The organism is Candidatus Dadabacteria bacterium (assembly GCA_026705445.1).
Lineage (GTDB): Bacteria > Desulfobacterota_D > UBA1144 > Nemesobacterales > Nemesobacteraceae > Nemesobacter.
On sequence record JAPPAR010000038.1, the window covers coordinates 1 to 44,659 of the forward strand.

The 44,659-nt window shown below is 50.9% G+C and carries 38 protein-coding genes and 4 tRNA genes; 25 read left to right on the plus strand and 17 right to left on the minus strand.

The window, feature by feature from the left end:
- Positions 1–310, minus strand: a 310-nt coding sequence (locus OXG75_07195; protein ID MCY3625758.1) for a hypothetical protein, incomplete at its 3' end; no start/stop codon positions are given.
- A gap of 815 nt (positions 311–1,125) precedes the next feature.
- Here OXG75_07195 and OXG75_07200 point away from each other — a divergent pair.
- The 5 genes from OXG75_07200 to OXG75_07220 all read left to right on the plus strand — a co-directional run bounded on the left by OXG75_07200 (position 1,126) and on the right by OXG75_07220 (position 5,108).
- Positions 1,126–1,668, plus strand: a complete 543-nt coding sequence (locus OXG75_07200; GenBank protein ID MCY3625759.1) for a hypothetical protein — start codon at positions 1,126–1,128, stop codon at positions 1,666–1,668.
- Between the two features lie 97 nt (positions 1,669–1,765).
- Positions 1,766–1,837, plus strand: a tRNA-Thr gene (locus OXG75_07205).
- A gap of 48 nt (positions 1,838–1,885) precedes the next feature.
- A complete protein-coding gene (locus OXG75_07210; protein ID MCY3625760.1) occupies positions 1,886–3,580 on the plus strand; it encodes an OFA family MFS transporter in 1,695 nt (564 codons plus the stop codon).
- Between the two features lie 257 nt (positions 3,581–3,837).
- On the plus strand, positions 3,838–4,341 hold the full coding sequence (locus OXG75_07215; protein ID MCY3625761.1) for a hypothetical protein: 504 nt from the start codon (positions 3,838–3,840) through the stop codon (positions 4,339–4,341).
- A 218-nt stretch (positions 4,342–4,559) separates the two neighbouring features.
- Positions 4,560–5,108 carry a hypothetical protein gene (locus OXG75_07220; protein MCY3625762.1) on the plus strand — a complete coding sequence of 183 codons (549 nt, stop codon included), beginning with the start codon at positions 4,560–4,562 and terminating at the stop codon, positions 5,106–5,108.
- A gap of 147 nt (positions 5,109–5,255) precedes the next feature.
- Here OXG75_07220 and OXG75_07225 read toward each other — a convergent pair whose 3' ends face one another.
- Positions 5,256–6,503: a 6-phosphofructokinase gene (locus OXG75_07225; protein ID MCY3625763.1), complete on the minus strand. Its 1,248-nt coding sequence runs from the start codon at positions 6,501–6,503 to the stop codon at positions 5,256–5,258.
- Positions 6,496–7,167, minus strand: coding sequence for a rhomboid family intramembrane serine protease (locus OXG75_07230; GenBank protein MCY3625764.1), 672 nt, complete (start codon positions 7,165–7,167; stop codon positions 6,496–6,498). Before OXG75_07230 ends, OXG75_07225 begins: the two co-directional genes overlap by 8 nt.
- A gap of 135 nt (positions 7,168–7,302) precedes the next feature.
- Between OXG75_07230 and OXG75_07235 the strand changes: the two genes are divergently transcribed.
- Genes OXG75_07235 through OXG75_07245 form a run of 3 tightly spaced genes read left to right on the plus strand, consistent with a single transcriptional unit; the run spans position 7,303 to position 9,339 of the window.
- Positions 7,303–7,761 (plus strand): hypothetical protein, encoded by a 459-nt coding sequence (locus OXG75_07235; GenBank protein MCY3625765.1) that lies wholly within the window; start codon positions 7,303–7,305, stop codon positions 7,759–7,761.
- A gap of 6 nt (positions 7,762–7,767) precedes the next feature.
- Entirely contained in the window at positions 7,768–8,904 is a 1,137-nt protein-coding gene (gene queG / locus OXG75_07240) for a tRNA epoxyqueuosine(34) reductase QueG (protein MCY3625766.1), read from the plus strand.
- A 12-nt stretch (positions 8,905–8,916) separates the two neighbouring features.
- Positions 8,917–9,339 (plus strand): nuclear transport factor 2 family protein, encoded by a 423-nt coding sequence (locus OXG75_07245; GenBank protein MCY3625767.1) that lies wholly within the window; start codon positions 8,917–8,919, stop codon positions 9,337–9,339.
- Here OXG75_07245 and obgE read toward each other — a convergent pair.
- The 5 genes from obgE to OXG75_07270 form a co-directional block, all read right to left on the minus strand.
- Positions 9,299–10,336, minus strand: a complete 1,038-nt coding sequence (obgE, locus tag OXG75_07250; GenBank protein ID MCY3625768.1) for a GTPase ObgE — start codon at positions 10,334–10,336, stop codon at positions 9,299–9,301. The two genes, OXG75_07245 and obgE, sit on opposite strands and share 41 nt — an antisense overlap.
- A 92-nt stretch (positions 10,337–10,428) precedes the next feature.
- Entirely contained in the window at positions 10,429–10,851 is a 423-nt protein-coding gene (locus OXG75_07255) for a hypothetical protein (GenBank protein ID MCY3625769.1), read from the minus strand.
- A 66-nt stretch (positions 10,852–10,917) separates the two neighbouring features.
- Positions 10,918–11,733, minus strand: coding sequence for a DUF1460 domain-containing protein (locus OXG75_07260; protein MCY3625770.1), 816 nt, complete (start codon positions 11,731–11,733; stop codon positions 10,918–10,920).
- Between the two features lie 4 nt (positions 11,734–11,737).
- Positions 11,738–12,604, minus strand: a complete 867-nt coding sequence (locus OXG75_07265; protein MCY3625771.1) for a prepilin peptidase — start codon at positions 12,602–12,604, stop codon at positions 11,738–11,740.
- Between the two features lie 29 nt (positions 12,605–12,633).
- Positions 12,634–14,733, minus strand: a complete 2,100-nt coding sequence (locus OXG75_07270) for a CDC48 family AAA ATPase (protein MCY3625772.1) — start codon at positions 14,731–14,733, stop codon at positions 12,634–12,636.
- Between the two features lie 100 nt (positions 14,734–14,833).
- Between OXG75_07270 and OXG75_07275 the strand changes: the two genes are divergently transcribed.
- The 5 genes from OXG75_07275 (at position 14,834) to OXG75_07295 (ending at position 17,678) form a co-directional block, all read left to right on the plus strand.
- Entirely contained in the window at positions 14,834–15,937 is a 1,104-nt protein-coding gene (locus OXG75_07275; protein MCY3625773.1) for a DNA replication/repair protein RecF, read from the plus strand.
- A gap of 100 nt (positions 15,938–16,037) precedes the next feature.
- On the plus strand, positions 16,038–16,499 hold the full coding sequence (locus OXG75_07280) for a hypothetical protein (GenBank protein MCY3625774.1): 462 nt from the start codon (positions 16,038–16,040) through the stop codon (positions 16,497–16,499).
- Between the two features lie 31 nt (positions 16,500–16,530).
- Positions 16,531–17,424, plus strand: a complete 894-nt coding sequence (locus tag OXG75_07285) for an MBL fold metallo-hydrolase (GenBank protein MCY3625775.1) — start codon at positions 16,531–16,533, stop codon at positions 17,422–17,424.
- Between the two features lie 67 nt (positions 17,425–17,491).
- Positions 17,492–17,567 (plus strand) — tRNA-Pro (locus tag OXG75_07290).
- A 36-nt stretch (positions 17,568–17,603) separates the two neighbouring features.
- Positions 17,604–17,678 (plus strand) — tRNA-Arg (locus OXG75_07295).
- 31 nt (positions 17,679–17,709) lie between these two features.
- Here the strand turns inward: OXG75_07295 and mgtE are convergent.
- From mgtE to OXG75_07325, 6 genes are all read right to left on the minus strand, one after another.
- Entirely contained in the window at positions 17,710–19,083 is a 1,374-nt protein-coding gene (gene mgtE, locus OXG75_07300; GenBank protein ID MCY3625776.1) for a magnesium transporter, read from the minus strand.
- Between the two features lie 234 nt (positions 19,084–19,317).
- Complete coding sequence (locus tag OXG75_07305) at positions 19,318–19,578, minus strand: DUF4160 domain-containing protein (GenBank protein MCY3625777.1); 261 nt, start codon at positions 19,576–19,578, stop codon at positions 19,318–19,320.
- Positions 19,571–19,852 carry a DUF2442 domain-containing protein gene (locus OXG75_07310; protein ID MCY3625778.1) on the minus strand — a complete coding sequence of 94 codons (282 nt, stop codon included), beginning with the start codon at positions 19,850–19,852 and terminating at the stop codon, positions 19,571–19,573. Before OXG75_07310 ends, OXG75_07305 begins: the two co-directional genes overlap by 8 nt.
- Before the next feature lie 402 nt (positions 19,853–20,254).
- Entirely contained in the window at positions 20,255–22,528 is a 2,274-nt protein-coding gene (aceA, locus tag OXG75_07315; GenBank protein MCY3625779.1) for an isocitrate lyase ICL2, read from the minus strand.
- A gap of 44 nt (positions 22,529–22,572) precedes the next feature.
- The gene (locus OXG75_07320; GenBank protein ID MCY3625780.1) at positions 22,573–24,456 is read right to left on the minus strand and encodes a malate synthase; all 1,884 of its coding nucleotides are present in this window, start codon (positions 24,454–24,456) and stop codon (positions 22,573–22,575) included.
- Between the two features lie 269 nt (positions 24,457–24,725).
- Positions 24,726–26,486, minus strand: a complete 1,761-nt coding sequence (locus OXG75_07325) for a hypothetical protein (protein ID MCY3625781.1) — start codon at positions 26,484–26,486, stop codon at positions 24,726–24,728.
- A 563-nt stretch (positions 26,487–27,049) separates the two neighbouring features.
- Between OXG75_07325 and OXG75_07330 the strand changes: the two genes are divergently transcribed.
- From OXG75_07330 to argJ, 5 genes are all read left to right on the plus strand, one after another.
- Positions 27,050–27,127, plus strand: a tRNA-His gene (locus tag OXG75_07330).
- Between the two features lie 23 nt (positions 27,128–27,150).
- The gene (gene ychF / locus OXG75_07335) at positions 27,151–28,251 is read left to right on the plus strand and encodes a redox-regulated ATPase YchF (protein MCY3625782.1); all 1,101 of its coding nucleotides are present in this window, start codon (positions 27,151–27,153) and stop codon (positions 28,249–28,251) included.
- A 424-nt stretch (positions 28,252–28,675) separates the two neighbouring features.
- Positions 28,676–31,528 carry an N-6 DNA methylase gene (locus OXG75_07340; GenBank protein ID MCY3625783.1) on the plus strand — a complete coding sequence of 951 codons (2,853 nt, stop codon included), beginning with the start codon at positions 28,676–28,678 and terminating at the stop codon, positions 31,526–31,528.
- A gap of 148 nt (positions 31,529–31,676) precedes the next feature.
- Positions 31,677–32,783, plus strand: a complete 1,107-nt coding sequence (locus OXG75_07345; GenBank protein MCY3625784.1) for a quinone-dependent dihydroorotate dehydrogenase — start codon at positions 31,677–31,679, stop codon at positions 32,781–32,783.
- 584 nt (positions 32,784–33,367) lie between these two features.
- Positions 33,368–34,546: a bifunctional glutamate N-acetyltransferase/amino-acid acetyltransferase ArgJ gene (argJ, locus tag OXG75_07350; protein MCY3625785.1), complete on the plus strand. Its 1,179-nt coding sequence runs from the start codon at positions 33,368–33,370 to the stop codon at positions 34,544–34,546.
- Positions 34,547–34,587: 41 nt separating this feature from the next.
- Here the strand turns inward: argJ and recO are convergent, their stop codons facing one another.
- From recO to OXG75_07365, 3 genes are all read right to left on the minus strand, one after another.
- On the minus strand, positions 34,588–35,274 hold the full coding sequence (gene recO / locus OXG75_07355; protein MCY3625786.1) for a DNA repair protein RecO: 687 nt from the start codon (positions 35,272–35,274) through the stop codon (positions 34,588–34,590).
- A gap of 81 nt (positions 35,275–35,355) precedes the next feature.
- A complete protein-coding gene (locus OXG75_07360; protein MCY3625787.1) occupies positions 35,356–35,901 on the minus strand; it encodes a hypothetical protein in 546 nt (181 codons plus the stop codon).
- An 8-nt stretch (positions 35,902–35,909) separates the two neighbouring features.
- Complete coding sequence (locus OXG75_07365) at positions 35,910–37,313, minus strand: AAA family ATPase (protein ID MCY3625788.1); 1,404 nt, start codon at positions 37,311–37,313, stop codon at positions 35,910–35,912.
- 677 nt (positions 37,314–37,990) lie between these two features.
- Here OXG75_07365 and ubiA point away from each other — a divergent pair.
- The 7 genes from ubiA to OXG75_07400 all read left to right on the plus strand — a co-directional run bounded on the left by ubiA (position 37,991) and on the right by OXG75_07400 (position 44,540).
- Positions 37,991–38,833 (plus strand): putative 4-hydroxybenzoate polyprenyltransferase, encoded by an 843-nt coding sequence (gene ubiA / locus OXG75_07370; protein MCY3625789.1) that lies wholly within the window; start codon positions 37,991–37,993, stop codon positions 38,831–38,833.
- Positions 38,833–39,387 (plus strand): UbiX family flavin prenyltransferase, encoded by a 555-nt coding sequence (locus OXG75_07375; GenBank protein ID MCY3625790.1) that lies wholly within the window; start codon positions 38,833–38,835, stop codon positions 39,385–39,387. The genes ubiA and OXG75_07375 overlap by 1 nt, the downstream gene beginning before the upstream one ends.
- 9 nt (positions 39,388–39,396) lie before the next feature.
- Positions 39,397–41,172, plus strand: a complete 1,776-nt coding sequence (locus tag OXG75_07380; protein MCY3625791.1) for a menaquinone biosynthesis decarboxylase — start codon at positions 39,397–39,399, stop codon at positions 41,170–41,172.
- Entirely contained in the window at positions 41,151–42,257 is a 1,107-nt protein-coding gene (gene mqnE, locus OXG75_07385) for an aminofutalosine synthase MqnE (GenBank protein MCY3625792.1), read from the plus strand. The genes OXG75_07380 and mqnE overlap by 22 nt, the downstream gene beginning before the upstream one ends.
- Before the next feature lie 173 nt (positions 42,258–42,430).
- Complete coding sequence (msrA, locus tag OXG75_07390) at positions 42,431–42,985, plus strand: peptide-methionine (S)-S-oxide reductase MsrA (GenBank protein MCY3625793.1); 555 nt, start codon at positions 42,431–42,433, stop codon at positions 42,983–42,985.
- A 67-nt stretch (positions 42,986–43,052) separates the two neighbouring features.
- Positions 43,053–43,733, plus strand: a complete 681-nt coding sequence (gene aat / locus OXG75_07395; GenBank protein MCY3625794.1) for a leucyl/phenylalanyl-tRNA--protein transferase — start codon at positions 43,053–43,055, stop codon at positions 43,731–43,733.
- 57 nt (positions 43,734–43,790) lie between these two features.
- On the plus strand, positions 43,791–44,540 hold the full coding sequence (locus OXG75_07400) for an amidotransferase (protein ID MCY3625795.1): 750 nt from the start codon (positions 43,791–43,793) through the stop codon (positions 44,538–44,540).
- Positions 44,541–44,659: the final 119 nt, after the last annotated feature.

Consider the following 44,659-nt stretch of genomic DNA (forward strand, 5'->3'; position numbering starts at 1 on the left):
GACTCATAACTCTTTCTAGCGTGGGATACGAACGGAGAATGCCCCGCACGGGGTTTAGCGCCGCGTTCAGAGCCGCGTAGTACTTCTCTTCGCCGAATGCATAGCTATGAAACGCCATAGCATAGAGGTCACGCAGGTCGTCCACGGAGAAAGCCAGCGGATTGTCGTCCCTCTCCCCTAACTCGAAACGCGCACGCGGATTATGCTTGTGATATTCACTCAAGTAGGGCTTCTGTTCTTCGGCCAGATCGGGGAGAGTCTGGGCAATGCGGTCGATCCAGTCGTCGGCCGAGAATTCTTCCGCTGTCATGAACGCTTACCCTTTGCGACATCTGCCGTCGTGATGATCTCAAGCTTCTCAGAGGTCGTATATCTCATATGTCCTCCTCCCAATTTCCCAGAACATTTTTTTGAGCGGGGAGTTTCTTACTTCTTTTTGTTGGGAATTATATCAAATGGCTTGACGGAAATCCCCGCAAGAGACTGCACTGCAAGGATTTCTAAACTTAATTATACTCGTTTTGAAATGGAGACGATAACCTGATTTTCTTTTCTTAAGGGATTCGTATGCTCAAAAACACGTCATAGTACTTGAGACCAGACCTGCAGCAATGGAGGCAGTTGATGGAACCTGATCACATAATTCATGACTGGAACCGGTCTGGTTTCGGATCCTAATACGGGGAAGTCAGACTACGAACCTTAATCATGTCTAGTTTGTTCAGACAGCGCGAGTTATAATAGGCATGCGTTACCGGAGAATTGTGTCTACTTGCTCAAATGATTTCACGACAATTAGAGATCGCCTTCGGAATGGGTCCGTCTTGATTAATTTGACAAGAATTCCATAACATAGTTATTTTACTTACTAACATGGGTATTGATATTTCAGTAAAAGAACTGATGAGAAGGATTAATGAGTCTGAAAAGACTCGCACTCCAGAGGATCGGTTACGCCTGTTGCAGGAAGCCCGCATTCTTGATTCGGACGGGAATTTTGTACGTGAGCTTTTCAGCGAAGAAACCCATCAGAAAGCCCTGAATTACTCCAAGACAAAAGATTGAATGTATTCATCAAATCCATCTATTGTCTATGGCTTCCATGCCATTGACAGGTCCGCCGGATTGAAAATACTCAACCTAGAAGACGAGTTTCAGCCCAGTAGCAATGAATATGATTGGCTAGGCCCCGGCATTTATTTCTGGGAAAACAATCTGGAGCGTGCTAATCAGTATGCCCAGCAGGACAGCAGACGGCCTGATTCCAGAATCAAAGAACCTTTTGTTCTCGGCGCCGTCTTGGAACTGGGTAATTGTCTGGATTTGCTGGATCAGAAGTACAATGATTTCCTCAAAGATGCATATTCCCAATTAGAAAAGGCTCTATTTGAGCAAGACAGGCCGTTACCAAGCAACAGTAATATGGGTGAAGACGACTTTGATTTTAAAGCCAGAGAGCTTGACTGTTCCGTAATTCGATACGCCTGTGCGTTGTCGAAGAGGGAATATGACAAGCCGTTTGATTCTGTAAGAGCGGCTTTTATAGAGGGAGAACCTATTTATGAAGGCGCTCATTTTTTCTCCAAGAACCACATCCAGATAGCGGTCATCAATCCAAACTGTATCAAGGGTATATTTCTGCCCAGACAAGAGGTGAGTATTAATTAATCTTCACACTCTGAACCAGGCGGACAGACTGCGTACTATATAACACGCACTTATTCACAAAATTTTTTCCTGTGTCATAATTAACCGCATGATTACTGCCGATGTAGCTCAGTGGTAGAGCAGCTCACTCGTAATGAGCAGGTCAGGGGTTCGAATCCCCTCGTCGGCTGTATGTAGCCTCAGTTCCACCCCGGCGACTAACTGCGTGATACAGCCCATGGCGAGTCTTTTATCAAAGGAACGTATCGTTAGAGGTCCGGAATTCAACCGCTGGCTGGTTGTGCCTCCGTCTATTGCGGTTCACCTGTGCATTGGCTCCGTTTACGCCTGGAGCATATATAATCCCGCGTTAATTGAGGTGCTTGGCGTTGCCACTAGCGCGGGGGATGACTGGGCCTTGCGTCAGGTAGTGTGGATATTCAGCGTCGCAATCGCGTTCACCGGGCTTACGGCGGCGTTTGCCGGCAAATGGGTTGAGAAGGTGGGACTACGCATGGTCGGTGTGATGGCGGCGTGTTTTTGGGGTGGTGGCTACATGCTCAGTAGCCTCGGTGTTACTTTGCATGAACTGTGGCTGATTTATCTGGGTTACGGCGTAATCGGCGGTATCGGTCTGGGCCTTGGTTATGTCTCACCGGTCAGCAACCTGATTCGCTGGTTTCCGGACCGGCGCGGCCTGGCCGCCGGAATGGCGATCATGGGCTTCGGTGGTGGTGCGATGATCGCAGTGCCGCTTAAGGAATTTTTCCTCCAGTACTTTTACAAGGCGCCTCAATACTTGGGGACGGTCGACGCAGTCGATATGATCACTCGTTCGGGCCGGCGTTTTGTTGAAGTCGGCGGTCAGCTCAAAGAGGTTGTCGTCGCGGGGGCTGCCGAGGCGGCACATGTGCTTGTGCCCGGAGCCGAAGCGGCCGGGGTGTATGTGGTTGGCACCGGCTCCGCGGGAGTCGCCCAGACCTTTCTTTTATTCGGGGTGGTTTATTTTCTTGTGATAATGATCTCGGCGTTTTTATATCGTGTCCCGGTTCCGGGGTATAGACCGCGGGGATGGGAGCAGCCGGCCGGAGAGGATTCCAGCAAGCGAATGATCAGTCAGAAAGATGTGCATATGGATCAGGCGTTAAAAACATCTCAGTTCTACCAGGTGTGGGTAGTGCTGTGCCTTAACGTTACAGCCGGCATCGGGATTATCTCTGTTGCCAAGACAATGATGACCGAGATATTCAGCAGCGCGCTTCCGGATATTGTTGACGTTACCTTTGCCGCCACTTACGTCTTGATGGTCGGCATGTTCAACATGCTGGGACGAATTATATGGGCAAGCGCCTCCGATAAACTGGGGCGACGCAATACGTGTTCGATATTCTGCGCGGTCGGTTTTTTGTTGTATTTGTCCATTCCCGTGACTGCCCACCAGGTGAATCTTGATCCTTCGATTTTCTGGCTGTTAATGTTTTACGCGGCTACGATGATAATTTTTACTTTCTACGGGGGAGTCTTCGCCACCGTTCCGGCATATCTTGCCGACCTGTTTGGTACTCGCTACGTCGGCGGCATCTATGGACATTTGCTGACCGCCTGGAGCGTCGCCGGAGTGCTCGGTCCCTTGGCGGTCACCTCGCTTAGAGATCGTTCGCTTATGGCCGAAATCAATCGCCTCGCAGAAATGGTATCGCCAGATGAATTCGTCAAGACTTTCGGAGCCGGAGTTAACGACCTCGAGATACTCGTGCAAAATAAAACCGTAACACTTGCGAAACTCATGGATATTGCTCCTGAGGGAGCAGTAGATCCGACTGCTTCCTTGTACAACTCGACGATGTATGTGATGGCGGCGCTATTAATAATCGCCCTGATAAGCAATCTTCTGATAAGACCGGTTGACGAAAAACATCACATAAAGGACTGATGTGTGCTAGAGCTTAACAGAAGTTTACTTATCCCCAATCCAAGTTATAATTATTCCCGCTTACAACTGAAGAGGTCCCGCTACGTCGGGTCTCTGTGAATATAAAACCCGATTCCAGGGAAATAAGCAGAACGTCCAAATCTCTTTGGTTGTAAGCAAGGCCCGGCACCCACGTGTGTCGGAGGTCAGTCTTACACTTAAGAAAGGAGGATATCGTGAAAAAGGCTTTATCTTTATTTGCTTTACTGCTTTTTTCCGTGAGCTGTACCCCCAGCGCAGAAGACTTCGTCAGTGATCTTTTTGATGATTACGAATACGAAGATGAAGAGGAATACTACGAGTGCTCTCTCGGGGATGCGAGCCTGCCCTTCGGGACTCATCCTGAGGAACTGATAACCCCGGAAGGCTACGAATGGGAATGTACCGGGGGCGGTGCGAATAGTATACGCTTTGATTCTGACGGCACGTTTTCAGTTGCTCTTAGCACGGTAGCCTACTCGGTAGCCTTGGACTATTTCAGCGACTGTTCTGGATATCCAAGCCGGGAAGAAACAGGTGAATGGATTGTAGATGTGCGTGGTCGCCTGTGCATCAAGCTTGATAACATTCAGCCGGGTCTCTACAACTGCCAAAGACTTGCCTATGGATCAGGAACTGTCAGGGGCTCGACCTGCGTTGATTATTATGAGAACGGAGATTATCTCGGACAGGAGTGTGATAGGGATAACAGACTTGGTACTTGCACTCTAGTGGAAGAATGATACTTTTCCTGTAAGAAGTTTTTTGTTTATGTATGTAATTCCCAAAATATCTGAGTGGGTGATCAATTAAACCTACTAAACCCTGTTCCAGAAACCTTAGAGGCAGACAGACATAGTGGAGAGTTTTTTCGCTAAGGATAAATACATCAGGAAGAAGAAAGAAGAACCGCAAGAGAAACGAGAAAAAAATCAGATGAAACCTATGGATAAAGGAAGAGATGAGAAAGATTCTAATACTTAGCCTCCTGCTTGCATTGCTCGCTGGTGGTGCTGAAGCCCAACAAACGCCTTGGGAACACTATCTCCCGACAGACGAAATGACGGGGGGAAAAGATTATAGAAGGGAGAAAGTGGGTACAGTGACGAACATAGAGAAAAGCAGTCACTATGCGGGATTGATTGTTTTTTGTGGAAGCGGAGAAATAACATTTGTCGTAGGTAGCGATGATGAACCACCATTAAAATTGGATGCAACAAATCCAGGTGAAAAGTACGAGTTCACTAAGATCAGGACAAAGTTCGATAACAACGAACCAACTCTACGTCTATTTCATATAGATAGCCGGACCCACAACTCGGCTGTATTTCCCAACTTAGACGAACCCAAAATTAACAAAATCTGGAAGGAACTCATAAAGGGAATGATAAAGCATCACCGTCTCTGGATAGAGTTTCAAGCTCAAAACGTTCCTCATATCGCCAAGTTTGACCTAACCGGCTTTTCCCGTGAACTGGCGAAGTGTTCAAAGATTCCTGACACAAATTAAACAATGAATAGAATAAGTTAACCTCTGGGCAACAAAATACATATTTCGGAACCACAAACCACAACATTGGCATGCTTTTCTTCCGACTTGCGTCCCGCAGTTTCGCGGAGAAACCACTCGCGCTGGAAACGAACGTAGCGTGCTGTGTCAGCGGAAGATTTTCGCGAAGTACTCCCTGAATTCGCCGCCGCTAAGATTGGTCTGTTCAGAGAGTTTTTTAAGGGTCGGGGGTGTTTCGATATCGTCGCGGTTTAACTTGATCATGTATTTCTGCGAAACCTCGTAGGCTTCTGTGTTCTTGTCCATATATCTCACTTTGATGCTGTTTGTCTTTTCATCTATTAGTTCTTGAAACGGGATCGCTTGTATTTTTCCCGTTCTTACGTATACAAGAGCCCCCTCTCCCCCTCCGTCAAGCAGGTACTTGACGGCGCAGTAGCCGAGCTTTCGCGTATAATCGACGTCAAACGGAATCGGATTGGCCGAGCGCATTTCATAGCCAAGTCTCTTGTGCACCAGTTCCACTTCGACTCCTTTCTCGGAGAGTTTTTCGCCAAGAGTGCTTTTGAGAAGCTGACCGAAGTTAACGTCAACGTATCTTATTCTTCCCATGCCGTCTTTGTCCATAAGTCCCAAGTCAACGGGATCTATCTTGTCAAGCATTCCTTCGGCGAGTATCGCCACTCCGTAATCCCTCCCCATGCTCATTCTTTTTATTATGGAACCCTCGAGAATGGCTATGACTTTCTCAAGCGGGACTTTCTCCTCTTCGAAATCCTCTGGGATTATCGTTATTGTGGCTCCTGATGACTGCCCGATTCCAAGAGCCAGATGGCCAGTTCTTCTCCCCATGGTTATAACCAGAAACCACCTGCCCGTAGTTCTCGCCTCTTCCATTATGTTATTCATTATCTTTGCTCCTACATCCCTTGCGGTCTCGAATCCGAAGGTTGATATGTAGTCGGGAAGGGCGATATTGTTGTCTATTGTTTTGGGCAGGTGCGCTATTTTTAATCTTCCCCCGAAGTGCTCGTGAAGCGTCTTTGCGAGAAACATTGTTCCATCGCCGCCTATGGTTATCAGGTTGCCTATGCCGAGTTTTTCAATCGAGGAAACCGTGTTTTTAAAGGTTTGCTCAGTCGCAAGGGGACTTTGTCTTGATATTCCGATAATCGAGCCGCCGGTTGTGTGAATCCTCGAAGTGTTCTGGATATCAAGATCTAGAACTTTCGATGTGTCTCCCATGGATATCCACTTAAACCCGTCGAGAATTCCAATTACTTTCTTCCCTCTGTTTCTGGCCTCGATAGTGGCCGAGCTTATCACGCCGTTTATCCCGGGGGCGGGTCCTCCGGCCGCTATTATTCCCAGATTATCCATTTTCTTGCTAGTCATCTTGTCCGTACCACCCCGCTCCGTAACCGGCTTTGTATTTCTTGCTTCGGTATCCCCGCGTGTAAAGAAAACTCCCCCCAGCTATGGCTCCGCAGGCGAATCCTGACATGTGCGCCCACAGGCCCTCGGTTCCCGCGTCACCAATATAGCCGATTCCGGTCAGAAACTGAACGACAAACCAGAAAATTATGAAAAGATAAGCCCTTATGCGCACGAAGTAGACAAACACCAGGACTATGAAAAGCGTAAGGATTTTTGATCTTGGAAAAAAGAGCATGTACGCGCCCAGGACTCCGGAAACCGCCCCGCTTGCTCCTATTACCGGAACTGCTGAATGGGAGTTTAGAGCCACTTGGATGAATACGGCTACCATCCCGCACACGAGATAGAAAAGCAGGTATCTTGCGTGGCCCAGCAGGTCTTCAATCGCGTTTCCGAATATGTAGAGGAAAATCAGATTTCCGGCTACGTGTATCCAGTTCTCATGGATGAACATGGAACTGAAATATTTTGCCGTTCTGTCAAGGAATCCGTAGGCCTCGAGGGTGGTTATCTTGGTGGGCACAATACCGTGCGTATGGTAGAACATCTCAAGCGTCTCCCCTGTCAGAGAAAGGGTATACGCGAAAACCAGTACGTTTACGGCGAGAAGCGCGTAATTCACAAAGGGAAAGATCTCGGTTTTTATTGTACTTCTAATCGGTATCATTATTGTGACAATTATACTTAAGGCAGTTCCGGGAGTTAGGGTAAATTGCGAAAACGCCGCACGGATTTTCTGACAAGGATAAGGACGGACATGGAAAAGAAGTTCCGCGAGGCAACTTGCCTTCTGGTAAACGTCGCGGTGTTCGACTCCGCCTCAGGCGGCGACCTGGGGATTCCTGAGAACTTGTCTGCGCCCGAGCTTCTTCAGAAGCTTCGTTCCCTTGAAGTGGAAATTGTCTTTTACGGTTCCGGGGGCGGGGACTTCGTCTCAACAAATGGGTTTGGGGGTCTGATTGAAGAGAACGGTCACCAAATAACCGCCGATCGCGCTTACGTTCTGGACAGCGTGGGGAGAAAGGACAGCGTGCTGCTGGGCTCCGAGCTCTCCGACGTTGATTTTTTCCTCTCCGGGGTTTTCTCCGTATCGCCAAGCTCCGCTCCGCTTGACCTCAAGGCGGTTTCGAGCTACGTATCGAACTTCGATGGAGAGGCGGTTTTCACGGAGCTTGGAAACCTGATTGCTAACTCGAAAAGGGAAGACCGGGAATAGGTTTTTATGAATGAAACTACGCGACTCTCGATGCTTATAAAGAATCACGCGCTTGCCCTGGGCTTTGACCTTGTGGGGATAAGCCCGGCGGAGGGTCATTACGCGGAAGCGGACTTTTTCGAGCGGTGGCTCGGGCGGGGTTACGCGGGGGAGATGAACTATCTTGAGAGAGGGCTTCTTAAGAGGAAGGAAGTGGAAAGGGTTCTCCCCGGCGCCAGGTCGGTTGTTTCCTGCGCCGTTAACTACAATACGGAGAATCCACGCTCGACGGAAGCTTCGGGTGGCGGCTGGATATCGAGGTACGCTTGGGGAGACGATTACCACGACGTAATGGGAGAGATGCTCGACGGGCTTGCGGACTACATAACGGGTCTTTTCCCCGAAGAAACAGGTGTCAGGACTTACGTGGATACGGGGCCGGTTCTTGAGAAAGTGCACGCGAGTCGCTCGGGAGTGGGTTGGGTGGGTAAAAACACCTGTCTTATTAATCAGAAGGTCGGCTCCTGGCTTTTTTTGGGAGAGGTGATAACCGACATCGAGCTTGACTACGACTCGGCGGCTGAAGACCGCTGCGGTACCTGCACCAGGTGCATAGACGCCTGTCCCACCGATGCCATAGTAGAGCCTTACGTGCTTGACGCTAGGAAATGCATCTCCTACCTCACGATAGAGCTTAAGGGGAAAATGCCGCTTGAGCTGAGGGAAGGGGTGGAAAACAATGTTTTCGGCTGCGATGTATGTCAGGACGTGTGTCCGTGGAACCACGACGCTCTTTTTACTCTCAAAGAAAGCTTCAGGCCGCGGGAAAAACTGCTCAGTCCCGATTTCAAATGGCTTCTCGAACTTGACGGGGACGGTTTCCGGGAGGTTTTCAGAAAGAGTCCGGTCAAGAGGGCCAAGCGCAGGGGTTTCATGAGAAATGTGCTCGTGGCTGTTGGAAATTCGGGAAATAAGGAGTATATAGAATACGCAAGGAGCCTTCTCGGAGATGATGAGCCGATCGTAAGGGCTCACGCGGTCTGGGCGCTCTGGATGCTCGGGAGAGAGGATTGCAGGGGCGAGCTTGAGTGTCTGCTTGAGACCGAAACCGACGGGGAAGTGCTGGAAGAAATTCACCATGCTATCGGTTCCCCGCGAAACTGAGGTTTGTTTCTCATGAGTTATGAAAAAGACGAAATAATAAAGGCGAACAAAAAATTCTACGACGCCCGCAATCGCTACGATGTTGAACTCATAGAGCGGGTCTGGCTTACCGACGGCAGGGCCAAGTGCGTTCACGCGGGCTGGCCGATAATTCTCGGATGGGAGGCGATAAGGGAGAGCTGGAAGACCATTTTCGAGACGGGTGGATTTGACCGCGTTGATATTTCGAATTTCTTTGTTGACGTGAAGGGAAATTCGGCCTGGCTTAACTGCGTTGAGAGAGCGACTTACTCAATAGACGATCGCAGGGTTGTGGTGCTGGCCCAGGCGACCAACATATTTGAGCTTGCTGATGGAGAGTGGAAGATGGCGCTTCACCACGCTTCCCTGATGCCTATTCCTCGCACGGAGATTGATTACGAGAATCTTCAGTAAGGAGACTGAGTCTCTCCCCGATTAAGTAAACCAGCTGCTGGCAACCCTCTCCCGTGACCGCGGATATGCTTAGGGTTTCGATGTCCTTTCCCTTGAGCTGTCTTGCCGTCTCCGCTTCTCTGTCTTTGGCTTCAACGATATCGATTTTGTTGAGAACGACCAGCTGAGGCTTCTCGGCAAGCTTCGCCGAGTACTCCCTTAGCTCCGAGTTGATCTTGTCAAAATCCTCTACGGGGTCCCTCCCCGAAATCGGGTCAAGATCAAGCATGTGAACCAGAAGGCGGGTTCTCTCCACGTGTTTTAGGAACTGGATGCCAAGCCCGAGTCCCTTGTGGGCTCCCTCGATGATCCCGGGGATGTCCGCGATTACGAAAGACTGATGGTCCCCGTAGCTTACTACCCCGAGGTTGGGAACGAGAGTTGTGAAAGGGTAGCCTGAGATTTTGGGTCTCGCGGCCGAGATTTTCGATATGAGGGTTGATTTCCCCGCGTTTGGAAACCCGAGGATGCCGACGTCGGCAAGCACCTTAAGTTCGAGCTTTACTTCCCTACGCACTCCGGGGCGCCCGCTCTCTACTTGTCTCGGCGCCCGGTTAGTCGGCGATACGAACCTTGAGTTTCCTCTGCCTCCGCCGCCTCCCTTGGCCACAGTAAAGCGCTCACCGTCCTCGATGAGGTCAGCAAGCGTTTCTCCGTCTTCAGAGGAAGTTATCACTGTTCCCGCTGGAACTGGGATGATTAGGTCGGAACCCGATTTTCCGTGCTGATCCTTGCCCCTTCCGGGCTGGCCGTTCTGGGCTTTGTATTCTTTTTTGTACCTGTAGTCAAGAAGCGAGGACATGTTCGCGTCAGCGACCACCACCACGTCTCCCCCCTTGCCGCCGTCGCCGCCGTTGGGGCCTCCCTTGGGAACGAACTTCTCCCTTCTGAAGCTGACGCATCCGTTGCCGCCGTTACCTGATATAACGGTTATTTTCGCCTCGTCTATAAACTGCATTTTGGTTTGGGCGGGTGAGAATCATCTCGCCGGGGCTTCGGTCTTGCGGATGGTCTGGAGGTTTTTCGGACGACCCCCTCCGGGGCGAAGCCCTAGAGCTGTTTTTGATGTTCCGCTATGTCCTTTTTTACGTTTCCCGTTATACCGTCCCAGTATCTCCACCAGTAGGAATCCGGTTCGTGGTTTGCCTTCTGCTGCTCGGCCCAGATGAGAACCTGCATGTGGTCTCCGTGATAGAGCACCAGTTTCTTCGCAGCGTCGGCAACCTCTTCATCGTTTATCGGAAGCTTGTTGAGCTCCCCGTCAAAAATGGCCTTTATCTCTTTTATGTAGGGAGCGGCGGCTCTTGAAATCTCCTTGATTTTCTCAGCCGGGGTTGCTACATCTCCCGGAAAAGATTCCTTTACGTTTTTCATGAGGTCCACGAAGTCAAGAAGATTGTCAAGAGAGTCCTGAGCCTTCTTCACTTCCTTGAGACATCCCGTGAGTTCCTTTACGTTTACATTTAAAGACATTAAACCGCCTCCTTGATTGCAATCATGCCCCGCCCGGGGGCAGTTCTGATTCTACCACATAATCCATTACTTTACCCTGTATACCAGAAGTCCAGGCTTGTTTTTCATGTAGGTGGCGAGGTCCTCGTCCAGCACCTTTTCGTGTACCGTGGAAGCGTGACGCAGGTAAACCACGCCGTTCTTTCTGACGGCTATTCCCGTGTGAGAGACGTCAAGGCCGTCTTTATCGGAGTAGATCCCGAGGTAGTCCCCCGTTTTTATCTCCTGGAGAACTGGCGGGCTTAACTTCTCAGAGGGGACGTAGCTTACGTCCCTTTTTACTGTCGCAAGTCCCGGAAGCCAGGGAGAGCCGTCTGTTTTTCTGTTCAGTTCCTTGGTCACGGCTGCCGTTGCGTCGCCCCCGATTTCACGGGTTACATCACGGGCGTTTTTATCGTCTCCGTTTACCCAGTCGGAGAAAAAGTGTTTTCTGCTCTCCCACCGCACAGCGCCGTCTTTATATCTCGTTTTCACGAGTTCTTCCTTGAATTCCCCGAAGCTTCCTGAAAGCCTGAGCGACTCCACGTAGTCAATATAGGTAAAGCAGTCAACCCCTGAGAGATCCACTGTAAGCTGCTCCGTCTCGCCGCTTGCTCCACCAAGGGTGTTTCCCGCGTAGGGAGTTCCGAGAAATTTCTCCGAGAGAAATTCTATTTTGGCGGCGGAACCGTCCTTTAAGGCTGCCTGCTCCATCAGGGTTTCTATTTCCTGCTGCGTCCAGTCCCCAAGAATCACTTTTTCTGAGTGTACAGTCGAGAAGTCTTTTCCGAAGACCGTGAACAGGAACTTGGCCGCGACAACTATGACGATCAGAAGAAAGAGATTTTTGATTATTCTTTTCATGGCTCTACCCCGGCGACCCGATGTTTATTCCGGCAAGGAGAAAAAGATCGTCTCCGAGCAGGTAAAGCACGGCCGAGAGGGAAAGAAAGGGGCCGTAGGCTATGGCATGTCCCGGATCTTTCTTGCGCAGTATTATAACCGAGAGTCCGATAAGGGTTCCCAGGATGGAACTCAGAAATATTACGACCAACACCCCCCACATTCCGAAAAAAGCTCCCAGCATCGCTACGAGCTTTACGTCGCCCATTCCCATTCCTTCTTTTTTTCTCAAGTTCCTGTATGCCATGGCGATCAGCAAGAAAGCGCCTCCTCCAAGCAGCGTCCCCCCTATGGAATTAAAAATGGCGATACTGGCCGTCGCGGGCAGAAAGTCCCCAAGGCCGGAGAAAAAAACCGCTTCGGCCGCGGCCGCCCAGTCGGTTCTGACCGCGTTTAGCAAAACCCCGGCTGCTATTCCGGGAAGCGTTATCATGTCGGGAATGATCAGGTGTCTTATGTCTATCAGCGTTATAGTCACAAGTCCCGTGCAGAGCGCCAGGTAGAAGAACACTTCAAGCGACACTCCGAACTCCCTGTAGAGAAAAACCGCCAGCACAGCGCAGAGAAGTTCTACGAGCGGGTACTCGGCCGATATCCGCTCTTCGCAGTAGGCGCACTTGCCTCTAAGCAATAGCCAGCTCAGGATCGGAATGTTGTGAAGGGCCCTTATGGGGGTTTCGCAGCTTGTGCAGCGGGAACGCGGAGAGACTATCGAGACTCCGGCTGGAATTCTCATTGTGCAGACGTTCGCGAAGCTTCCAAGTGCTGCTCCCAGAATGAAAAACCATATTTCGGGAACGATGCTATGAAGAAAAAGAAAAGAACTTTCCAAGGCGATTCCTGTCCTAGTTGCGGCTTTCGTTAAGCGTTTCTTTTCTGCAGTTCCGAAAGCGCCAGGTCAAAATGTCTTCTGCAGAGCTTGATGACTTTCCTGTTCTTCCCCAGATGCTCTTTTATCGCGTGCAAAGATGCCCTGTTGCATACGAGCTTTACGTCCGCTCCGGTTCTGCCTTCAAGCTGTTCTGCAAGTGCGGTGAGTTTCACGTCCGTCCCGAGAGGCTTTTTCCGAGTGTGGATTTTGAGGATCTCGAGAATTTCCTCTTTTGAAGGAGTCGGGATCTCGACCACGAGATCGAATCTTCCCGGTCTCAGAAGCGCCGGTTCTATCATGTCAATCCTGTTTGTCGCGGCAAGCACCAGCACATCCGGGAGTTCCTCAACCCCGTCAATCTCGGCAAGCAGCTGGCTTACCACCCTTTCGCTCACGCGGGTCGAGTTAGATTCGGAGCGTCTCGGGCAAAGGGCGTCGAGCTCGTCGAAAAACACTATGCAGGGAGAAACCTGTTTTGCCTTTTTGAAAACTTCCCTTACGGCGCGCTCCGATTCACCGACGTACTTGGAGAGAAGCTCCGCTCCCTTTATGGAAATGAAGTTAACATCCGTTCTGTTGGCAAGCGCTTTTGCGAGGAGGGTCTTTCCCGTTCCCGGAGGGCCGTGAAGCAATATTCCCTTGGGTGACTCTACGTCCAAGGCCTCGTAGAAATTCCTGTGCTTCATGGGCCATATGACGGATTCAATCAGGTCGTCTTTTACGTTCTCAAGACCTCCGACGTCATCCCAGGAGGTTTTCGGTATCTCAGCCACTATCTCCCTTATTGCGGAGGGATCGATATTTCGAAGCGCCTCAAGGAAGTCTTCCATGCCGACTTCTACAAGAAAGCTGTGTGCGACGTTGGAGACGAAGTCCTGCTCCATGTCCGGCAGAATGTTGGTAAGAGAATTTATTGCCGCCTCCCTGCAGAGATTCTCTATGTCGGCCCCCACGTAGCCACTTGAGAGTTCGGAGAGTCTCTGAAGGTCCACGTCGCTTGAAAGTGGCATGCTTCTCGAATGAACCTGGAATATCTCTAGGCGGGCCTTGGTATCGGGGACCGGAAGGTGAATTTCCCTGTCAAACCTGCCAGGACGGCGAAGCGCGGGGTCGATCATGTCCGGAAGGTTGGTCGCTCCGATAACCGTAACGTTTCCTCTGTGCGTGAGACCGTCCATGAGGGATAGAAGCTGGGCCACCACCCTTTTTTCAACATCTCCCGTAACCTTGTCCCGGCGGGGAGCTATCGCGTCCAGTTCATCAAGGAATATTATGGACGGCTGGTTCTTGGTAGCGTTCTCAAATATCTGGCGCAGCTTGGCTTCGCTCTCTCCGTAGAACCTGTGAATTACCTCGGGGCCGTTTATTACTTGGAAATTTGAATCCGTTTCAAACGCTATGGCTTTTGCGAGCAGGGTTTTTCCGCTTCCCGGGGGGCCTGTAAGAAGGATTCCCCTGGGAGGCTGAACCCCGAGCTTTTCAAAAAGCGATGGGAAGCGTATCGGAAGTTCGAGAATCTCCTTTATTCTTTTTATCTGGCTTGAAAGTCCCCCTATGTCCGTATACGAAACCCTTTCCGCATCCACCTTGTTTTTCGGCCTCTGTATCACGTCCATGCGGGTTTTCTGACTTATGACAACCGAGTGCTCAGGCATCGTGGTAAGCACGTCGAAGTCTTCGGTCTTGGCGGCGGACACTCTCACAGATACCCTGTCTCCGACCGTTACGGGGAGCCCTTCAAGCCTGTTGGTGAGACGCTTGCTTTTGGACGGGTCGTAGAGAAATGCCTTGTTTCTGGGACACAGGGTTATCCTGCTTGCCTTCTCGAGGTCGGCTTTTGTCACTATTACTATGTCGTCAAGCTCAACCCCCGCGTTTTCTCTGGTTACAGTGTCTATTTCTATTACGGAATCCGCTCCGCATTCTTCGGCATCAAGCGGCAGAGCTCTCACGACGGTTTTTTTCCTTCCGTCTATCTGTACCAGATCCCAGGACGTAAGGCCCAGCTCCTGCATGTCTATGGGGCTTATCCTTGCGTAACCCTTTCCCGAATCCCTCGAGTGGATTTCCGATATTTTAAGCGATATCATGAGTCAGCACCTTTCAAAAAAGATATTAACGCTTAAAATTCTATGGTCAAGAAAGCGCCTGCGGGAAGGTGGGAAGCGGCTTTTCCCCGGGAAAAAACGGTTGGCGAGTCAAGTGCAGCTTAAACATCTGAGCCTCAGGAACTACAGGAATTACGAAAATCTCTCCCTCCCGTTCTATACGGGACTGAACGTTATCCACGGACGAAACGCCCAGGGGAAAACCAATCTTCTGGAGGCCATATATCTTGTCTGCGGGATGCGGCCTTTTTCGGGCGCGAAAAACTCTGAGCTCGTGCGCTTCGGCTGCGAGGCTTCGCTCGTTAAGGGGGAGATTCTTTCCGCAAACGGTCTCAATGAAGTGCACATAACCATAAAAAAAGAGGGCCGCCACACGCGGCTTAACTCAAAGACCGTGCGGAGCATAAGTCAGCATTTCGGCCGCTTCAAGGTCGTTTTGTTTCTTCCCTCGGACATAGAGATAGTGAAGGGCGGGCTTCAGGCAAGAAGAAATTACCTCGATTCCGTCGTGAGCGCCGTTCACCCGGCCCACATAAAGCAGCTTCGCGACTACCAGAGGGCCGTAAGCCAGAGAAACCACGTGCTCGGATTAAAGGAGAAATTGTCCCCGCTTTCCGTGGAACTCTGGGATGATCAGATAGCCAGAATCGGAGCCGACATCGTGGGCAGGCGCATCGAGATGATAAAAAGCTTTAACCGCAAGCTCGCCGAGGTTTACGGGGAGCACGGGGAATCGGACACGTCGGCGCGCGTTAGCTACGGGTTTTCGTTTGAACGCAGGGCGGATATCGTGGAGGCGATAAGGGAAGCGCTTTCCAAGAATTTTCCTTCTGACAGAAAAAGGGGTCACACGACAGTCGGTCCCCACAGGGACCGGGTCGGTTTTCTGCTTAACGGGCAGGACGCTTCACGCTTTGCCTCGCAGGGGCAGTCAAAAAATCTGGTTCTGGCGCTTAAGGCCTCAGAGATAAGGCTTTTTAAGGAACACACGGGAACCAATCCCATACTTCTTCTCGACGACATAACGAGCGAGCTTGACATAAAGCGCAGAAGCTTTCTTTTCAAAACTCTCTCGGAATTCACCGGGCAGGTGTTTGTCACCTCGACCGATAAGAACGAGATACCCCGCCGGGGGGAATTCCACTCGTTTCTCGTTGACTCAGGCCGGGTAAAAGCCGGCGCTTAAGAGATTCTGCTCTCTGCGGTCAATGTTTTTAAACAGAGGTCAGAGAAGTTATCATAGAAAGTTAACCAAAAGGTATGTTTAGTTGAAAGGAGGCAATGAAGTGTATAAAATCAAGCTGGTCCTGATAGCGGGCTTAATAGCTATTATGCCGACTCTGGCGGCCGCGAGCGATTGCAGCACGGTTGAAAACAACAATCTCGCGATTCACGCGGTGCCGGAACTCGTTCACCAGAAGGTCACGTTTGACGTAGCGGCGTCGCATACCCCGTTTGATGAAAAGTACTCTGAGATTGATAATATCAGCGTGTTTACGGGGGGAGCGGGCTTCAAGGTAGCGGGGGTAAAACTGGGTATGGGACTCAGTCACTATACAAACGGGACTTCGTACCCGGTAAAAGATGGAGATCCGTGTGTAGGTAATACCGCGTTGGCTGTGGCGGGTTTTGTTAACTTGGGCGAGAGCGCGAGGCTGAAACTGGGGATCGCCAGGAGCAGCGACCTAATAGACTCATTGTCAATCGATAATACTACTTTTCACGCGGGTTTACGTTTCGGATTCTAAGAATGGAACAAATGCAGGAGGATATAACTAAATGGACCTGAAGATAATTGACATTAATTTCTTTATGAAAGAGACGGTAGCGTCTTACCTTATCGAGACCGGCGAAGGACCGATGCTTATAGAAACAGGTCCCGATACAGCATTTGAGAATCTTAAAAGCGGTCTTTCGGACCTCGGCTACGCGCCCTCTGACGTAAAGCACGTGTTCGTAACCCACATTCATCTTGACCACTCGGGTGCCGCCTGGCATTTCGCCGAGGCGGGATCCACCATATACGTTCACCCGGTGGGGGCTCCGCATCTTGTTGACCCTGAGAAGCTCATGAGGTCCGCCACAAGGATATACGGGGACAAGATGGATGAGCTCTGGGGCGAGGTGAGGGGAATGGATCAAAGCAGCGTGGTTGCAATTGAGGACGGCCAAGTCATCAACATAGGGGGCGTAGAAGTAAGGGTTGTTGAGACAGCCGGACATGCCGGGCATCATCACTGCTACCTGATTGAGAACGCACTCTTTACCGGGGATACTGCGGGGTGCCTGATGGCGGGCGGGCCCATGGTTCCCGCAACCCCTCCTCCCGAAATACACCTTGAGAAGTGGAACGCTTCTATTGAGAAGATGAGGGAAATATCCCCCGACATTATTTATCTTACTCATTTCGGCGGGTACACGGATGTGGGTCCCATGCTTGACGCCGCCGCCGAAAAACTCGAAGAGTGGTCTGAGTGGATTGGCGAGAGATTGTTAGCCGGCAAGAGTGATGAGGAGATAACCGAGGAGTTCGGCGCCTACTTCAAAGAGATATTCGAGCGTGAGGGTACAAGCGAGGATGTTTACCGCAAGTACGAACTAATGGCTCCTTACTACATGAACGCCGGCGGCCTCATAAGGTACTGGAGGAGGCACAGGCTTTCTGATTCCTGAGTCTTTTCGCCGGAACGGCGGTTTTGTTTTCTTCGGTTCCTGTCGTTATAATTACTCGTTTTTGAATCGGGGTGTGGCGCAGCTGGGAGCGCGCAGCATTTGGGATGCTGAGGTCGGAGGTTCGAGCCCTCTCACCCCGACCATTTCTTCGTGATTTGATGCGTGACTTGGTTTTTTCCGCGCCCGTAGCTCAGCCAGGATAGAGCAACGGACTTCTAATCCGTAGGTCAGAGGTTCGAATCCTCTCGGGCGCGCATTTCGGTGGTGCTGGGGGGAGTTTCTTTTTCAGAGAAGTGCGGCGCCTAGGAAAAGGTAGAAGGCGCTACCGAATATATCGTTGAACGTGACGAGAAACGGTCCCGATGATACCGCCGGGTCCATCTTTAGCCTGTTAAGAACCAGCGGGCCCGCGACTCCAAGGAACGAAGTTGTAAGCGTGGCTCCTACGATCCCCGCGAATATTACCAGAAACAATCTTGTAACATCAGCCTCCGCAGTATTCAGCAGAAGTCCGATCAGGGAACCCAGAATGCCGCTTATGATCCCCAGAACCAATCCCACTTTGAGTTCTCCCAGAAGAAGGTCTTTTATCTGGCTTTTAACGAAATCACCGGCGGCTATTGTTCTGACGGTGATGGTGTTTGTCTGAACTCCCACGTTTCCGCCCGTAGCCATGACCAAGGGAAGCAGGGCCGCAAGTACGATGAAATTCTCAAGAGTGGTCTGGAATTTTTGCATTATTATAATAGCCAGGACAAGTTCTCCCGCGAGGGCCAGCATTATCCAGGGAGCTCTCAGCCTCACGTTGTCGTATATGGACGTGTGTACAGGGTGCAGCCCCTCGCCGGTTATACCGCCGAGTTTGTATATGTCTTCTCCAGCCTCTTCGGATATGACGTCGAGTATGTCGTCGGCGGTTATCCTGCCGAGCAGCACTCCGGCACTGTCTACCACGGGAAGCGACACTTCGTCGTATTTCCTGAAGATATTAGCTACTTCCTCCTGGTCCATTTCCGGAGTGACCGTGATCTCGACCGGGTCCATTATGGTCCAGAGGGGAGAATCAGGCGCCGCTGTTGAGAGCTTAAGCGGGAACACTCTTCCGACGAGCCTACCAGTTTCGTTCACCACATAGACCATGTGCAGGTCCTCTACGTCGTCTTCGTCTTCTTCCTCGATTTGTCTTATGAGTTCAACGGTTTCTCTCGAAGTGGCGTCGTGCGGACTTTTAAGAACCTCGGTCTGCATGATTCCGCCCGCGGAATCTTGGGGATACTTTAGAAGCGGCGTCACTTCCTCGCGTTCTTCCGGGTCCATGGCTTCGAGAACCTTCTTCGCCACATCTTCCGGCAGTTCTCCCAGGAAGTCTGCGGCGTCGTCCGATTCCATTTCTTCGGCCATCGCGGTGAGGGAAGTCTCCCTCATGGGCTTCAGTAGGCTTACTCGTTCCTCGGGGTTAAGCTGGAAATAGACCTCGGAGGCTACTTCCGCGTCAAGGGCCTCGAGTATTAGATGTTTTTCTTTCTGAAGAGAAGCTTGTAGGAGTGACGCTATCTCGGAGGGGTGCATGGACTGGGTTATGCTTCTTACGGCATCCCAGTTCTCCTTCTTAACAGCCCTGTCTATCTTCTTTACCGTTTTCTTGACGTTAACCGGCATCGCATTACTCTCGGTTCCGTATTTTTTCAGGAGGAGTGTTGAGACACTGCCCCTTTTCTGAACAGATTAGAATACAGTTTTCGATATCGATTACTACAAAAAATATATACTGCGGTTTTTTATTGCTGAGGTTTTTCCGGGTTCGGAATAGAGACAGCAGCTTGTTTCCCAGCTTTCCATAGCGAAACAGATGTTTGCGGAGCTACTGTTTTAGAAATGTCCCACCTTGCTCGGTTATTCCAAAGAAGCGATTTTATCAGGTGTTTCCATCCGCTTTATTTTGTTCCAAGCTTCCCACAGTTCATCTTGCCGGAGAGATGCCCATTCAACAACTAGTCCATGAGCGCGCGGAGGAAGGTGCCCGCGCAATACTGCCAAGGTTTCAATATTCATCAGTACTTGATATTCCCCGTAAAACGCATGGAAGTGAGGAGGTGCGTGGTCATCAAAATACATGCGTATGATTATTCCGTAGAAACGGCAGAGTTCAGGCATTTGCAGAAGAAGCGTCCACGTCTGCCATCTCCCCAATAGATTTTCCGGTCAGTCGCATGTAGAGGGCGTCCGGACAGAGTTCAATATCATCTCCCCAAGCTATTGCCCCATACGAGGTTATACGTACCACCTCAAAGCATTTACGATCATTCCAGGCTTTGAACACTCCGTGCCCTACCAAGTGAGATAGATTGATTTCCCCGGCCGTGCCATCCGAGTAGGAAAGCCAAATACGGTAACCATCTCGCGGTTCTATTTCCGTTGCTCTGATCATCCTCTGTTTGTCCAAGTGCTGATTTTGCGTTTTGTCCCCATAATCTGATTACGCCGTTTAACGTGAGCGAAATTGCCCTTTAAATCCTCACTCGAAGTTATGAAGCGCTCCGCATAAGGCATATGGAACTTCAGTTAACAAGAATGATTATAACTTTTGCCGTGCGTGGTTCAAATTCGTACCGACAAAACTGATTAAATCGAAAGCTGCCAGCCGATTGTGAAGCTGTAATCGCTTTTAAGCTGCGGGCCATCTAGGTTCTGATAAAGCGGCCATCCAATCTCAATTGCCAGGCGGGGTCTCGCAGAGGAATAAGAGAGAAAAAGTCGCAGCCAAGGCGAAAAGGAACACTTCCCGCCCTGGTCGCGTCAAAAAATAGAGTCTTTTCAATCCGGCACCCCGTTACTTCTTTTTGCGTCTGCCGGTTTTTTTCGCGATAAGCTTCTTGAGTTCCCTACGGTCGGGACTGAGCAGTTCCTTTACGTATTCGACGTTCACCTTCGTCACTATTATGTGACCGACTTCGGTGTTAACCGATTCGTAGATCCCGAGCCTCATCATCCCCTTGGTCTGCATGAGGTTGTCTTCCGTGGGACTTACGTAATGCACGAAGTCGGTTCTGTAGCGGTGAATCAGGAACAGGTGAAGCAGGGTGGCGAGACGTTTCTGGCGAAGAGCGGGATCAAAATTGTTCTCGTCCCTCACCGTCAGTATCTTCTCTCCCTTTCTGTCCTGCAGTATCTCGAATATGACATCTCCTACCTTGTCGCCCTTGCCGTTTATGATGTTCAGCTCAAGCACGAAAGTTCCCACGGTGTGAGGCTTGAGTTCAACGGTGAAGCTGTCCTTAATCTTGTAGTGCCTCGTCCAGGCCTCGAGCCACTCTTCGAGAAGCTTGATCGAAACCTCCGTCTGAACCAGGTGCTGGAACTGGGTCGAACCCTTGCCCATGGCTTTCGTGGTTGCGGTTCTTCCGGAACTTGCGACGAGTGCTCCGTCCATACGGGGTCCCCCGACATGGGTCTGCGGAGTCTTGTAAGGCGAATCTATTAGCCTCAGCCTTCTCTGCACGCGCGCCAGGGCGAGCATGCCGTCTTCCATAAGCGCGGTTGCGAACTCTTCGGCGGCCATGCCGTCGATCTGGTGGCCTCCGTAGGTTATGAAATCGAACACGAAGCCGAGCTTTCCTATTTCCTCGGGGAATTTCTTCATTTCCTCGTCGGTCATTCCCGTCGTGTCCCAGTTAAAGGAAGGAGAGAGGTTGTAGGCAAGCATCTTGTCCGGAAAGACCTCGTGGATGGCGTCTGCGAACTGCCTTGCGTCCTCAAGGTCTGCCGTCTTGGTTTCCATCCAGAGCAGATCGGCGAAGGGCGCCACGGCAAGCGATTTTGCGATTGCGTATTCGATTCCGCCTTTTACCTGGGAATATCCCTCGGGCGTTCTTGAAATCTCGGGGTCCCATATGTAGTCGATTCCCAGGGAATCGGCCTTCTCCATGGCGTCTTTGGTGGAGGCGGTTTTGGCAAACTCTCTCCACTGCTCGATGGTCATATCGAATTCAATGCCCTGCTCCATGTTAAACTCCATTAGCGTCTCTATTGTTTCGCCGAAGGTGCTGAGGCCGGACTCCTCTTCCCATATCTCGACGAACTTGGTGACTACGGAATCCAAAGCGGTTTCAAGTTCCTGGGTATCCCCTTTCATTGCTTCTATATTCTCGTCAATAAACGACGCTATGCCGGTTTCCTCAAGCCACTTGTTCGTTTCCGCGTAGACCTCTTTGCTTATCTTGTAGAGCTTGTGGCCGTTTATCTCCTTTACGCCTTTTTCGTGGATTCTTTTAAGGATAGTAAGGTAGGCGTTTTTGTAGCTTGGGATGTTGAGCTTGGTTGCTCCCAGGACAAACGGCTGGTCGCGCTCGTCCCCGTTTCCGTCAAGAAGGGTGGCGGCTTCGGCGTCAGTCCTTGAAACTATTATTCCGGGCACTTCCATGATATCGAGCTGGAACCGGGCGGCGTTAAGCCTCTTTATCTGCTCGTCGGAAGGAACGAGAACCTTTCCGCCCTGATGACCGCATTTCTTGGTTCCGGGCTTCTGGTCTTCTATGTGATAGCCTGTAACGCCCGCCTCGACGAACCTTCTAATAAGGTTTCTAACGTGGGCGTCTCCGCCGTGTCCAGTGTCCGCGTCAGCGATTATGAATGGGCTATAGTCGATCTCGGGCGTCTGTTCCCTTTCCTTCTCGGTCATCCTTGCGCGGTTGTATCTCTGGTTTTTGTCCGCGGCGAGAAGTGCCCTCACTATGGGGGCCGCCTCGTCCGGCACCTGGCTAAGCGGATAGCTCGCGAGATCCGCTCCCTGGTCCTCGCCGATCGATCCCTTTGCCGACGTGGCCCATCCGCCGAGATATATGCCCTCTATTCCCTTTCTTTTCATCATGACCGCCTGGCCGGGCGAATAGGGGCCGAAGGACGTTATCTGCTTTCGCTCGGCGAAAAGCTCACGGAGTCTCTTGTAGAACGCCCCCGCGGCGTTTTTCGCGATTGAGTAGTCCCTTCTTATGGTTCCTCTCTGCTCCACCACCTGGCGGGGCGAGTAAAGACGAGTTATTCCCTTAAAGCGTGCGCTTGAGAAATACCTTTTCGTCTTCCTTATCTCAGCTTCTAACTGGCTCATCGATATGCTCTCCTGAAAATAAAAATGGTTGTTTCTTCGGGAACCTAGATTACGAAATCGAGATTCTCGGTGATTCTCGTGTCATTGCCCGCGAACTCAGTCATGTAGAGTTCGATTCTCTGCGAGGCCACCTCGTGGTCGTGGTTGTTTAGGTTTATGTTGAGCAGGTCTATGTACCACGGCACCTTTACGTCGTCAAGCACGTAGGCCCTCACTATCTGCTTCGCTATCGGAAGGGTAGTGGGCTTGGAGATGTCGTGGACATCCCTGTCGCTTGCCGCCTGGAGCTTTACGTATTCTTCCTCAAGAAGCCTCTCGAAGACCTCGACGGTGAACGTGTCCCCGGCCTTAAGCCCGGTCTCGGGGTCGTCCTCGGTGAGATCCGCTCCTTTGTGGATCCACTCCCAGAGTATGCTGAGCCTTATCTCTCCGGTAGCGGCGTCTTCCATCAGGTAGAGGATGTCGTCGTTTCCGAAGAAGTCGGCGGGCTTAAGCGCCGCGGCCTGGAATCCCTGGCCGAATGCGTTTCCGTACTGAAGTCCGACGCTAAGCAGGTTGCGCGCCCCCCTTATCGTTCTCGGGGCGGGCTCGAGAAGTATGAGGCCGTCTGCGTCCTCCTGGGTGTAGGTAAGGGGAGGAAACTCCCTTCCGAGCTGGTTCTCCTCGCCGACTTTCTCCCAGACGGGCCTTATTATATGGACCATCTTCCAGTGGGCGACCCATTTGCCGCTTGCTCCTTCCTGCTGCTCCCTTACGGCCCCGGCGTAGGCCTTCTCCATGCTGCTCTCGACCCCTTCCTTCGACCCCACCGGTATATTCGGTTCCATGCCTCCCTGCCAGAGCGCGAAGTTCCCGTTTACGTCCGGAGTGTTTACGGCCCTTCTAACGCGGTCCTCGTAGTTTCTCATGTATCCGTAGGTCATGGTGATCGACTCTATGTTCGGGTTAACGAAATCCTCATCCCACGCCATGGCATCTGAGACGCTGTTTATGTAATCCCACCTGCCAGTGTTAAACCCGGCGAAGTGCTTGCCCAAAACTGCCCTTATCTCCATCAGCTGGAACGTTTCCTCGAGCTGCTCTATAAGCACGTATACCTTTATCGTGCCTTCGGGAAGCCCGATGTGGTTCTCAAGGGCGCTTAGCATCTCGTTCCATAGTGCAGCTTCCTCGGCGGTCTGGATCTTGGGCAGGTAAAGGACTATGGATGAGTTTCTCTTGGCGAGTTCCCTGTAGTTGTTAACGACAAAGAGCGTCATGTCGACCACGGAGGCCGAAAGCGCTACGCCGTCAGAGTCGCGTATGTGGCGGTCGTCCAGGTGAAGTCCCCTCGCCCTGAAAATAACGGTGGTGAAGTCAAGCTGCTTTTTCCAGTCCTCGATTATGTCGTGTCCGAAAAAATCCCGTCCCCAGCTGTTCATCTGCCCGGCCACGCCTTCGGCGGTTTTCATAAACACTTCATCCCTCGCGATTGCGAGCTTCAGATTGCGTTGATTGTCAAGGGACATCGTTGATATCTGCCCCAAGGCGTCCTCGCCGTCGAACATCCACCCGTCTGCGCCCGAGAGAAGGGCGTAGGCGACGTTTCTTATGCTTTTTTCAACCGGGGAGTTCGGTTTTGCCGCTGGGCCCGTTCCCTGTATCCACTGTGTTTTGAGGTCGTGGGGAATCTCCGGTCCTTCGAATTTTCCGTCCCTTGCGTCCTGGACCTTGAGATTGGTGCGCGGGATAAGAGAATCTGGATCAAGAAAAGTTATTCTTTCCTTGGATTCATAGCGCCTTTTTCTTCTCTGGGTTCTTTTTCCCATGAGGGCCTTCTGCTCACCGTTGAAGCGGGCCATGAATTCAAGGGCCTCCAGCGCCTCCGGCGTGTACACGTCCCCGTAGGATTGCTCGATGTTGTCTCTTATGTGCAGTGTAGTGCCCATTGGTTCTTCGCTCCTCGGATGCCTGTTATGATTGAATAAAGACAGCCTAGTATAAACAAGTTCTCGATTAAATCAAATATCCAGCCGGAACCCGTTGGGCGTAGGGGAAAACGACGGTTTTTTAGCTTCGAGCGGGATCGTACAGGCGAGTGGAGAAGGGGCTCTTAAGCTGCCGGTACGCGAGGACTTCGTATGGGAAGACGGACGGCAGGAGCGCCGGTATTTTCCGGCTGACACAGCTAAAACTTCCGCGTCTCCTCCTTTTAGCACTAATCGGATGAAGGAGCCGGTGCCTTCACGCGGATCTTGACGATGTCCGTGTCGTAATACTGTTGATGTTGTACCGACGAGGCGATGTGCTGCAACAGTCGCAGAGACACATCTTGTTCAGTTGGGGCTTCCGTCGCTCGCTCGCCTAGCAGCGCGATCTGGTCTTCGAGATTCTCTTTAGTGGCTGATGCAACGAATTCAAGCACAGCTTCGTCGCCTTCCTTGTGCGCAATAATGTGCAGTCGCCGCAAGGGTTCTTTCTCATCTGATGTGGTCTTCTGCTCAAGCAGTGTGAGCAGGGTTTCTTCACTGGCGGCGTCAAGGCGGTCGGCCATCGCTTCCCCCCAACCGCTGTGGGAAGCAAACGATTGCAGAAACTCCCGGATTTTCGGCAATGTCGTAATGTGGAACGGAAGCTCTATGCGTCTGCGCCGAGGTTCAGTGACTTCGACAAAAAGCGTCAGGAGCAGAGCGGTTAGACCACCTGCTGTCATGCCATTCTGCAATAAGCCACCGGCAAATTCCGCAAAATACTCAGGGAAGATCACGCCGTTCTGAAAGCCGACGCCTACCCAGAATGAAACTCCCGCGATCATGCCTTTGCGGTAGTCAATTCCGTCCTGGACGACGACCTTCATTCCAACCACAAACAGCATGGCTACCAAGATGGCCAGGTACCCCGCAGCCACCGGACTTGGAATTGCAAGAATTGCGGCGAGCGCCTTGGGGAAGCACGCCAGGACGAGAAAGACGATGCCCGCAGCAGTCCCGACTGTCCGGGTTCCCACTCCGGTAAGTTCCGTTACCGATACGCTGGTCGAGTACGTCGTATTTGGAATCGTGCCGGCGCACCCGGACAGCAGGTTGCCCACTCCATCGGCAGCCACGGCTCCCTGAACGGAACGAAAGTCTACGGCCCGTGGCCGTCGCCACGAAATGCGCTGAATTGCTACGGAGTCGCCAACTGTTTCGATTGCGCCAATCAGGGTGACGAAGATGAACCCGGGCAGGAGCGTCCAGAATATGGGTCCAAAGCTCAGATCGAGGCCGGGCCAGCCTCCTTGCGGAAACCCGATCCAGGCGGCCTCGGAAATGCGAGCCGTGTCGTAAATTCCGAAAAAACCACCAATAATGGATCCTACAATGACGCCTGCTACGGGTGCCCAAAGTCGAAATACACCGGTGCCCTTGAGGGCGATGCCAGTGATGACAAGTACGGTTACAAGCGCGCTGAAGGGAGCAGCTTGGGGATGTGCGGCATCCTGAACGTTGTCCAGAAGATCGAAAATTATTGGCATCACGGTGACGGAAATCAGCATGATTACCGTACCTGCGACCGTGGGGGTGAGTATCCGGCGAAACAGGGAAAGGCGTCTCGCCAGGGCAAATTGAAACAGAGACGAGATAATGACGAGCGTCGCCAGCATGGCGGGTCCGCCTTGCGCGATCGCGGTAATGCAGATTGCGATGAATGCGCCGGAGGTTCCCATCAGAAGGACATATCCCGCGCCGATTCGACCAACTCTGACGGCCTGCAGTATCGTGCTGGCCCCGCTGATCACGACTGATGCGAATACCGCCCACATCATGTAAGTCTCAGATCCGCCGGCCGCCTTGATCACGATTAACGGGGTGAGGACGATCCCCGATATGGTGAGAATGGCAAGCTGCAGGCCAAGCCCGGCTACCAGCAGCGTTGGCGGTCTGTCGTCAGGTTCGTAGCGGATGTCTGATCGCGGAGCGGAGGTGTCGGCAGACATGCCGAGATACTATACTAAAATGATCAGATTTTTCCATGGATCGATAAGTGCAGGTGGGAAGCATGACTGGGTCTAAGTAAATTTTGGCAAGCCATAAGCCAATGCACAGGCGTTATCATGGCTGGTTTTCATCCTGGAACAATACAGACCTGTACCCATAAAGTACCGACAGCGGCAGTTCAACTCCGTGGTCCGGCCCGAAGTAATTCCTGAATGCTTCAGACAGTTTGACATGCGCCTCCAATTTCGCACGCCGTTCATGGATCATACGACGCACCAGCTCTTCCATTGAAATGCGCTGACGGCGTGCCTCGCGCCTAAGCCAGGATTTGTCACCCGGGTCAATATTGCGGACTGTTATGACAGAACTCATTACGGTGCCCTCTCGATAATTTCAGATATAAAATATTGCTGCTGTCAATATCTGTATACATATCCTGGATTCAGGCCATGATTCTCGACATTTTCTCTTTGTCCTGTCGGCGCAGGCTGACAATTTGTCTATTTGCAAGCTAACCGGTAGATTATCCACTTTTTCAGTGCGGAATACTGAAGATTCTATGGTGGGTGTAGCTCAGCCCGGTTAGAGCACTTGGTTGTGGCCCAAGAGGTCGCCGGTTCAAATCCGGTCATCCACCCCATTTTCCAGAAGGCGGCACAACGTATGGGACTTCGATGCGGAATAGTGGGACTCCCGAATGTCGGGAAATCGACTCTTTTTAACGCTCTTACAAACGCCGGGGCTGTGGCCTCAAACTTTCCTTTTTGCACCATAGACCCTAACATAGGAGTTGTCGGGGTCCCGGACCCGAGGCTCCATGCCCTCTCCAGCATCGTAAAACCCCAGAAAACCACTCCCACGAGCCTTGAGATTGTAGACATCGCGGGACTTGTGAAGGGGGCTTCCGAGGGAAAGGGAAGGGGAAACGCTTTTTTGTCCCACATAAGGGAGGTTGACCTCATACTCCATGTCGTGAGATGTTTTGAGGATGAAAACGTGACCCACGTTGAGGATGGAATCGATGCCATCCGCGATATCCGCACTATAGAGGACGAGCTTGTCCTCAGGGATCTTGAGACTGTGGAGAAAAGGGAGGAAAAACTCGCGAACCAGGCCAAAAGCAGGGATAAGGACGTAATAAGGGAGCTTGAAACGGTGAAGTCGCTTCGGGAGTTCATAGAGACCGGGCGGCGCGCGAGGGATTTCCCGCGCCCGGAAGGAAGCCCGGACATCCTACAGGAGCTTTTTCTTTTAAGCGAAAAGCCCGTTATCTATGTCTGCAACGTTTCAGAGGAGGATGTCTCGGGAGCCGCAGAAAACGCCGAGGTTCTCAGGGTAAGGGAGCATGCGGAGCGCTCGGGGGATGACGTCATAGTCGTTTCGGCCAGGATAGAGGCTGAGATAGCCGAGCTTGAAGGCGAGGAGAAGACTGCTTTTCTCGAGGAACTCGGACTCAGGACAACCGGCCTTGACAGGCTCGTTAACTGCGCGTACTCGAATCTCGGGCTTCTTACCTATTTCACCGCGGGACCGAAAGAAGTGAGAGCCTGGACGGTGAGACGCGGAACCAGGGCCCCCCAGGCGGCCGGGATCATCCACACCGACTTTGAAAGGGGCTTCGTAAGGGCCGAGACCATATCCTATGAGGATTACGTAAGGGAGGGGTCCGAGCAGATGACAAGGGAGGCGGGGAAGATGAGGCTTGAGGGAAAGGACTACGAGGTATGCGATGGGGACGTCATGTTTTTCAGGTTCAATGTCTGAGTTGCCGGCGGCTGATACTAAGAATAATTTCCTGTTTAGGCTCGACGATTTTCCGATTCTGGGGCAAACAATGCTAGAGGTAAAAGTGGTTCGGAAGTAGCTTTATATAACCGTTGGCAATTAGTTATTCTACTGAATGAATCTATCAGTAGATTCAGCGGTAAAATCCAGATATTGGCGCGGAGTTTTAGTTGGACTTTTTACATAACCAGAATCCAGCAACGTTATGCTTCCTATTTACAAAGACAAGGATTGCCTCGTATTCCTGAAAAGGCTACAGGCATTCCTGAAAATACTACGGATTAATAAAAACAATATCTTGCTAACCGCCTTTCTTGTTCTTGGTTATCCGTAGTGTTATAGATAACTCCTATAGAGATGACAGATTAAATCCGGATTAGTGGTTGCCTGTGTTGAAGATCTTATGACACCTGAAAAATTTATCGATAAATGGACCCGTTCAAAACTCAAAGAGACCTCTGCGTCACAAGAACAGTTTATCGACCTTTGCAATTTACTAGGTGAACCAACACCAGCGGAAGCTGACTCCGAGGGTGAGTATTACTGTTTTGAACGTGGTGTACGCAAAGAGGGAGGTGGTGATGGTTGGGCCGATGTTTGGAAACGCCACCATTTCGCTTGGGAGTACAAGGGAAAACACAAGAATCTTGATAAAGCTTTAGCCCAGTTACGACAATATATTTCGGCATTGGAAAACCCCCCTCTTTTAATTGTTTCCGATATGGAGAGGTTTCGCATTCACACTAACTGGACTAACAGTGTGAGTGAAACTTACGAGTTTCAACTTGAAGACTTTTCTGATTCGGCCACGCGCGAAAAGTTTAAATGGGCATTCTCCGACCCTAGTCGACTTAGACCGGGTGAAACCCGGCAAGCACTCACTAGGCAAGCTGCCGAGACTTTTGCTTCTCTCGCTCAAGCACTGCGGGAACAGGGTTATAACCCGCAAACGGTAGCCCGTTTTATGAACCGCCTGATTTTCTGCATGTTCGCTGAAGATATAGGGCTTCTGCCTGATGATATGTTCTCAAATATGCTGAAAAGTGTACGGAACCAGCCTGAAGAGTTTGTTGAATGGGTAGGTGACTTGTTTAAGGCTATGGAATCGGGAGGACGGGTTGGATTTGAGCAGGTGAGTTGGTTTAACGGTGGCTTATTCAATGATGATACCGCTTTGCCAATGACCCGATTGGATATTGAGAAAGTCCTTAAAGCGGCAATGCTAGACTGGTCAGAAATTGATCCTTCTATTTTTGGTACTTTGTTTGAACGCGGTCTTGACCCTAGTAAACGCTCCCAGCTGGGCGCACACTATACTGACCCCGGTAAGATCATGCGGATTATAAATCCAGTGATATACCATCCTTGGATTGATGAGTGGGAGGCAACAAAGGTAGAGATAAGAAACTGTCTAGAAAAGGCCGGAAAGACAGACAAGAAGTCGGCAAAAAGTCGGCATGAAAGGCAAGCCAAACGGTTGCTCAACCAGTTCCTTAAACGATTGCGTGAATTTACAGTGCTTGATCCAGCATGTGGATCAGGCAATTTTCTTTATCTTGCCCTCCATGTACTCAAGGATTTTGAACATCAGGTGCAAATTGAGGCAGAGGGAATGGGTTTTCCAAGAACATTCCCTGCGGTGGGTCCAGGCAATGTTAAGGGAATTGAGATTAACTCCTATGCTGCTGAGCTGGCCAGACTCTCTATTTGGATAGGAAATATTCAATGGATGAGACGTAATGGATTTCAAACGGGGGCAGATGGAGATCAAAAGCCGATTCTTGAACCTCTTGAAACCATAGAATGTCGTGACGCAATACTAACTCCAGATAATAAGGGACCAGAATGGCCAAAAGCCGATGTAGTAATTGGAAATCCGCCATTTTTGGGTAACAGGAAAATACGAAGTGAGTTGGGGCACAATTACGCCGAAGCACTACCACGTGCCTATGCTGAGTTAGTGCATGGCAAAAAGCCCGACTTGGTCTGTTATTGGTTCGCCAAAGCCGGTCAACTTCTCGCAAATCGAGATATTCGATCCTTTGGTCTGGTGGCAACGAATTCGATCCGTGGGGGCACTAATCGCACAGTGTTGGACGGTATTCTTGAAGACTCGATAATTTTCGATGCCTGGTCGGATGAACCTTGGGTAGTTGAAGGAGCTAACGTAAGGGTGTCATTGATCTGCTGTGCGCCTAAAGACTCCGGGTTTCCCATATCTTTAAATGCCGTTAGGGAACCAAATATCAACTCCGATCTCACAGCGGGAACTCTTGATCTTACTCGCGCATCTCCATTAAAACAAAACAGGAAAATAGCTTTCCAAGGGGATATCAAACGTGGCCCGTTCGACATTTCCGGCGACATTGCCCGGGAGTGGCTTCGCCTGCCCGCAAATCCCAATGGTCGCCCAAATGCCGATGTTCTCAGGCCGTGGATGAATGGAATGGATATAACCCGTCGTTCAAAAGACAAATGGATCGTCGATTTTGGCGATATGATGAGCGAGACTGAAGCCGCGTTTTACGAAGCCCCGTTTAGCTATATTGCTGAGCATGTGAAACCTATTCGCCAGGAAAACCGGGAGGAAGCAAGCCAGAAGTTCTGGTTTAGACACTGGAATACTCGCCCTGCGATGTGGCGGGCAGTGAATGGCATGGCACGCTATATCGCAACTCCGACAGTTGCCAAACACCGCCTCTTTGTCTGGCTGGATGCGCGTATCTGCCCAGATCATCAACTCATTATTATAGCCCGTGATGACAACACAACGTTAGGAATTCTCCACAGCCGCTTTCATGAGGTGTGGTCGCTCCGGCTTGGCACGAGCCTAGAAGACCGGCCGCGTTACACGCCAACCACGACCTTCGAGACCTTCCCCTTTCCGGACGGTCTTACTCCCGACACCTCTGCCGCTGGCTACGCTGACGACCCGCGTGCCGTTGCCATCGCCGAAGCTGCATGTCGTTTGTTCGAACTGCGTGATCGGTGGCTCAACCCGCCGGAATGGGTGGAATGGGTGGATGAACCTGTACCCGGTTATCCCAAGCGACCAATTCCCCGAAATGAATCTGTGGAGAAGGAACTCAAGAAGCGGACACTTACAAATCTTTATAACTCTTCTCCTCAATGGCTTATCAATGCACATGCGGATATTGACGCCGCTGTTGCCGATGCTTACGGTTGGCCTAATGACATCTCCGATGAAGAAGTATTGGGCAAGTTGTTAAGATTAAATCTACTAAGGAGTTCTTAGTAATGGATACTTGTATATCTTTTGTAATTATCCCCGACTGTTAAATTCACTATTACAGCAACTTCTGTTGATTTGAAAAATCAAAAGGTTTTTACTAATGAACCAAAACAAAGCGCATGAATAAGAAATTCCCAATTCTATCGAAGCGATGATCTATAAAACTTTTCTAAGGCCGGCTCTTGACCGTCTTGATTCAGAAATGTGGCACAATAACGTAAAGGAACTCATGCACCTCTGCGAGTTCTCGGGCCTCACTCTGAGACTCCTTGAGTTCGCCGCAAGCGGCGGGGCTAGGGTCAGGGACAAAAGACTTGGCGTTACGGTCACTGGAGTGCCTTTTGAGAACCCGCTTATAGTGGGCGCCGGATGGGACAAGACCGGGAGGGCGCTTCGAGCGCTTTACTCGCTTGGGTTTGCGGGGGTCGAGGTGGGCTCGGTCGTCGAGAGACCCCAGAGGGGAAATCCCAAGCCCAGGCAGTTCATGGTAACTCCCGATGTGTGCCTTAATTCTCTTGGCCTTAACAGCCCGGGGATGGACGCTGTCCGAGAGAACCTCAGGTGGTACGGCCGCCTCGATATGCCGATTGGAGTGAACCTGGGAATAAACTCGGACACAAGCCATGAGGATGCCCCGCGAGCCTACGCCGCCGTCGCGCGGAAATTCCGCGCCGACGCCGCCTACTTCGCCATAAACGTGAGTTCCCCAAACACCCCGGGGCTCAGGAAGCTTCAGGACGGAGGGCGCCTTGGGGAGATAATACGTGTGGTAACGGAGTCACTCGCGGATTCCTCGGGCGTGAGGAAACCATTGTTTGTAAAAATCTCCCCGGATCTTTCCTTGGAGTCGATCGATGACCTCCTCAGTGTCGTGATCGATTCCGGGATTTCGGGCGTAATCGCCACCAATACGAGTGACAACCGAGGTCTCAGAGCAAAGTACGGCGTGAAGTGGGGAGGTCTTCCCGGGGGGATAAGCGGAAACGATCCTGAATACAGGTCGCTTTCAACGTCGATTATTTCCCACATTTACCGTACCGCTGGCGGGGAGCTTGAGATAATCGGAGTCGGGGGCGTGAGCGACACCGCTTCTGCGCTTGAGAAGCTTTGTGCGGGCGCAAAAGCCCTTCAGGTGGTCACGGGTCTTCGCGGAGAGGGCCTATCGGTTGCGAACTCGATAAACAGGGGGTTGCTCCAGTTCATGGATAAAAACGGAATCAGCGACATAAGCGAGATTACAGGTTCCGATCACCGGTGAACCGAGCAAGCGCGTGAAGAAATGATGCTGGGGGATATGCGGGCAAAAACTATGTGTGAGCAGTAAATGCAATAGACAAGTTTTGTGCTTTTGGTAGCGAAACACTTTTGAATTTCAAACTTGAAAGCACGCTATAATATAATGAGGGGATTTTATTTGTGTAATTCCCCAAATTTCTTTAGCAAGGTAGAATTTTGAGCCGCTTTGTCCCCCTGCCTTTCAAAAAAGTTAAGAGAAATCTTATTGAACTCAGGATTTGTGCTCAAGAGTTCGAAAGGCAGTCATTTCAAGTACTAAAACAAACGGACCGGAAAAATTGTAATTGTCCTCGTCATGGCAACAAAGATATTCCAGTTGGGACACCCCATGCCATTATAAGTCGCTCGGGCCTCTCAAGGGAACTGTTTGTTGTAAGCTAAGTCCACTTATGCGCAATTAAATATGCCGTACATACACCGGCACCTTCCTAAGGGCTTTCTTGATTTTTATTCTGCAAACAACATGCGTGCTATTATATTGGATATACTGAATGCCAAGACTGAAATCTGCTTGGGGAGAATCTTAGTTTTAAATGCACTTGCGAAATGAAAAATGTACCGGGATTTCTGCTAAGCGGCGTATCCGCCGGGCTTAAGAGAGAGGGAAAGAGGGACCTGGCGCTCATATTCTCAACGGTTCCGGCCCACGCGTCCGCCATATTCACGAAAAACCTGATAAAAGGCGCCCCTGTGCTTGTTGGGCAGGAGAGAATCGCGGGCGGGCTCTGCCAGGCGATAATAATAAACAGCGTAAATGCTAACGCCTTCACGGGCCAAAAGGGCTATGAAGACTCGCTTGAAGTTGCAAACACGCTCTCCAGGCGGCTCGGAATAGATGAATCGCTCGTGATCCCTTCGTCAACCGGGGTTACGGGGGAGTGGCTTCGCGTCGGGAAAATCAAAAAGTCCATTCCCAGGCTCATAAAAGGTCTTGGAGAAGACAATGTCCGCGAGGCGGCAGAAGCCATCATGACGACCGACTCCTTTCCCAAGTACGCATCAAGGCAGCTTGCCGTGGGAGAAAAGACAGCCACCGTCTCGGCTATCGGCAAGGGGGCGGGGATGATATGTCCTGACATGGCGACCATGCTCTGTTTTATAATGACCGACCTTGATATTCAGCGGAAGGCTCTTTCAAAAGCTCTTGTGGCAGCGGCAAGCGGTTCTTTTAACGCCATAACGGTTGACGGGGACACTTCCCCTAACGACTCCGTCTTTATCCTCGCAAACGGGGTTCTGGGAAACAGGCAGATCACGGAGAAAAGCAGGGATTACAGCAGGTTTGTAGACGCACTTTCGTCTTTATGCGGAGAGATCGCCGAGATGATAGTAAGTGACGGCGAAGGGGCTACGAAGGTCGTCAGGATCAATGTTACTGAAGCCAGGACAGAGAGGGATGCCGAGAAGATCGCGAGGACGATAGCCAGTTCCCAGCTTGTTAAAACCGCGTTTTACGGGGAGGATGCGAACTGGGGAAGGATAGTGGCGGCTGCCGGAAGGGCCGGCGTGAAATTCGATCCGGAAAAAATAAAGCTTTATTTTGAAGGAATAGAGGTATTTTCAAAAGGGGTGAGATCCAAACCGGAATCAAGGTTTGCCCGAGTGTTCAAAAAACCGTCCTTTACGGTGACGCTTAGCCTCGGGGAGGGGAAGACGGCCTACTCGATTCTCACAAGCGATCTAGGCCACAAGTACGTTTCGATCAATGCCGATTACAGGACCTGACCCGGGCGGTCTCCGTCGGAGACTCTACGCTTCCTTCATGCTCAGGTTTCGTCAGCAAACCCGGTTTTCTCAAGACGCCTTCCGGTACTGTATTCGGTGTATCTCATTAGAATCCGTATGTTGTTTTTTACTTTTTCGAGGTTTGTGTCCATGATTTCAGGATGTCTCATTATGTCCATGTGGAAGGGATAGGTGTTCCTTTTCCCCTGTGTTTTCTCAAGACTGCTGAGCTTTCCGTTCTCTACGTCAAACCCCGCGACCTCTTTTTCCCTCTCAAAGCGCAAATCGGGTCTGTAGCCGCAAAGGGTAAGCGCGCGGAGGAGAAAAACGAGAAAAACGGAGTGCGGTTCCCGTTTTCCCGAGAGAAGCCCTAGGGTGTCTGTCGCAAGGTCGAACAGCTTGTCTGCGGGTTCCTGTTCGGGGGTTAGGAAATCGAGCAGCTCCAAAACGCGGTTTGCCGCGACGAAGGAGTCAACCGATTCCGTTATTTCCCTGTAGCTTTCCTTCAAGGTCACGTCCCCGATGAGGTTGAACTTTCCTTTGTTAAGGGTTACTTCGATTGCCAGGCGGTTAAAGAAATCGAGACGTCCACCGAAGCGCTTTCGGCTTTTTTTCGCGTTTTTGGCAAGCGCCCTGAATTTTCCGAGTTCCATTGAGAAAAGGGTTACAATTAGATCGGCTTCCCCGTAGTTTGATTTTCTTAAAACAAGCGCTTCACATGTTTCCATGGTTTGTTTTCAGGCTCAAAACATTGATTTGGGAATTAGATACAATCCCCAGTTTTTAGGGGACTATATGCTTTAGATATTTTATGTGCTTTCTGGGTAGTTTTTGGTTAAACGTTTTAACTCTGAAAGAGGCAGAACATGAACATCTGACACGAGGTTTTCCAAGGGCTGTTTCAATCGTCCCCTTATCCGCGATAACACGCGAGAGTCCTTCCTCTTAACATCATTGCATACAACACAGAACTCAACTGTCTTACCCCTTATCAATCTTCTAGTAGTTCTGTCCAAAGAGCAGATTCTACACAAAAGCAGCAAACTTGCGTAAGCTTTTAAGAGTTGTTCTTTGCCGATGATTCTTACAGATATTTTTTTGGAATACTTTTTCTCCAGTTCCTTTTTTTTCTTTCTGAGGTTCGAGTCCTCCAGCAGTAAAACATTGCCGTCGTTGATAAGTATATAGTCGCAAGCATGAGCATTGTGCATTCCATATTGACCCTTGAGCGTCTTTCCATTTCCAGGAATAGCTTTGTCTACAGCATAGGCTTTCGTGGGGAAATTACACGTTTTTTTCTCCTCCTTTACGAGTTTTTTGATTTCCAACGGCCTTGTAAAATCTTCAAACGACATCTTCAAGGTCATAACCCGCCAAAGAAAAGAGTGGTGAACGGCTCGGTCAAATTTTCCTGTATTGCCTCAAGTTTGCTGTCAAAATCTTCTTCGTAACCTTCGATGCCCTCAGATGAAAAGCGGTTAAGAGCTATAATATCCCTGCTTTTAGGATCTTTTCTCACTTCCTCTTCGAGAAATTGGAGGATATCTACAGAATGGGTAGCGATTACAACATTTATGCCCAAACGAGACAATTCAAAGAGCGTCTTGGCGACTTTAACCTGCCAAGAAGGGTGAAGGTGTGCCTCTGGTTCGTCGATGAAGAGAAAAGCACCCTCGTTTATGATTCTACGCTCGATGAGTAGAGCAATGATACCAAGGTTGACAACGCCCATTGCGACAAGATGCAAAGTAAGGGAAGTGTTGTGTTTGTTGTCTTCAAATCGTAACTCTCCAGTTTCAGAAACCGTGAGTCTCCCATCCATAACATCGCTTGAGAGTAATCGCTCATGGAGCTTCATAATATCTTCGCGACCGTCCTCATCTGGATATTCCTCTCTCAGCGCCCTTGCCAGATCGTAGAAATAACCGGGCACCCCGCTTAGAGCGTCTCCTCCTACGCTATGAAAACGCGGTGTCATCCTGATCCCCTCCAGCGGAGATTTCAGTTTCCAGTAGAGGGGGGATTCCAGATATATCACTCTGGAATGCTCCTGAAGTCCGCGAAAACTTGCCTCATCCTTGATGCTGAAATCAACTGACTTGGTATTTTCAATCGTAAATTCACCGACATTGTCGAGCACGATTCTAGCCGGTTGGGTTGGGTCTTTTCTTAGATTTGAAAGGTTGACTGTCTGGAAATTTCGAACAAGGTTTTGAGCGACCCTTTTCTTTATGCCGTCCATGGTAAATTCTCTAGCGGTGGTTTTAAGTGCACCATAAAGGTTGTTTATATTTTCTCCCATTCTTTCCAAAGGTTTCTTATATATCCTCTGAGCCACAAAAGTGCCTTCTTCTCTCGCCCATTTATCAAGGCTTCTCTCAAGCTGTATATGCTCCGCTCTTAATTGCTTTCCATAATCGACAACAATACCCCAAGCTTTTTCTCGCTGATGTGAGTATTCGGGGTCGAAAAGACTTCCCATTATAGTCAGGATGGATTCCATCTTGGCAAGAGATACTTCGTTTTCTTTTTTCTCGGCAAAGTTAGTACCGCTCAGCGCTTCAAGACTGCCACGTACGGGCCGGGACAGCATATTGAAGTACATTAAGGCGTGGTCGGCATTCATCACGTCGAAGAGGGAATATAAGAGTTTTGAAACAAAACTCTTCCCCGTATTGTTAGGTCCTGCAAATACAGTAAATTGTCCAATGCGTAAGTCTGCATTAGTTAATTTTCCGAAGTTTTTTATATTAAGTTTGAATGACATTCTTTACCCACTTTGCCTAATTTTAACCGTTCGGGAGAATTGGACAACAAGCTAACTATTCCTCCTAAGACAGGCAAGAATTTTTTAGCAAGTAAAAAACGCAATAAGTAGTTATGGGCTTAAAAAGCTAGGGAGAAGAAAAGCACGGTGGTTTAATCCGCTTCTTTAATGCTTCGAGTTCTGCCCATATAGCGGGAGCCATTATGAGAGTAAACTACCTCTTGCGACAAGACTGCTTCTCTGAGAAGTTGCAAAACCTCTTTATCCTTTGAACCATCTCCATAAACTGTTATCTCTACATCGATGTGGCCTATCTCTTGTTGGGGGCAATGTCCTTCAGGGACTAGATCATGTCTTGCTTCTAGGCCTCTGATTATTCCCCATCTAAAGCCTGAATCGCTTTCAGTCTTTTCAGGAACTTATTGTATTGTGATGCTTCTTGGCATTCAACTACCCTTTTGTTTTGTTTGCTGGGAATTGCAAGCTAATCGACGCGCAAATCTAGGATTTTGTGTAATAAAGTATATAAGCCCCATTGAAATTTCCCGCGTGTTTGAGAAGATTACTGTTATTTTAGATGACAGGCAAAGCAAGCTGCGGACACGTTCTCTGCGGGCGACTATCCGCCCAAAAGACCGTTCGCGCAGATGAAACATCCGGTAGAATTCCGTATCCAAATGACGTTTTTAAAGAATCTCTCGGGATTTCTTAGAATAGAGCACACGTTTTTTTCCCTTCCGGTTATCTTCGCGGGCGCTTTTCTGGCCGTCGGCGGGATATTCAGTGCCCGGCTTTTCGTGCTGATTGTCCTTGCGGGGACGGGGGCGCGGACCGCCGCTCTGGCTCTTAACAGGATTTTTGACCGGGAAATAGACCGGGAGAACCCGAGAACCACGCGGAGAGAGCTTCCTTCGGGCAAAATGAGCATGGGCGAGGCTGTGGCCGTGGCGGCTGCGGGAGCCCTGCTTTACTTTGTCTCTGCCTATCTTATATGTCCGCTTGTCTTCCTTCTCTCCCCGATTCCGCTTGTTGCGTTTACCGTCTATCCGCTGATGAAGAGATTTACTAGCCTCTGTCATTTCGGCGTGGGACTCTCCCTTGCGCTCGGTCCGCTTGGCGGGTGGCTTGCAGTGAGGTGCTCTTTTGAGGAGATTCTTCCGGCAGTCGTGCTCTCGGTTTTCACTTTTCTATGGATTTCGGGGTTTGACATCATATACGCCACAGCCGACGAGGAGTTTGACCGCCGCCGCGGCGTTTTTTCCCTTGTCGCCCGTTTCGGGAAACAGAAGGCGCTTTCTGTTTCCAGGATCTGCCATCTGCTTTCGTTCGTTTCGCTTGTTTTTCTTTACCTTCTTTCGTTTCGCAGTTTCCTGGCGCTTTTGCCGCTTTTGCTCTGCGGCTACCTCCTTTACCTTGAGCACAGGAGCTTTGGACAGGTGGATTCCGCTTTTTTCAGAACCAACATCCTGATAGGTTTTGCAGTTTTGTTTTTCACCCTCGCGGGTATATACTTACCCTGATGATGAGAACCATAGTCGGAATTACTGGAGCTTCAGGGGTTGCTTACGGGGTTGATTTCCTCAGAAGATGCCCTGATGAGAAATATCTGGTGGCGAGCAAGTGGGGCAAAAGAGTCCTGCACGAGGAACTCGGCCTGAAGGTTGAGGAACTGCGTCCCTGGGTGACCGACATTTACAGTGATTCAGACCTCGCGTCTCCTTTTTCATCGGGAAGCAATCATTTTGATTCCATGGTCATAGTGCCGTGTTCTGTATCAACGCTTGCCAAGATCGCAAACGGAATAGCCGATACCCTGATAACGAGAATAGCGGCCGTGGCGCTAAAGGAGAAAAGAAGGCTCATAATCGCTCTCAGGGAGACGCCGCTTGGCACAATCGCCCTTGAGAATGCCCTTAAGCTTTCCCGCGAGGGGGTCGTTATCGCGCCGATCTCTCCGACTGACTACATGGGCGCCGAGTCGATTTCGGACGTGGTGAGCGGATACGTGGACAAGCTCTTGGGCCTAGTCGGCGTCGATACCGGCAGGGGATGGAGGAGGGACGAACTCGAGTAGTCTTTTCTCATGTCCACAAAAGGTTTTAGGAATCTAGAAAGCTTTATAAGCCATCTTGAAAGCATAGGCGACCTAAAGAGAATAAAAGCCGAGGTCTCCCCCGAGCTTGAGATAACGGAAATAGCGTCGCGAACCGTCAGGGATGGCGGTCCCGCCCTTCTGTTTGAAAACGTGGAGGGATCGGATTTTCCTCTGGTGATAAACCTCTTCGGCACGGAGCAGAGGGTGGAGCTTGCTCTCGGCAGAAAACCCGCCTCGGTCGGCGAGGAACTCGTCGAGATATTCCGCAAGGTTAACCCTCCATCGATACAGGGGATTTTTTCCGTGCTTCCAAAGGCCACCGGCCTGCTTTCCATGAGAACCAAGAAGGTAAGGCGCGGCGATGTTCAGCAGGTTGAAACCGAACCCGATCTCTCGAAGCTTCCCGTGATGAAATGCTGGCCGCGCGACGGGGGAAAGTTCGTGACGTTTGGTCTGGTGCTGACGAGGGATCCCGCTACGGGCTCAAGAAACCTCGGGATCTACAGGCTTCAGGTATATGACAACAGGACCACAGGGATGCACTGGCACGCGCACAAGGGAGGAGCCGCGCACTACCACGAGGCGAAAAAACTGGGAAGAGACCTTGAAGCCGCGGTGATCCTCGGAGGAGACCCAAGGATGATCTTCTCCGCGGTCGCTCCGCTTCCAGACGGCATGGACGAGCTCGCGTTTGCGAGCTATCTTCGCGGAAGCCCGATGCCGATGGTGAAGGGCAAGAGTATTTCGCTTCGCGTCCCGGCCGAGGCGGAATTCATACTCGAGGGTTCCGTTCCGAGGGACGTGCTGAGACAGGAAGGGCCCTTCGGCGATCATTTCGGTCACTACTCGATGGAGGCCGATTTCCCCGTTTTTAACCTGAGCGAGATAACCCACAGAAAAAATCCCGTGTACCCCTCCATCGTGGTCGGAAAGCCTCCTCAGGAAGACCTCTACCTTGGGATCGCAGCCGGCGAGATGTTCTCTCCTCTTATAAAGATAATACAGCCCGAGGTAAAGGACATGTGGGCGTATCCCGAGGCGGGATTTCATAACCTGCTCGCTGTTTCAGTCGACGAGCGTTATCCCAAGGGTGGGATAAAGGCCATGCTTGCGCTCTGGGGGACGGGACAGTTGCTCCTCACAAAGTGCATGATTTGCGTTTCAAGCGACGTTAACCCCAGGGATTTCTCCGCGGTGCTTCACGAAATAGGGGAGAATTTCGATCCTAGGGAGGATTTCCTCATGATACAGTGGGCTCCCTTGGATACCCTTGATTTTACGAGCAACAAGTTTAACGTGGGAAGCAAGATGGGAATAAACGCGGTAAGGAAAAACTCCCTGGAGAGAAAAACCTATGCCAGGGAGGTTCCCGATCCCAGGGAAAAACACCAGGATATAACGGGATTCAGGCTTCTTTCGGGAGGTTTCTGCGCCGTCCGGATAGATGAATCCCGGACCGATCCCAAGAAGATGATACGCAGGCTGTTTGAGACTCCGGGCCTTGAAGGGGTGCGCATAATCGCCCTTGTGAGCCCGGATATAGATTTAACTGATGACATGGAGCTTATCTGGGGTATCTTTACTAGGTTCGATCCTTACCTGGATGTTCTGTTCGAACATACGGAACTTCGGGGCTCAGCGGTAATTTACGACGGCAGGATGGGGATCGACGCCACCATAAAGCAGTGGTACCCCCCGGTAATAGAGATGTCGGAGGATATAAAGGACAAGGTTGAGACGAGATGGAGCGAGTACTGGAGCTGACCGAGAGTTTCTGCACCGACCCGAACCTGCTCCCCATAATGGAGAAGGTCGCCGAGGGCCGCAGGCTTTCCTTTGAAGACGGGCTTTCGATACTTGATTCCCCCGATCTTAACACTGTCGGCATGATGGCGGATTACGTTAAGAGAAAGAAGTCGGGGGAAAAGGTCTATTTCGTCGTGAACCGCCACATAAATCCTTCCAACATATGCGCCATATCGTGCCGGTTCTGCGCTTTCGGGACCACGAAAAAGTCCGCAAACGCCTACGAGCTCTCAGACGAGCAGATGCTTTCCATGCTGAGCGAGGAGATGAGGGAGGTTCACATAGTCGGCGGCCTTCACCCTGACTGGGAGTTCGATCATTACCTGGACATAGTGAAGATGATAAAACGCCACTTCCCGGATATTCACGTGAAGGCCTTCACCGCGGTTGAGATCGACTGGTTCTCGGAGATAAGCGGTCTTTCCCTGAAGGACGTGCTTCTCGCCCTTCAGGACGCGGGCGTTGACGCGCTTACGGGCGGGGGAGCGGAGATACTGCACGAAGAGGTGAGAAAGAAGATCTGCGCCCCGAAGACGGTCGCGACAAGATGGGAGGAAATCCACCGCCTGGCCCACACGCTTGGCATCCCTACAAACGCCACCATACTCTACGGTCATCTTGAAAAGCCCTTCCACGTGGTTGACCACATGGAGAGGCTTAGAAGAATAGAGGACGAGTTCCCCGGGTTTTTTGCGTTCATCCCCGTTCTTTTCCAGCCGGAGAACACGGGTCTTAAGAATGTAAAACCTTTCCCGGCCTCATACGACATGAAGGTTCATGCGCTTGCGAGGCTCTATCTTGACAATTTCCCTCACATAAAGTCCTACTGGATCACCCTCGGGGAAAAAGCAGCCCAGGTGGCACTGCATTACGGTGCGAGCGACGCGGACGGAACGATAATGAGGGAGAAGATCATCCACGACGCGGGCGCCCCCTCGGAAGTGGGTCACAGCAGGGATTTCATGATAAAGATGATCCGGGATTCGGGGTACGTTCCCGTTGAGAGAGACGCGCTTTATAACGAAATAAGGGTTTACAACTGATTCCCGTCTGGGGGTGGCTCTGCGGGTCCTCAGAGTCGAAATTTCCCGGTTTTTGCTTGGTGTGAGGAAAAATGAGACGTGATTTCTGGTCCAGGGTTTTTGTCTTGGCGCTTGTTGTGCTTGCGGGCGCGGCTTTTCCCGTGTACAACGAAAGTGTAGGGGAGGTTAAAAAGATGGAAAGCGGGAAAAACAGCGGTTACATGGAGGCAACTTTCGCCGGAGGATGCTTCTGGTGCATGGAGCCTCCTTTTGACAGTCTCAGCGGGGTTGTCGAAACGGTGGTGGGCTACTCGGGGGGAAAGGAGAAAAATCCTACCTACGAGCAGGTCTGGCAGGGTAGAACGGGCCACACAGAAGCGATAAGGGTCGTTTACGATCCCGCTAAGATAGACTACGAAACCCTTCTTGAGACTTTCTGGATAAACATTGATCCGACGCAGGTGGACGGGCAGTTTGCCGACAGGGGAAGACACTACAGAACCGCTATCTTCTACCACAACGATTCGCAGAAGGAAAAGGCCCTTCTCTCGAAGAAGAAACTCGAGGAGTCGGGCAAATTCAAAAAGCCGATAGTCACCTCGGTAGAGAAGTTTGTCTCTTTCTACAGGGCGGAGGAATACCACCAGGATTACTACAAGAAAAACCCGATTCACTACGGCAATTACAAAATAGGTTCGGGAAGGGCGGGCTTTATCGAAAGGACCTGGGGGAAGCAGGATCTTCAGTGAACTGGCAAACCCGCGGGATTTTCCTGAGTAAGCGGCCGGCACACTAAAAAGATTTTATCCTGAACCGATGACCGTTTACTTTCTTGACTCCCGAATAATGTTTCCCGATCCGTCCGAAGCAGAGCCGGGAGGACTTCTGGCGGTCGGAGGGGATCTTTCTCCCGAGAGACTTCTTCTGGCCTACGAAAACGGCATTTTCCCTTGGTATTCCGAGGAAGACCCCATTTTATGGTTCTCTCCCGACCCGAGAATGGTTTTTCTTCCGGAGGACTTCAAGTTCTCAAAAACCCTTTTAAAGACGGTAGCTTCCGGAAAGTTCTCGGTAAGAGCCGATACGGATTTCGCCGCGGTCGTTGAGAACTGCGCGCAGGTCCAGAGGAAAGGGCAGAACGGGACGTGGATTACCGAGGGAATGAAGGCGGCTTACGGGAAACTGCATGAACTGGGTTACGCTCATTCTTTTGAGACCTACCTGGATGGAGAGCTTGTCGGCGGTCTTTACGGAGTGTCTCTCGGCGGCGCGTTTTTCGGAGAATCGATGTTTCACCTCGAAACCGACGCTTCCAAAGTGGCTCTTTTCCATCTAGCGCGGAAATGCTGGGAATCCGGTTTTGATTTCATAGATTCCCAGGTTCCGACGGATCATATGAGGACTCTCGGAGGAAGAGAAGTCAGCAGAAAGGAGTTTCTACTTGTGCTTGAATCCTCTATTCTGAAGAAGACCCTGCGCGGCAGATGGGAGATCTGAACTGTCCCCGCCCCGGCGAAATGACAGAGGCCGGAAAAGTGGTTAAAATCCTGCCTCATGCCGAGACTGCTTGTCTTCCAGCATGTCCCTCACGAGATACTGGGAACTCTTGACCCGATGCTAAGAGATGCCGGTTTCAGGATACGTTACGTGAACTTCGGCCGTTCAAACTACAAGATCCCCAGACTCCGCAATTACGATGGTCTTGTCGTTCTGGGGGGGCCGATGAACGTGGATGAGACCGAGGAGTATCCTTACCTCGTACCGGAAACCGAGTCCATAAGGGAGTTTATCGAAATGGACGCTCCGGTGCTCGGCGTGTGCCTCGGTTCGCAGTTGATTGCCAAGGCCCTAGGAGCTCGGGTTAACAAGAACCCGGAAAAAGAGATCGGCTGGTATGACGTTTCCCCTACCGAAGAGGGGGGAGAGGACCGTCTTATGAGTGCATTCGGCGCGGTTGAGAAGGTCTTTCAGTGGCACGGGGATACCTTTGAGATTCCGCCGGGTGCCGTGCATCTGGCAACCTCCCCCGCGTGTACGAATCAGGCGTTTCGATACGGGGACAAGGTATACGGGTTCCAGTTCCACCTCGAGGTAGACGCGCCAATGATAGAACGCTGGCTTGTTACTCCGGTTAACAAAAAGGAAATCGAAGAACTCGGCGGCAAGATAAATCCCGATGTTATAAGATCCGAGACGCCAAAATACATAGATGCCCTTTCCGATCTCAGCAGGCGGACTTTCGGGGGTTTTATCGATCTGCTCGGGGGCACATCGGAGAAAAAGGCGCATATGCCTTCTGTCTGAAGCTTGGCCGTCCGCGGACCGTTCGGCGGTTTTCTCATTAACCGGGAATAACATACAGCGCTAGCCCGCATTTCTCACCGCATAGGGATATGGAAGGGTTTTTAGGGTCAGCAGCCATG

Bases quoted from the DNA above. Each gene is read 5' to 3' on its own strand.
- OXG75_07260 (MCY3625770.1), bottom strand. From the start codon at position 11,733: ATGAAAAGAATAATCAAAAATCTCTTTCTTCTGATCGTCATAGTTGTC.
- OXG75_07210 (MCY3625760.1), top strand. From the start codon at position 1,886: ATGGCGAGTCTTTTATCAAAGGAACGTATCGTTAGAGGTCCGGAATTC.
- queG (MCY3625766.1), top strand. From the start codon at position 7,768: ATGAATGAAACTACGCGACTCTCGATGCTTATAAAGAATCACGCGCTT.
- mqnE (MCY3625792.1), top strand. From the start codon at position 41,151: ATGGAGCGAGTACTGGAGCTGACCGAGAGTTTCTGCACCGACCCGAAC.
- OXG75_07235 (MCY3625765.1), top strand. From the start codon at position 7,303: ATGGAAAAGAAGTTCCGCGAGGCAACTTGCCTTCTGGTAAACGTCGCG.
- OXG75_07255 (MCY3625769.1), bottom strand. From the start codon at position 10,851: ATGTCTTTAAATGTAAACGTAAAGGAACTCACGGGATGTCTCAAGGAA.
- ubiA (MCY3625789.1), top strand. From the start codon at position 37,991: ATGACGTTTTTAAAGAATCTCTCGGGATTTCTTAGAATAGAGCACACG.
- OXG75_07225 (MCY3625763.1), bottom strand. From the start codon at position 6,503: ATGACTAGCAAGAAAATGGATAATCTGGGAATAATAGCGGCCGGAGGA.
- aceA (MCY3625779.1), bottom strand. From the start codon at position 22,528: ATGAGCCAGTTAGAAGCTGAGATAAGGAAGACGAAAAGGTATTTCTCA.
- OXG75_07310 (MCY3625778.1), bottom strand. From the start codon at position 19,852: ATGATCAGAGCAACGGAAATAGAACCGCGAGATGGTTACCGTATTTGG.
- OXG75_07345 (MCY3625784.1), top strand. From the start codon at position 31,677: ATGATCTATAAAACTTTTCTAAGGCCGGCTCTTGACCGTCTTGATTCA.
- OXG75_07375 (MCY3625790.1), top strand. From the start codon at position 38,833: ATGATGAGAACCATAGTCGGAATTACTGGAGCTTCAGGGGTTGCTTAC.
- mgtE (MCY3625776.1), bottom strand. From the start codon at position 19,083: ATGCCGGTTAACGTCAAGAAAACGGTAAAGAAGATAGACAGGGCTGTT.
- argJ (MCY3625785.1), top strand. From the start codon at position 33,368: ATGAAAAATGTACCGGGATTTCTGCTAAGCGGCGTATCCGCCGGGCTT.
- OXG75_07360 (MCY3625787.1), bottom strand. From the start codon at position 35,901: ATGTCGTTTGAAGATTTTACAAGGCCGTTGGAAATCAAAAAACTCGTA.
- OXG75_07320 (MCY3625780.1), bottom strand. From the start codon at position 24,456: ATGGGCACTACACTGCACATAAGAGACAACATCGAGCAATCCTACGGG.
- OXG75_07325 (MCY3625781.1), bottom strand. From the start codon at position 26,486: ATGTCTGCCGACACCTCCGCTCCGCGATCAGACATCCGCTACGAACCT.
- obgE (MCY3625768.1), bottom strand. From the start codon at position 10,336: ATGCAGTTTATAGACGAGGCGAAAATAACCGTTATATCAGGTAACGGC.
- OXG75_07340 (MCY3625783.1), top strand. From the start codon at position 28,676: ATGACACCTGAAAAATTTATCGATAAATGGACCCGTTCAAAACTCAAA.
- OXG75_07400 (MCY3625795.1), top strand. From the start codon at position 43,791: ATGCCGAGACTGCTTGTCTTCCAGCATGTCCCTCACGAGATACTGGGA.
- OXG75_07220 (MCY3625762.1), top strand. From the start codon at position 4,560: ATGAGAAAGATTCTAATACTTAGCCTCCTGCTTGCATTGCTCGCTGGT.
- OXG75_07305 (MCY3625777.1), bottom strand. From the start codon at position 19,578: ATGCCTGAACTCTGCCGTTTCTACGGAATAATCATACGCATGTATTTT.
- OXG75_07270 (MCY3625772.1), bottom strand. From the start codon at position 14,733: ATGATATCGCTTAAAATATCGGAAATCCACTCGAGGGATTCGGGAAAG.
- OXG75_07285 (MCY3625775.1), top strand. From the start codon at position 16,531: ATGGACCTGAAGATAATTGACATTAATTTCTTTATGAAAGAGACGGTA.
- OXG75_07365 (MCY3625788.1), bottom strand. From the start codon at position 37,313: ATGTCATTCAAACTTAATATAAAAAACTTCGGAAAATTAACTAATGCA.
- ychF (MCY3625782.1), top strand. From the start codon at position 27,151: ATGGGACTTCGATGCGGAATAGTGGGACTCCCGAATGTCGGGAAATCG.
- msrA (MCY3625793.1), top strand. From the start codon at position 42,431: ATGGAAAGCGGGAAAAACAGCGGTTACATGGAGGCAACTTTCGCCGGA.
- recO (MCY3625786.1), bottom strand. From the start codon at position 35,274: ATGGAAACATGTGAAGCGCTTGTTTTAAGAAAATCAAACTACGGGGAA.
- aat (MCY3625794.1), top strand. From the start codon at position 43,053: ATGACCGTTTACTTTCTTGACTCCCGAATAATGTTTCCCGATCCGTCC.
- OXG75_07380 (MCY3625791.1), top strand. From the start codon at position 39,397: ATGTCCACAAAAGGTTTTAGGAATCTAGAAAGCTTTATAAGCCATCTT.
- OXG75_07245 (MCY3625767.1), top strand. From the start codon at position 8,917: ATGAGTTATGAAAAAGACGAAATAATAAAGGCGAACAAAAAATTCTAC.